This is a genomic window from Streptomyces piniterrae (assembly GCF_005048155.1).
GTDB classification, from domain to species: domain Bacteria; phylum Actinomycetota; class Actinomycetes; order Streptomycetales; family Streptomycetaceae; genus Streptomyces; species Streptomyces piniterrae.
Genome location: NZ_SUMB01000010.1, coordinates 113311 through 170981, shown reverse-complemented (window position 1 = coordinate 170981; position 57671 = coordinate 113311). Strand labels below are relative to the sequence as shown.

Below are 57671 nucleotides of genomic sequence, written 5' to 3'. Positions count from 1 at the left end.
AAACACCTCTCGGCGCGGATGCGTACGGTCCGGGCGCATACGCACCCATCGGCGCGGAAACGCGCCCCCCCTGCCCCATCGCTCCACCTTCCCACCAAGCAGACAAGGGAGTCCGCCACCGTGGCCATCTCCGTCTTCGACCTCTTCTCCATCGGCATCGGCCCCTCCAGCTCCCACACCGTCGGCCCGATGCGCGCCGCCCGGATGTTCGCCGGGCGCCTCAAGAAGGACGGTCTCCTCGCACAGACGGCCTCGGTGCGCGCGGAGCTCTTCGGTTCGCTCGGCGCCACCGGCCACGGCCACGGCACCCCCAAGGCGGTCCTCCTCGGCCTGGAGGGGCACTCCCCGCGCACCGTCGACGTGGAGCGGGCGGACGACGAGGTCGAGCGGATCCGTACGACCAAGCGGCTGCGGCTGATGGGCGCCGAGATAGGCAGCGCCCATGAGATCGACTTCGACGAGTCGACCGAGCTGATCCTGCACCGCCGCCGCGCGCTGCCGTACCACGCCAACGGCATGACCCTCTTCGCCTACGACGCGGCCGGTGCCCCCCTCCTGGAGAAGACCTACTACTCGGTGGGCGGCGGCTTCGTCGTCGACGAGGACGCGGTCGGCGAGGACCGCATCAAGCTCGACGACACCGTCCTCAAGCACCCCTTCCGCACCGGCGACGAGCTGATGCGCCTCTCCCAGGACAGCGGGCTGTCCATCGCCGCGCTGATGCTGGAGAACGAGAAGGCCTGGCGCACGGAGGAGGAGATCCACGACGGGCTGCTGGAGATCTGGCGGGTCATGCAGGCCTGCGTGTCGCGCGGGATGTCCCGCGAGGGCATCCTGCCCGGCGGCCTCAAGGTCCGCAGGCGCGCCGCGAACTCCGCCCGCCAGCTGCGCTCCGCGGGCGACCCGCTCGCCCACGCGATGGAGTGGGTCACCCTCTACGCGATGGCCGTGAACGAGGAGAACGCGGCCGGCGGACGGGTCGTCACCGCCCCCACCAACGGCGCGGCCGGCATCATTCCCGCGGTCCTGCACTACTACGTCAACTTCGTGCCCGGTGCCGATGAGGAGGGCGTGGTCCGCTTCCTGCTCGCCGCCGGTGCCATCGGCATGCTGTTCAAGGAGAACGCCTCCATCTCCGGCGCCGAGGTCGGCTGCCAGGGCGAGGTCGGCTCCGCCTGCTCCATGGCGGCCGGCGGTCTGGCCGAGGTGCTCGGCGGCTCGCCCGAGCAGGTCGAGAACGCCGCCGAGATCGGTATGGAGCACAACCTCGGCCTGACCTGCGACCCCGTCGGCGGTCTCGTCCAGATCCCGTGCATCGAGCGCAACGGCATGGCCGCGGTCAAGGCCATCACCGCCGCCCGTATGGCGCTGCGCGGCGACGGCCGCCACCATGTCTCCCTCGACAAGGTCATCAAGACCATGAAGGAGACCGGCGCCGACATGAGCGTGAAGTACAAGGAGACGGCGCGGGGCGGGCTGGCGGTCAACATCATCGAGTGCTGACGGGCGCGCCGGCGGGCGGACGCGGGGCCTGGGGCCGGTCCGGCCCCGACCCGGCGGACCGCCCCTGGCACGCACGGCGTGTCCTCGGCGGGGCCGAGCCCTGACGGCGGCTGCGGCCGCCGTCGTCCGGGCCCGCCGAGGAACGTCGTCCCGGTTCTGCTGATCACCGACTGAATTCCGCATACCGACAGGCTACGAGCGACCACTGACAGTCACCTTCGCCGTCCCCGCCGATTGCGCCCTCACGCGTGGCTATTTGCCGATCTCCCAGGCGAAAGGCGGGAGTTCGCGGGCCCGGGAGTAGATGTCCAGGGCGTGGCAGGCCGGGACGAAGGGGTGGACGCGGCCTCCTTCCAGACCGGCCAGCAGCCGGGCGCAGTGGTGGACGCAGCCGGCCACCTCCGCACCGTGGCGGTCGACGATGGTGGCGGCTTCGTGCGGTCCCTCGCACGGGGTCGGATCCTTGGCGGCGGCGGCCGCGCAGCGACCGTGCGTCGAGTGGCATGTCCGGCGGTCGAGCGGTCGTTCCATGGTGCTGCCCCCCTGGTGATACGTGAGGTGTCCGACCCTGATGAGGCGTGCGGTGACCGGCCCCTGCGATACCCGAGGTGCCCGACCCGCCGCTGTTCCCGGCGCGTTTGTCGCGGTGCCGGTGGCGTGCCGTATCCGTCATCACCTCCGCGGCCCCTCCACCGGCACTCAGGACAGTGCTGCTCGGGGTGGGCCGCCTCCATGCTCCTTTGGGGAAGACCTGAACGGATCGTCATCGATTCATGGGCATGAAAGCCATGTTCGCGCGCCCCCCGTGGTGCGCGGGGCGCGTCAACCTCCTTATGGGGAGGTCGACTTGGGGCGCCGGGGCCGGCTCGGACGGCGGAAGGCGAGGGGTTCGGCGAGGCGGGCCGCCGCCAGGCAGGCGAGGGCCAGCAGCCAGCCGGCGAGGACGTCGCCCGGCCAGTGGACGCCCAGGTAGACGCGGGTGGCGCCGACCGCGACGGCCCAGAGGGCGAGCACCGCGTACCAGGTGCGGGCGGTGCCGGGGCGGGCGCGGTGCCCTACGCCCCAGGCCAGGATGCCGGCGGCCAGTACGGCGGTGGTGGCGTGGCCGGAGGGCCAGGCGTGGCCGACGGCGGCCCCGGCCCAGTCGGCGGTCGGCGGACGCGGCCGGGCGAGCAGCCGCATCAGGCCGTAGCGGATGGCCTGACCGGCCGCCAGCACGGCGACGGCGCAGGCCACCACGCGGATCCGGCCGTGTGTGCGCGCACCCGCAAGCAGTCCGCCGAGTACCGCCATCAGATACGGAACGGGTCCCGCACCGGTGGCGGTGAGCGCGCGGGCCAGGGAGCGCACCGGTTCACCGCGATGCGCCGTGGACCAGTCATGGGCGGACCGTTCGGCCGGGAGCGGGGCTCCGTGGCGTACGGCCACCAGGACGGACGCGGCGACGAAGAGTGCCGCGCAGACCGCCGCGAGCGCCACCAGTGGCCACCGCCGCCTGGCTGCCCGCCCCGGTTCCCGCCCGGGGGCCGTCACCGCGCGGCCACCAGGGGGCGCAGCCGGGTGGCACGGAGGCGGTCGACGGCGGGGGCGGCGCGGCGGGCGAGCGGGGTCAGCGGCCAGGCGACGAGGCCACCGACGGCCAGTCCGACGGCGACGTCGTGCGGGTAGTGGGCGCCGACCCAGACGCGCGAGGCCGCCATCAGGAGCGCGGCGGGGACGGCGATACGGGCGAGTCGGCGGTGGCACAGGAGCAGGGCGACCGCCGCGGCGGCCGCTATGGCGGAGTGGTTGCTGGGGAACGACCAGTCACCGGGCGCCGGACAGGCCTGGAGGGTGATCGCGGGGAGCGTCCGGCAGGGCCGTTGTTCGTCGACGAGGCTCTTGACGGCATCGTTGACGACGAAGGCGAGGAGCACGACGAGGGGGGCGGCCAGCGCCATCGCCATACGGGCGGGGTCGGCGCGGCGGGCCCGCCACCAGACGGCCAGCATCAGGGCGGCGAAGAGGCCCATCCCGTAGTCGGTCCAGTAGGAGACGAGGGTGTTGAGAGTGTGCGGGGCGTGGTGGGCGAGGTCGGTGGTCCGGGTGTAGAGGTCACCGTCGATCGAGGCTCCGCCGAAAGCGAGCGTGCTCACTGGGGGTTCTCCTTGGCGGGGTGGTGCGTGGTGCGGGGGTTCGGCGACGGGCCGAGCGGCCGACGGGCGGCCGGGTGCGGGGCGTGCGGCGGGAGCCCTCCGGGGGCCTGCGCCAGGGCTGTGACCTGCGGGTCCGCGATGGCTCCTGCCATGTCAGTGGGCCCTCTCATAATGGGTTCCGAGCCTGCCGCCTGCCGCGCGGCCGACCCGACCGACTACAGTCAAGTAGACGGTCTACGGAACTGTAGACGACGGAGAGGTGAACGGCGTTTCATGTCCGAGACACCACCCGTGCAGCGGCGCCCTGCCGGCGAGCTGGAGGCGAGCGTGCTTGCGGCGCTCTGGGCGGCCGAGGGGCCGCTGAGCCCCGCCGAGGTGCAGCGCGCGCTGGGCCGCCGCCTCGCCCGTACGACCGTCACGACGATCCTCACCCGGCTGCACGCCAAGGGCGCCGTATCCCGCTCCCGGGCCGGCCGCGGCTATGCGTATTCGCCGATACAGGACTCCGCCGGGCTGACCGCCCGCCGGATGCGCAGCGAACTCGACAAGCAGGACGACCGCGGCACCGCGCTCGCCCGTTTCGTCTCCGACCTTCCCACCGAGGACGAGCAGTTGCTCCGCTCGATCCTGGCCGATACGGAGGAGCCGACGCGGGGGGAGATAGGACGCTGAGGCGATTCGCCTCAGCCTCCCTCGCGCCAACACGGTGCCCGCTTACGGAACTTCGCCGCCACAATCTGGCGTCTCAGACCATGGGCATGCTCAACTGCTGTGACCTGCACCGCGGATGATGCTTCGCACGGCCCATTGAACGGCGCATTGCACGACGCACGGAACGAAGCGCTGGACGGCGCTTCGCAAGGGCAGATCCGATCGGCGGGAGGCCGCTCATGCTGCATGGTGTCGATGTCAGTTCGTACAACACCTCATATTCCACCGAGGGGTTGGACTTCGTTTTCGTCAAGGCCACCGAGGGCCGTTCCTACATCAACCCGCACCAGTCCGCCCAGGCGTCGAAGGCCCGTAAGGCGGGATGCGTGGTCGGTTTCTACCACTTCCTCTGGCCGGGGAATATCGCCGCGCAGGCGAGATATTTCGTCGAGAAGTGCGCTTCCGTCGAGGGCGACATCCTGGCCGCCGACTGGGAGCGCACCGGCGAGGGCACGTATGCGAGCAATGCCCAGAAGGACCAGTTCCTTCTGGAGGTCAAGAAGCTGCGCCCCACCCACCGCGTGATGCTCTACTGCAACCGTGATTTCTGGCTGAACCACGACACCACGTCCTATGCCGCCGACGGCCTGTGGATCGCGGACTATGTCTCGGCCGGGCACCCGCGGATCAAGGCGAAGTGGCGCATCCACCAGTACACGGACTCGCCGCTGGACAAGGACGTGGCGGATTTCACCAGCAAGGCCGCTCTCAAGAAGTGGGCGCACCCGGCTTAAGGTTTCTCCTGCCGGCCCCATCCGGGTGACCAGCACACGGATACCAGAAACCTTGAGGAGCGGCCGTGACCGACCCGGCGTCCAAGGCCCTGCAGGAGGAGATCGCCCGGGATCTCCAGGTGACCGCGTCCTTCGACGCCGAGCGGGAGATCGAGCGCCGGGTGGCCTTCCTCACGGAGCGGCTGACGACCACGGGCCTGCGCTCCCTGGTCCTCGGGATCAGCGGTGGCGTCGACTCCACGACCACGGGCCGGCTCTGCCAGCTCGCGGTGGAGCGGGCCCGTGCCACCGGCCATGACGCGACGTTCTTCGCGATGCGGCTGCCCTACGGCGTCCAGGCGGACGAGAAGGACGCACAGCGGGCGCTGGAGTTCATCCGGGCCGACCGGGTGCTGACCGTCGACATCCGCCCGGCGAGCGATGCGGCGCTGCAGGCGGCGGTGGACGCCGGGGTCACCTTCCGCGACGCCCACCACCAGGATTTCGTGCAGGGCAACATCAAGGCCCGGCAGCGCATGATCGCGCAGTACGCGGTCGCCGGCGCGCATGACGGTCTGGTCGTGGGCACCGACCACGCGGCGGAGGCCGTCTCCGGCTTCTTCACGAAGTTCGGCGACGGCGCGGCCGATGTCGTGCCGCTCACGGGCCTGACCAAGCGCCGGGTGCGCGCCGTCTCGGCGGCCCTCGGCGCCCCGGCGGAGCTGGTCCACAAGGTCCCCACGGCCGACCTGGAGACCCTCGACCCGGGCAAGCCCGACGAGGACGCGCTCGGTGTGAGCTACGACCAGATCGACGACTTCCTGGAGGGCAGGCCGGTCGCCGACGTGGCCTTCCAGTCGATCGTCCGCCGCTACCGCTTCACCGACCACAAGCGCGCACTGCCGATCGCCCCCTGAGCGCCCTCCGCTCTGCGGGGCCCGGCCGCGGCCGGGGCTCCGCGGGACGGCGCCCACCCACGCACATGTCATGCACCGGCAAGGGGACAGTCATCGTCCCGGTGCTAAACCGTGGGCGTGGGCGGGCATGCATGCGGGCATGGGAAGCCGCGAAATGCGATCGGAAGATCAATTGTCAGTGGGGCCGCATACGCTCCGAGACATGGGTTACGCAAACCTGCGCGAACTCCAGACCGCGCTGACCACTGCCTCCGACATCGCCTCCGCCCTGCAGAGCGCGCCCACCCGGCGCGACGCGGACCAGCTCGTCGACGTCCTCCGGCGAGCACTGACCGCCGCCAGCTCACTGGGCGCCGAGACCGGCCCGACGGGCTGCGCGATACACCCGCACGGCGCCGTCGACCCCCTGTACGGCGACCCGGAGGATCCGCTTCCGCCGGGTTACGGAAAGTGCCTGCTCTGCAACGACCGCCGTCGCCGGGCGGACGCCCACCACCCGCACCCCCGCCCGCACGCCCACGCCTATCCGCTCCGCCGCCGCCGGCTGAGCGCCTAGGGCCGACGGCGGGCACGGCGTAGCATCCGCGCATGCGACCTGCCAGATACAGCGATGAGGATCTCGAGCAGCACTCCCTGCGGCGCCGGGTGCCCGATGACGGGCAGCGGTCCGGATTCGAGCACGACGTCGACCGGATCCTGTACTCGACGCAGTGGCGGGCGCTGGCCGGCAAGAGCCAGGTGGTGGCGAGCGCCGAGCTGGGCGCGTACCACACCCGGCTGACGCACTCGATGAAGGTGGCGCAGCTCGGCCGGCGGATGGCGGAGCGCCTGGAGCGGAAGTACGGCGGGCCGAACCCGGCCCTCGTCGAGGCGGCCTGTATGGCGCACGACATCGGGCATCCGCCGTTCGGCCACGCCGGCGAGCTGGCGCTGCGCGCCACGATGGACGAGCTGCACTTCGCGGACGGTGTGCTGGACAGCTTCGAGGGCAACGCGCAGACGCTGCGGGTGCTGACGTTCCTCGCCGCGCACAAGTACCCGGGCCATCGGGGACTGCATCTGACCCGTGCCTGCCTGGACGCGTCCACGAAGTACCCGTGGGAGCGCGCGCCGGTCGACCAGGATCCGGCGCGGCATGTGAAGTGGGGTGTGTATGTCGCCGACCGGGACGCGTTCGCCTGGGTGCGGGCCGGCCGCACCGACACCGCCGTCCCCGTCGAGGAGCAGGTCATGGACTGGGCGGACGATGTCACCTACGCCTGCCATGACGTGGAGGACTTCTACCGCACGGGCCTGATCCCGCTGGCCGCGCTGTTCCCGCCGGACGGTTCGGCAGGCGGCGACACCGAGCGGGAGATCCGCCGGTTCCTGGACTATGTGCAGGCCAAGCGGGCGCGGGCGGGCGAGGCGTTCGACCGCGAGGCGGCGCTGCTGCTGATGGCGGACATCGGCAAGCGGCTCGCGGTGCACGCCCCGTACAGCGGCAGCCATGAGGACGCGGTCGCGGTCAACCGCCGTACCGCCGACCTGATTTCGTACTTCACCCGCGGGATCGAGCTGGAGGTGGGCGGCCCGGCGGCGATCCGGTACGGGGCGCGGCTGGTGATCCCGGAGGAGCGGCGGGCCGCCTGCGATCTGCTCAAGGAGCTGGTGTGGTGCTATGTCATCGACCGTCCGGCGCTCGCCACCCAGCAGCACGGCAAACGGCGGGTGGTCAGCGAGCTGCTGCGCTGGAGCCATGACGCGCCCGAGCTGCTGCCGCCGGAGCGCGCCGAGGAGCTGACGCAGCACGGCGACCGGCTGCGCGCCGCGGCCGACCATGTCGCCTCGCTCACCGAGGACCAGGCACTGGCCCTGCACCGTCGGCTGTCGGGCACGGGCCTCGGCTCGGTCAACGACAACGTGTGGCTGTGAGCCGGGGAACGGCGGCAGGACGCCGCCGTTCCCCGACCCCGGCCCGCGGCTATTCGCCGCGCGGCCCGTTCTCCCGTCCGGCCACAGCCTCCCGCCCGGCCGCGGTCTTCTCCGGCCGCAGCGCGATACGCCCCAGCACTCCTGCGACGACCAGCGCGGCCAGCGCGATCAGCACGAAGTCCGGCACTCCGTTGCCGATCCGCGCCACCCGTTCCTCGACCTGGAATTCGGTGTCCGCGTCGAGAATTCCGGGCAGCGCGCTGGTTCCGTTGAAGCCCAGGAAAAGGATGCCGATACCGATGAAGAACAGCCCGGAGAGTACGGATGTGGTGTGCAACCGCAGCTTTCCCAGGGTGAATTCGCGGCCGCGCAGCCAGCCCCTGGTGCCGAGCTGGAAACGGTCCCAGAGCAGCGCCAGCAGAAACAGCGGCAATGCCATGCCGAGCGCGTAGACGGCGAGCATCGAGGCGCCGTACACCGGTGAGCCGCTGACCGCGGTCACCGTCAGCACCGCGCCCAGGATCGGTCCGGCGCAGAAGCCCGCGAGGCCGTAGACACTGCCGAGGAGGAAGGTGGAGACGGCCGAGCGCGGGGTGATCCTGGCGGCTGCGGCCTGGGCGCGCCTGGAGGCGAAGCCCAGGCCCAGGATCTGGGCCACGCCCATCGCGATGACGACCCAGCCGCCGATGGCGATCAGCAGATCACGGTGGCCGTTGAACAGCCGGCTCGCCGCCGCGCTGGCCGCGCCGAGCGGGACCAGCGTCGTCGCGAGACCCAGATAGAACACGCCGGTGCGCGCCAGCAGCCGGCCGGGGTGGGAGAGCGAGTACGCGAAGAAGGCCGGCAACAGCAGCGCGCTGCACGGGCTGAGCAGCGCGAGCGCGCCGCCGAGGAAGGCCGCGAGGTAGCCGATGTCGGTCACTTCCCTGCCCCCTTGCCCTTCGTGCCGGCAGCGGCCGCGGCGTCCTCGATGGCCTGCTCGAAGACGTCGGTGGCCTGGGCCCCGGAGACCGGCCGTCCGTTGATCAGGAAGGACGGCGTGGACTGGACGCCCAGCGCGTAGCCCTCCTCCTGGTCCCTCTTCAGCGCGCGCTCGGCATCGGCGCTCTTCATGTCCGTGCGGAACTTCCCGATGTCCGGCACACCGCTGGCGCGCGCCAGGTCGACGAGCTTGTCCTCGGCCAGATCGCCGCCCTTGCGGTTCTCGGCGTAGAGCTCGTCGTGCAGCTGCCAGAACCTGCCCTGCCGCCCCGCCGCCCAGGCAGCGCGAGCGGCCCGCTCGGAGTCGGCACCGCGGATGGTGAAGTTGCGGAACTCGATGCGCAGGGTGCCCGCGTCGACGTACTTCTCGACCAGCTCGGGCTGGGTCTCGCGGGCGAACCGCCCGCAGAACGAGCACTGGTAGTCGGCGTATTCGACGAGCACGACCGGGGCGTCCTTCTTGCCGACGGCCAGCGGGTCGCCGTCCTCGCGCCGGCTGGTCTGCTTCGCCAGGTTGTCGTAGATCTTCTGGCGTTCGGTGCCCTCCGGGGGCAGCCCGGACGCGGCGGCCCGGGGCGCGCCGTCGCCCCCGGCGTCGCGGCCGCCCTCGACGGCCTTGCCGACGGCGACGGCGATGGCGATCACGGCCACGACGAGTGCGAGGACCGCACCGACGGCGGCCAGTTTGCGGGTGGGAGAGGCGGAAGCCGGGCGGGTGGGAGTGGAGGAACTGCGCCGGGCGGGCGTGGAGGAGTTGGGCATGCGGAAGCTCCGGTCGTACGGGGTGGATGAGTGGCCGGGTGCGTGGGCAGCGGCCTAGATCCGCAGTACGGGGCGGAGCGCGGTCGGGTCGGTGGCGGGTGCGCTGCCCGTGGGGGGCCGGGCGAGCGCGAACTGCGCGGGTGCGTCGGTGGCCAGCGGGGCGGGTCCTGTGGCGTCCGGGGCGAGCGGCTCACCACGGTGCGGGGTGGGCGGCGGAACGGACTCGTCGGGTGCCGGCGCGTGCCGGCCCTGGCACTTCTTCGGCACACCGGCCGCGGCTGGGTCGACGGCCTCGGGCGTCTGGCGCGAAGTCGCTGTCGACGGGGCATCGGGATTCTGGCGTGAACTCGCCGTCAGCGCGGCGTCGGGCGTCTGGCTGGAAAGCGCCGTCCGCGCGGTCTCCGTCGACCGGCCCGCCGGCTGCGCCTGGTCGCCGCCGGTCCGGCACAGCAGCGGCCCGAAAGTGACCGCGAGGAGAAGCAGCAGCGTCGTCGCGTACGACCGGCGCACATGCCGCATGTCGCCTCCTCCCGCGGTACCTGGCGCAAGCATCAACATCCCATCCTACGGACCGCGTCCGGGCATCCGGAGCACGGACCTTCCGGCCCCGCCACGCCGCCGCGCGCTCACCACGTCCGTATAACAGTCAGCGGAAGCGGTGGCCCAACCGGCTTTCATAAGGCCGGTGGCATAGCTCACCTTTGATCACGTACCAACAAGTGATGCTACGTCCCGACATGCCCGCATTTACACCTTTGGCAAGGTCACACCCGAGCTGCCATAGTCGACCGCGGCGGCCGCCGATCACCGGCCCGGCCGCCCCGGACCCCGCGGGCACCCCCCTTCCGCCCGCCGGAGGTCGGCACTGGGGCCCGACCCGCGTCATGCGGGAGGGCCCCAGTCCGCTTCCGGGGTCCGCGGGCGGGCCACCCCTCAGCGGTCGGTGACCCGCATTTCGAACCAGGTGGTCTTGCCGCGCGGCAGCAGATCCACGCCCCAGCGGTCGGAGAGCTTGTCGACGAGGAACAGGCCACGCCCGCTGGTGTCCATTTCCTGTACCGGCATGAGACACGGCAGCCCACGCGACGGGTCGCGCACCTCGATACGGATCCAGCCGCGGCGGCGCAGCATCCGCAGCCCGAAGCAGCGGGCCCCGGTGTGCCGTACGGCGTTGCCGACCAGTTCCGAGACCAGGAGCACGGCATGCTCGGCGAGCTGCGGCGAGAGGGACCACTGCTTCAGGAGGACGGCGCCGGTGAGCCGGCGGGCGATACCGGCGGACTGGGGGCGCGAGGGCAGCCGGACCTCGTCGAGAACGGGATCGGCGACCAGTTCGAGCGCCGCGGACACCGGGCGCCCCTGAGCCGGCACCGTCTTTCTGCCCGCTTCGGGGAGCGCCCAGCCCGCGGCGGCCGTGCCGCTCCGCGGCCGCGGCTGCTCCATTCCTTCGAGGCCCGCCATGCCCCCCATCATGGCCGCTACTTGGCCCCTTCGGGGGCGGAACCGAGGGAATCCGCAGCCCGGAACCAGCGGCTCCCGCCCCCCTGCGGGACATATGCCAACGGCAGTTAAGGTTCCGGCGCGACCCAACTGACCTGCGATGACCTCACGCATGCGAAGGACCGCCGACCGTCGCCAACAAGGCGCCCTTAAGCCGTAATTAAGTTTTCCGCAATTCGCCCACACGAGGCATGGCATCCCGGCCAAACCTCACGCGCCCCGCCAACACCAGGTGTTTCAGCGGAACTTGGCCTTGCCCGGTCCCTCCTCGACGAAGCTACGCATACCGGTCTCCCGGTCCTCGGTCGCGAACAGCCCCGCGAACCAGTTGCGTTCGATCGTCAGACCGGTGTCGATGTCCGTCTCCAGGCCCGCGTCGACGGACTCCTTGGCGGCCCGCAGCGCCAGCGCCGGACCGGCCGCCAGCCGCGCCGCCCAGGCGTGCGCCTGCTCGTAGACCTCGGCGGCCGGCACCACCCGGTCGACCAGACCGATGGTGAGCGCCTCGTCGGCCTTCACATGACGGCCGGTGAAGATGAGGTCCTTGGCCTTGGACGGGCCCACCAGCCGGGCCAGCCGCTGGGTGCCGCCGGCGCCCGGGATCAGTCCGAGCAGGATCTCGGGCTGGCCGAGCTTGGCGTTGTCGGCCGCGATCCGGAAGTCGGCGCAGAGCGCCAACTCGCAGCCGCCACCCAGCGCATAACCGGTGATCGCGGCGACCACCGGCTTGGGGATCCGGGCCACCGCGGTGAACGCGTCCTGCAGGGCCTTGGAGCGCACGACCATCGCCGGATGGTCCATGGCCTGCATTTCCTTGATGTCCGCGCCGGCCGCGAACACCTTCTCACCGCCCCAGATCACGACGGCGCGCACATCGTCGCGGCGAGTGGCCTCCTCGGCCAGCTCGCGCAGCCGGTCCTGGGTGGCGATGTCCAGTGCGTTCATCGGCGGGCGGTCCAGGCGGATGGTGCCGACGCCGTCGGCGACCTCGAGATTCACAGTCATGAGGGAAGGTTAGTCCTCGTTAACGACTGGGGGCCCGGTGCACTTGGTCACAGTGCGCCGGTCCCCGCCATACGTCCGATTCCGTACCGTCCGGGTCCGTACCTCCGAGGCCGGGGCGGACGACCGCCCTACTGGTCGGCCTTCCACTTCTCCCAGGAGAGGTTCCAGTCGCTGAAGCCGTTTTCCGGCTGGATCGTTTCATCATGCGAGTTCTTGACGATCACGACATCGCCGACGAGGGAGTTGCGGAAGAACCAGGCCGCCGGGGTGGACTTGTCGTGCCCGCCGCGCTCGTCGAACAGGCCGACACAGCCGTGGCTGGCGTTCCGGGTGCCGAACGTCGGCCTGCCCGACCAGTAGTTGCCGTGGATGAAGGTGCCGGACGTGCTCAGCCGCATCGCGTGCGGCACGTCCTTGATGTCGTACTCGCCGCCGAAGCCGACGGTGTCGCCGTTCATCCGCGTCACCGGGTGCTTCTCGCTGATCACCATCTGGCCGTTGTACGTCTCGGTGCCCGGCGCGCCCGAGGTGATCGGGATGGTCTTGATCGTCTTGCCGTCGCGGACCACGGTCATCTGCTTCGACTTGGCGTCGACCGTGCTCACCTGGCTGCGGCCGACGGTGAAGGAGACCTCCTTGGACTGGGTGCCGTAGACACCCGGCCGGCCCTGGACGCCGTCGAGATCGAGCTTGAGGGTGACCTTGGTGCCGGCCGCCCAGTACTTCTCGGGGCGGAAGTCGAGGCGGTCGTTGCCGAACCAGTGGCCCTCGACCGGGACGGAAGGTTTCGCCGTGACCTTGATGGCGTCCTCGACGGCCTTGGGGTCGGTGATGCCGCGGGTGAAGTGGATGGAGACCGGCATTCCGACGCCGACCTCCTGGCCGTTCTCCGGGGTGTACTGGCCGATGAAGGTGTTCTTGGGGACGAGAGTGGTGAAGCGGGAGTGCTCCGCCGCTTCCCGGCCCTGCGCGTCCTTGGCTATCGCGTCGACGGTGTACTCGGTCGAGGCGCCGAGGTGGCCGCTCGGCTGCCATACGGCGCCGCCGCCGGATATCTTGCCGGCTATCTCGTTGCCCTTGCCGTCCTTGACCTTGACGGACGTGAGCCTGCCCTTGTGGGCGGTCACCTTCAGCGCGCCGCTGGTGGCGACGTCGTCCGCGCCGTCCTTGGGCGCTATCGTGACGGCCGCCCGCGAGGCGGACTTGTCGGCGCCCGCCTTGCCGGCCGGCTTGTCGTCGTCGCCGTCATCGCCACCGCACGCGGTCACCAGCAGCAGCATGGAGGCGAGCAGCGAGGCCAGGGGCAACGCGCGCGGCGCTCCTCCTCCGCGTGGCCACCGCCGCCGGCGAGCCGGCTCCCCCGATATCGGCTGCACGTTCACGACTGGCCCCTTCCCCCTCGCACGGCCGCGATTCCCCCGCGCGCGGACGCGTACAGCCGCGCGCTTGCCGTTAGATAACCACACCGCGGTGACAGTGGACTCCCCGCCATTGTCACCGTTTAGTCCCAAGTGCAAGCGGTGGTACGAGGGTTTACGGACGGTAGCGGAGTGACCGGCGGTTTCGTCCGGAAGTCGTCCGGATTCGACCGGTCGTCGGGGGACGGAGCGGCACCGCGGGCCGCCGGATCAGCGCAGCGCGGAGCCCGCCCGCCAGCGCGCCCACGACATGTTCCAGCCACCGAGACCGTTGTCCGGCGCCACCATGCGGTCCCGCGAGTTCCGCACCTCGACGGTGTCACCGACGATCGAACGGGCGAAGAGCCAGCCGGCCGGGGTGTTCGGGCCGCCGCCCCTGACGTCCTTGAGCCCCACGCAGCCGTGGCTGGTGTTGCGGCCGCCGAAGATGGCGGGCGGCGCCCAGTAGTTGCCGTGCAGGAAGGTCCCCGACCGGGTGAGGCGCATCGCGTGCGGGACGTCCTTGATGTCGTACTCGCCGCCGAAGCCGACCGTGTCGCCGTTCATCCGGGTCACCGACTGGCGGGCCAGGATCACCATCTTCCCGTTGTAGGTGGGGTTCTTGGCGTCACCCGCGGTGATCGGCAGCCGGGCCAGGACCCGGCCGGAGCGGCGCACCGTCAGGGTGTGCCGGGCGGCGTCGATGGTGCTGATCTGGTCCCGGCCGACCCGGTAGCGGATCGTCTTGCGCTGCAGCCCGTAGGCGTCCGGGCCGGTCTGCACGTCGCGCAGCCGCAGGTCGACGGTGATCACGGTGCCCGGCCGCCAGCGTTCGCGGGGCCGGAAGTCCAGCCTCCGGGAGCCGAACCAGTGGGGGGCGATCTCGACGGCCGGCCTGGCGGTGACCCTGATGGCGCGTTCGACGGCGGCACGGTCGGCGATCCGGCGGTTGAAGGCCAGCGAGACGATCATGCCGGTGCCGACCGTGGTGTTGTTCTCGGGCGTGTAGTAGCCGATGACGCGGTGCGGGGGCACGAAAGTGCGGAAGGTGGTGTGGCGGGCGATGCGGCGGCCCTCGCCGTCCAGCGCGAGCACGTCGACGGCGTACTCGGCGCCGAGCGCGAGCCGGCCGGACGTCGGCCGCCAGGACAGTCCGTCCGGCGAGATCAGGCCGCTGACGGACCGCCGGCCGGGGTTTCCGGCTCCCCGGTCACCGCCCCCGGTCCTGCGGACCTCGACCCGCTCCAGCCGCCCGTCCGCCACCCGGACCGCCAGCCGCTCCCGGGTCCGCACGCCCTGCGCGCCGTCCCCCGGGAGGACCCGGATCACCTCCTCCGGGGAGCGCGGCCGGTCGCCGGCGAGCACGGCCGAGGAGGCGCAGCCGGCGAGCGCCACCGATCCGGCGAGCACGGTGACGACGGCCATGGCGACGGCGCGGACACGGCGGGAACGGCCCCGCGTCCGGCTCCTCCCCCGGCTCCGCGCAGGGTCCTTCGCAGGCGCCTTCACCTGGGCCTTCACCTGGGCATATGCCGGATCCTCCACATAGACGGTCATATCCTGAATTGTGCCTGATGATGCGTCAGTTACGGGCGATGACATGAACCGGAATGTCACGGAGAGTTCGCCGGGCGCCCGCTGCGAGCGGAAGCGTGAGGCAACGCCCGGTTGCGGGAAGAACAACGGAAAGGGCGACGACGCGCGCACGACCGGGACTCCGTGCGCGGGCCGCCGCCCGACTGAGCCATGAGCCGCAGGAGGCCGGCACGTGTCGAGCGCACCTGAGCAGGCCGCGGTGGCGGACGAACCGCTCGCCCCACCCGCCGCCGTCCGCCCCGGCAGTCCGACGCCCCTCGGGGCCCGTTACCGCACCGGGCCCGACGGGGTCGCGGGCACCAATTTCGCCCTGTGGGCGGGCGGCGCGGAGGCCGTGGAGATCTGCCTCTTCGACGACGACGGCCACGAGACACGCCATCCGCTGACCGAGCTGACCCACGAGATCTGGCACGGCTTCCTGCCCGGCGTACGCCCCGGGCAGCGCTACGGCTACCGGGTGCACGGCCGGTGGGACCCGTGGGCCGGCGCCCGCTGGAATCCGGCCAAGCTGCTTCTCGACCCGTACGCGCGGGCCGTGGACGGCGACTTCGACGGCGGCCCGGGAGCCGCGGGACCGCGGCCCGCCCTGCCCGCCGAGCTCTACGGGCATGTGCGGGACTGGCCGCAGCAGGAGATCGCCGACACGGTGCGCGACGACCGCGACTCCGCGCCGTACGTCCCCAAGGGCGTGGTGGTCGGCGACGACACCTGCGACGGGCCGGGGGACGACGAGTGGCGGGACGACCGGCGCCCGAAGACCCCGTGGCCGGACTCCGTCCTCTACGAGCTGCACGTACGCGGCTTCACGATGCGTCACCCCGGCATCCCCGGGCATCTGCGCGGCACCTACGCCGGCCTCGCGCACCCCGCCGCCCTGGAGCACCTCACCCGGCTCGGTGTCACCGCCGTGGAGCTGCTGCCCGTGCATCAGTTCGCGCACGAGGACCACCTGGTGCGCCGGGGGCTGCGCAACTACTGGGGCTACAACTCCATCGGCTACTTCGCGCCACACGCCGCGTACGCCGCCACCGGCACCCGGGGACAGCAGGTCGGCGAGTTCAAGCGGATGGTGCGCGCGCTGCACGACGCGGGCATCGAGGTGATCCTCGACGTCGTCTACAACCACACCGCCGAGGCCGGCGAACTGGGCCCGACCCTCTCCCTCCGGGGCATCGACAACCGCGGCTACTACCGCCTTCAGGACGACGCCCGGCGCTACGCCGACTACACGGGCTGCGGCAACACCCTGCATGTGGTGCAGCCCCACGTACTGCGCCTCATCACCGATTCGCTGCGCTACTGGGTCACCGAGATGGGGGTGGACGGCTTCCGCTTCGACCTGGCGGCCGCCCTGGCCCGCTCGATGCACGACGTCGACATGCTCTCCCCGTTCCTCGCGGTGATCGCCCAGGACCCGGTGCTGCGCCGGGTGAAGCTGATCGCCGAGCCCTGGGACGTGGGCTCCGGCGGCTATCAGGTCGGCGCCTTCCCGCCCCTGTGGACGGAGTGGAACGACCGCTACCGCGACACGGTCCGCGACTTCTGGCGCGGCGCCCAGCCCGACGTCCGCGACCTGGGCTACCGCCTGTCCGGATCGAGCGACCTGTACGCCTGGGGCGGCCGCCGCCCGTACGCCTCGGTCAACTTCATCACCGCGCACGACGGCTTCACCCTCCGCGACCTGGTCACCTACGAGCACAAACGCAACGCGGACAACGGGGAGGGCAACCGCGACGGCACCCACGACAACCGGGCCTGGAACTGCGGTGCCGAAGGCGAGAGCGACGACCCGGGCATCAACGCCCTGCGCCGCCGCCAGCTCCGCAACCTGCTCACCACCCTGCTGCTGTCCACCGGCGTCCCGATGCTGGTCGCGGGCGACGAGATGGGCCGCACCCAGCACGGCAACAACAACGCCTACTGCCAGGACAACCCGATCAGTTGGCTCGACTGGTCGCTGCTCGACGATCCGCGGTGGCGGGGGCTGGCCGAGCTGACCGCCCGCCTGATCGGGCTGCGCCGGGCCCATCCCGTACTGCGCCGCCGCGCCTTCTTCTCCGGCCGGCCGCGGGAGCGCGGCGGGCTGCGCGACCTGGCCTGGTTCAGCGCCGAGGGCACGGAAATGGCCGAGCGGGACTGGTACGCGCCGGGGGCGACGCTGGGCATGTACCTGTCCGGCAACGACATCTCGCAACGCGACGCCCAGGGCAGCCGCATCGTCGACGACAGCTTCCTCGCCGTCCTGCACGCCGCCGAGCACCCCCGGTCCGTCACCCTCCCCGGGCCGCCCTGGGCCCAGACCTACGAACTCCTCGTCGACACCGGCGACGAGGGACCGCCGCCGGCGGACACCCGGTACAAGGCGGGCACCACCCTCACCGTTCCCGGCCGGTCGGTGCTGCTGTTCCGGGCGGAATCCGGCTGACTCGGCACGGCCCCGGGCCCGGCCGGGAGAAAACCAAGTGAGCATTGTCAGTGCCGCGGCTTACGCTCGCGAGTGATGGCCGATACCGCGCAGACGACGCCCCAGACCGCCCCGACCACCCCCTTACGACGCTCCGCGGTGCGCTCGCTGTTGCGCCTGTGGCCGTTCGTCCGCCCGGTGCGGACGCGGCTGTTTCTGGCCGCGTTCGTGGCGGTGCTCGCGTCATGCATAGGACTGGTCATCCCGCTGGTGCTCAAGTGGCTGGTGGACGGTCCGGTGACGGAGCGGGATCCGGGCGGTACGTGGCTGGGCGGCGGGTATCTGCTGCTCCTCGGGATCGCCGAGGCGCTGCTGTTCGGGGTACGGCGGGTGCTGGTGGCGCGGCCGCTCGCCAGTGTCGAGGCGGCGATGCGCGAGGCGCTCTACCGCCACATCCAGCGGCTGCCGGTCGCCTTCCACGACCGCTGGGCGTCCGGCCAGCTGCTGTCGCGCGCCACCACCGACCTTCAGCTGCTGCGTATGTTCCTCGCCTTCCCGCTGGTGTTCCTGCTGGTCAACGGCGCCACCATCCTGGTGGGCTGTGTGCTTCTGCTGGCGCAGCGCTGGTCGCTCGGGCTGGTGCTGCTGGCGCCGGTGCTGCCGCTGATGGTGATGTGCTCGGTCTTCGAGGCGAAGTACGCGGTCGCGGCGCGCCGGGCGCAGGACCAGGTGGGCGATCTGACGACGGTGGTCGAGGAGTCGGTGCTCGGCATCCGGATCATCAAGGGCTTCGGACGGCATCGCAGCCAGGCCCGCGCGTTCAAGGAGCTGACGCACCGGCTGCGGACCACCGAGCTGCACAAGGCGCGGCTGCTGGCGGCCATCTGGTGCGTCATCACGACCCTGCCGGAGATAGCCATCGGAGCGACCCTGGTGCTCGGCACCGTCCAGGTGGCCGACGACGCGCTGTCGGCGGGCACGCTCGTCGCGTTCCTGTCGACGGCCCTGGCGCTGCGCTGGCCGGTTGATTCCATCGGCTTCCTGCTGGCCATGAGCAACGAGGCGGCGACGGCCACGGACCGGTACTTCGAGGTCATGGACGAGAAGGCCGTGACGGACGAGGGCCGCGACGGAGCGGTGGGGAGCGGTGAAACCGGAAGCGGGCAGGCCGGGGGCGGCGAGGCCGGTGACCCGGCGCGCGCCGCCGGCGGACTGGTCTTCGAAGGCGTCGAGTTCCGGTATCCCGATGCGGCGGAGGACACCCCGCCGACCCTCCGGGGCATCGATCTGCACATACGGCCGGGCGAGACCATGGCGCTGGTCGGCGCGACGGGCAGCGGGAAGACCACGCTGACGGCGCTGGTGCCCCGGCTGTACGACCCGACGGCGGGCCGGATCACCGTGGACGGACGGGACCTCGCCTCGCTCAGCCGGGACGAGGCGCGGGCGCTGGTCGCCGTCGCTTTCGAGGAGCCCACGCTCTTCTCGGCGACCGTGGCGGAGAACGTCCTGATGGGCGCGGAGGGTGCCCAAGAGGCCGATCTGCTGCGGGCGTTACGGGTCGCGCAGGCCGACGGGTTCGTCGGCGCCCTCCCCGAAGGCACCGCCACCCAGGTCGGTGAGCAGGGCCTGAGCCTCTCCGGCGGCCAGCGGCAGCGGCTCGCCCTGGCCCGCGCGGTGGTCGGCCGGCCGCGCTTCCTGATCCTCGACGATCCGCTCTCCGCGCTCGACGTCCACACCGAGGCCCTGGTGGAGGCCGCCCTGCGCCGGGTCCTGGCGACCACCACCGCCCTGGTCGTCGCCCACCGCCCGTCGACGGTGCTGCTCGCCGACCGGGTGGCGCTGCTGTCCGGCGGCCGGATCACCGCCGTCGGCACCCACCACGAACTGCTCCGGGACAACCCCGAGTACGCCACGCTGATGTCCGGGACGTCTGGGATGTCCGGTGAAGCGGACCGGAGCGAGGGGGAGAGCGTCCGATGACGACCACCGCCACCGACCTGCCGGCCGATGACCACGAGGGCGCGGACGCCCCACGGCCACCGGCCGGTTCCGACGCGTTCGAACGGGACGTCCTGCCGACGCCCAAGGGCGCCTCGCGCTCCCTGCTGCGTTCGCTGCTGGCGCCGCACCACCGCCGCGTCTGGACGATCGCCGTGCTGCTCCTCCTCCAACAGCTCGCCGTACAGGCCGGCCCGCTGCTGGTGGCGTACGCCATCGACCACGCCGTCCCGGCGCTGCGGTCCGGCGACCACGGTCCGCTGATCGCCGTTGCGCTGGTGGCCGCGCTGTGCGCCACGGCGTCCGGCGGGCTCCAGTTCGCGTTCATCAAGGTCTCGGCCCGGGTCAGCCAGGACGCCCTGCTCGACCTCCGCGGCCGGATCTTCCGGCACGGGCAGGCGCTCAGCCTGGACTTCCACGAGCGCTATACGTCCGGCCGGCTGATCTCCCGTGCCACGACCGATGTGGAGTCGCTGCGCGAACTCCTCGACGAGGGCCTCCAGGAGCTGATCACGGTCGTCCTCTCGACCGTCTACATCACCGCGACCCTGGTCTTCCTGGACTGGGGCCTCGGGGCCGCCGCCGTCGCCTCCGCCGCGCCGCTCCACCTCTTCGTACGCTCCTTCCAGCGCCGCTCGCAGCGGGTCTACAGCGCGAAGTCCACGGCGATCGCGGCCGTCATCGTGAAGTTCACCGAGACCATCAACGGCATCCGCCCGGTGCAGGCGTTCCGCCGCGAGCGGCCCAACGACGCCGCGTTCGCCCGGCTGAACCACGACCATGAGCGGGTGAACGGCACCGCCACCCTGGAGATGGCCCGGTATGTCGTCTCGTCCCGGCTGGTGGCCAACTTCGCGGTCGCCGCGATCGTCCTGTGGGGCGCGTACCGCGTCGCCTCCGGCGGACTCGCGCTCGGGGTGCTGGCCGCCGCGGCGCTCTATCTGCGCCGGCTGTACGACCCCATCGACCGGCTGGGGATGTTCCTCAACTCGTATCAGTCCGCGGCCGCTTCGCTGGAGAAGATCGCCGGGCTGCTGGCCCAGCGGCCCGGCGTACCGGAGTCGGCGGAGCCGGTCGCGCTGCCGGCCGTGGCGGCCGGCCGGCCGGGCCGCGAGGTGGAGTTCCGCGGCGTCCGCTTCGCCTACCGTACGGGCGGCGAGGTGCTGCCCCGCTTCGATCTGACCCTCGCGGCGGGCTCCACGCTCGCCGTGGTCGGCGCCACGGGAGCCGGCAAGTCCACCCTCGCCAAGCTGCTGGCGCGCTTCTACGACCCCACCGAGGGGCGCGTCCTGCTCGACGGGGTCGACCTGCGCGATCTGTCCACCGCGGCGCTGCGGCGCGGCGTGGTGATGGTCACCCAGGAGGCGTTCCTGTTCTCCGGCACGGTCGCCGAGAACATCGCCATCGGCCGCCCGGACGCCACCCGCGCGGAGATCGAGCTGGCCGCGAAGGCCATCGGCGCGCATGACTTCATCACCGGCCTGCCGGACGGCTACGACACCGATGTCCGCAAGCGCGGTGGCCGCATCTCCGCAGGCCAGCGGCAGTTGGTCGGCTTCGCCAGGGCGCTGCTCGCGGACCCCGCCGTGCTCATCCTGGACGAGGCGACCAGCTCCCTGGACATCCCCGGCGAGCGGGCGGTACAGCGCGCCATGAGTACGGTGCTCCAGGGCCGTACGGCCGTGGTCATCGCACACCGGCTGTCCACGGTCGAGATCGCCGACCGCGTCCTGGTCATGGCCGACGGGCGGATCGTCGAGGACGGACCGCCGGCCACGCTGATCGCGGGCCGCGGCCGCTTCGCGGAGCTGCACGCGGCATGGCGGGAGAGCGTGCGCTGAGACCGGCCGGGCCGCCCGCGGCGGCCCCGGCCAGGCCCCCGCGGCACGCCCGCACCGTCCGTCATGCGAACACGGATTTCGCGCAACGGACGGTTTCCGGCCAATTAGTTGAACGGAGCCTGACAACCGGCCGTCTGAGGTGGGACTCTTCCCCGCAACCGCCGCGCGGCCCCCACAGCACCGCCCCTCGCGGCAGTCCGTTCCACCCGATGCGGCACGTTTCCCGCATCCGCATGTTTCCCCCCACACGCTCCATGAGTTCTGCCTCGCTCTGCCCGGACGGCCGTCGCCGCCCGGTCCCCCTCGGCCGCCGTCGAGTCGCGGCCACCGCAGAAGGAGTCAGTGTGAGACGCACCCCCCATAGACGCGCCGTAGCGACCGGCGCGTTGGTCGCCGTCACGGCGATGCTGGCCGTCGGCGTACAGGCCGGCACCGGCTCGGCGGCCGCCCAGCGGCCCGGCACCACACATGCCACCGCCGACCCCGGCGCACTGCCGGTCAAGCTGTCCCCGTCCCAGCGTGCGGAGCTGATACGGGCAGCCGGCGCCACCACCGCCGAGACCGCGAAGCTGCTGAAGCTCGGCGCGAAGGAGAAGCTGGTCGTCAAGGACGTCAGCAAGGACGCCGACGGCACCACGCACACCCGCTACGAGCGCACCTACGACGGGCTGCCCGTCCTCGGCGGCGACCTCGTGGTGCACCAGAGCAAGGGCGGCACGCTCAAGGGCGTCACCAAGGCCGTCCGCGCACAGCTCAAGGTCGCGAGCACCACCGCGAAGATCAAGCCGGCCACCGCCGAGGCGAAGGCCGTCAAGTCAGCGCAGGCGCGCGGGTCGAAGCAGACCGAGGCGGCGAAGGCACCGCGCAAGGTGGTCTGGGCCGCCGACGGCACTCCGGTGCTCGCGTACGAGACCGTGGTCGGCGGGCTCCAGGACGACGGCACGCCCAACGCGCTGCATGTCATCACGGACGCCAGCACCGGCGCCAAGATCTTCGAGTACCAGGCGATCGAGAACGGCGTCGGCAACAGCAAGTACAGCGGCAAGGTCACCATCGGGACGTCCGGCTCGGCGCCGAACTTCACGATGACGGACGCGACCCGCGGCAACCACAAGACGTACAACCTCAACCACGGCTCGTCGGGGACCGGTTCGCTGTTCACCGACGCCGACGACACCTGGGGCGACGGTACGGCGCAGAACGCCCAGACGGCGGGCGTCGACGCGGCCTACGGCGCACAGGAGACCTGGGACTACTACAAGACCGTGCACGGCCGCAGCGGCATCCGCGGTGACGGCGTCGGCGCGTACTCCCGTGTCCACTACGGCAACAGCTACGTCAACGCCTTCTGGGACGACGGCTGCTTCTGCATGACGTACGGCGACGGCAGCGGCAACGCCAACCCGCTGACCTCCATCGACGTGGCCGGCCACGAGATGACGCACGGCGTCACCGCGGCCACCGCCGACCTCACCTACAGCGGGGAGTCCGGTGGCCTGAACGAGGCGACCTCCGACATCTTCGGTACGGCGGTGGAGTTCTACGCCAACAACGCCGCCGACCCCGGTGACTACCTCATCGGCGAGAAGATCAACATCAATGGCGACGGCACCCCGCTGCGCTACATGGACAAGCCCAGCAAGGACGGCGCGTCCGCCGACTACTGGTCCAGCAACGTCGGCGACAAGGACGTGCACTACTCGTCCGGCGTCGCCAACCACTTCTTCTACCTGCTGTCCGAGGGCAGCGGCCCGAAGGACATCGGCGGGGTGCACTACGACAGCCCGACCTTCGACAAGCTGCCGGTCCCCGGCATCGGCCGGGCCAACGCCGAGAAGGTGTGGTTCAAGGCGCTCACCCAGTACATGAGCGCCAACACCAACTACGCGGCGGCGCGCACCGCCACGCTCAAGGCGGCCGCCGACCTCTTCGGCCAGGACAGCCCGACGTACAACACGGTCGCCAACACCTGGGCGGCGGTCAACGTCGGCTCCCGCGTCCCGGGCGACGGTGGCGGCACCGTCTTCGAGAACACCACCGATGTGGCGATCCCGGACGCGGGCGCGGCGGTCACCTCGCCGGTCACCGTCAGCCGCAGCGGCAACGCGCCCAGCGCGCTCCAGGTGACGGTGGACATCGTGCACACCTACCGCGGCGACCTGGTCATCGACCTGATCGCGCCGGACGGTACGGCGTACCGGCTGAAGAACTCCAACGCCAACGACTCGGCGGACAACGTGAAGGCGACCTACACCGTCAACGCCTCGTCGAAGGCGGCGAGCGGCACCTGGAAGCTGCGGGTCAAGGACGTCTACGCCGAGGACACCGGCTACATCAACGGCTGGAAGCTCACCTTCTGACGAGGTGCCAACACCACAGCGTCACCTTTGTGTGACAGAGGGGTTTCAGCACCTCACAAATCGTCCCAAGTAGGAGACAAAACAAGCAAGTTGGGCGTCGCCCCTGCATAACGGGGGCGGCGCCCGCCTCCGTTATGCGGACAACGATCTCCCCTGTACGGACGATTTTCGGCCAACTCGTGATTACCCCCCTGACATGCACGCGTTCGAATGGCAGTCTTCCCGAACGCATGTCACACCCGCATCGCTTTGCACCCCCACCATTTGGCAAAGTTGAAGGAGCACGTAGTGACCCCCCACATATCCCGTAAGACTCGTGTGACCGGTGCCGCCCTCGCGGCCGCAGGCCTTCTGGCCGCCGGCATCACCGTAGGAACCGCGGGCGCCTCCACCACGCAGACCAGCGCGAAGAGCGCCATGCCGATCAAGCTGAGCGCCTCGCACCGCGCGGAGCTGCTGCGTGACGCGAGCACCACCAAGGCCCAGACCGCCAAGGAGCTCGGCCTCGGCTCGCAGGAGCAGCTCGTCGTCAAGGACGTCATCAAGGACGCCGACGGCACCACGCACACCCGGTACGAGCGCACCTTCGGCGGACTCCCCGTCCTGGGCGGCGACTTGGTCGTGCACACCGCCAAGGGCGGCGCCATCAAGAGCACCACCAAGGCGAGCAAGCACTCGATCAAGGTGGCCTCCACCACGGCGAAGATCGCCCCCACCGCCGCCGCGAAGTCCGCGCAGGGCACCGCCACCAAGACCCTCAGCGCCAAGGGCGCCGACGCGCAGACCCCCAAGAAGGTCGTCTGGGCCGCCTCCGGCAAGCCCGTCCTCGCGTACGACACCATCGTCAAGGGTGTCCAGAAGGACGGCACGCCCAGCAGGATGCACGTCATCACCGACGCCAACACCGGCAAGAAGCTCTTCCAGTACGACGAGATCCACACCGGCAAGGGCGAGAGCCAGTACAGCGGCAGCGTCGAGCTGGGCACCAAGAAGGACGGCGGCAAGTTCACGCTGACCGACGACGGGCGCGGTGGCCACAAGACCACCAACCTGGAGAACAGCGAGAACGGTGAGGGCAAGCCGTTCTCGGACGACGACGACGCGTGGGGCACCGGCAAGCCCGACGACCCGCAGACCGCAGCCGTGGACGCGGCCTACGGCGCGGGCGTGACCTGGGACTACTACAAGACCGTGCACGGCCGTGAGGGCATCAAGGGCGACGGCAAGGGCGCCTCGTCCCGCGTCCACTACGGCGACAGCTACGTCAACGCGTTCTGGGACGACAGCTGCTTCTGCATGACGTACGGCGACGGCGAGGGCAACAAGAAGCCGCTCACCGCGCTCGACGTCGCGGCGCACGAGATGTCGCACGGTGTCACCGCCGCCACCGCCAACCTGGAGTACAGCGGCGAGTCCGGCGGCCTCAACGAGGCCACCTCGGACATCTTCGGTACCTCGGCCGAGTTCTTCGCCAAGAGCGAGAAGGACCCGGGCGACTACCTCATCGGCGAGAAGATCGACATCAACGGTGACGGCTCCCCGCTGCGCTACATGGACAAGCCCAGCAAGGACGGCCAGTCGCAGGACAACTGGGACTCCAACACCGGCGGTCTCGACCCGCACTACTCCTCGGGCGTCGCCAACCACTTCTTCTACCTGCTGTCCGAGGGCAGCGGCCCGAAGGAGATCGGTGGCGTGAAGTACGACAGCCCGACGGCGGACGGCTCCAAGGTCGAGGGCATCGGCCGGGACAAGGCCGAGAAGATCTGGTTCAAGGCCCTCACCGAGTACATGACCTCGACCACCGACTACAAGGGCGCGCGCGAGGCGACCGTCAAGGCCGCCACCGACCTGTACAAGGCCGGCAGCCCGGAGGTCAAGGGCGTCGAGGCCGCGTGGGCCGGCGTCGCGGTCAAGTAAGCGGTCGAGCAGAGCGAACACGCGACAGGCGGCAACGCACTGATCGTGCCGGGGTGACCTGACCCCGGAGCGGGCGGTGCCCGGAGTCTCTCCGGGCACCGCCTTCGCGTCGTGTCGGGGTCAGGAAGACCCCGCCCACGCGTCCGTCCCGGTGGCGCTCACCGCAACAGCACCCCGGGCGCCTCCCCTGCCGCCTCCCCCGTCGTCTCCGTGGGCAGGGCGACCAGGCCCGGCTCCGCGCCGCCGGCCAGCAGCCGGTGGGCGGGCAGGATGCGGACGGTGTAGCCGAAGGAGCCGGTGCGGTCCAGGGCGAGCGCGCCCTCGTAGCGGTGGCCGGCCGCGAGGTCGGGTCCTGCGGCCGGTTTGAGCGGTACAGCGGTGGCGTCGATGATCCGGTCTGAGCCGTCGACCCGGCCGGAGACCACCTGCACCTCGACGTCGTCGGGGGTGAGGTCGCCGAGCGTCACCCGCACCCGCAGCGCGAGGGTGGCGCCCAGCTCCCCGCTGCCGTCGGACTGCCGGCCGTCGGACGGTCCCGCGCCGCCGCCGGTCTCCACGTGGTCGACCGAGACCCGCGGCCAGGCGGCACGTAACCGCGCCTTGTACGCGGCGAGTTCGCGGGCGGCTTCCGGGGTCAGGGCGCGATGGGCGTACGCGGCCGGGGCGTAGAGCCGGTCGACATACTCGCGCACCATGCGTCCGGCGAGCACCTTGGGCCCCAGCGTGGTCAGCGTGCGACGGACCATCTCGACCCAGCGGCCCGGGATCCCGGTGTCGTCGCGGTCGTAGAAGCGCGGCGCGACCTGCTGTTCCAGCAGCGTGTAGAGGGCGTTGGCCTCCAGGTCGTCGCGCCGGTCGTCGTCGGTGGCGGCCCCGTCGGCGGTCGGGATGGACCAGCCGAAGTCCGGCTCGTACCACTCGTCCCACCAGCCGTCGCGCACCGACAGGTTCAGCGCGCCGTTGAGGGCCGCCTTCATCCCGGAGGTGCCGCACGCCTCCAGGGGCCGCAGCGGGTTGTTGAGCCAGACGTCGCAGCCCGGGTAGAGCTTCTGGGCCATCGCCATGCCGTAGTCGGGCAGGAAGACCAGGCGGTGCCGGACCCGGGGGTCGTCGGCGAACCGCACCAGCTCCTGGACGAGCCGTTTGCCGCCCTCGTCGGCGGGGTGCGCCTTGCCAGCGACGACGATCTGGACGGGGCGTTCGGGGTGCAGCAGCAGCTCCGTCAGCCGGTCCCGGTCGCGCAGCATGAGGGTGAGGCGCTTGTAGGACGGCACCCGGCGGGCGAACCCGATGGTCAGGACGCCGGGGTCGAGCACCCGCTCGATCCAGCCGAGCTCCGCGCTGCCCGCGCCGCGCTGCCGCCAGGAGGCGCGCAGCCGTTCGCGGACCTCGGTCACCAGCTGTTCGCGCAGGGTGCGGCGCAGCTCCCAGATGGCGGCGTCGGGGATGTTGGCGACCGCCGCCCAGCGCTGCGAGCCGCCGACGGTCAGCGCCTCCTCCGTCCGCCCGGCGCCGACCTGCCGCGCGCCGAGCCGCAGCACTTCGGGCGCGACCCAGGTCGGAGCGTGCACCCCGTTGGTGACGGAGCTGATCGGCACCTCGTCGGCGTCGAATCCGGGCCACAGTCCGGCGAACATCTCCCGGCTGACCCGGCCGTGCAGGGTGGAGACGCCGTTGGCGCGCTGGGCCAGCCGCAGTCCCATCACGGCCATGTTGAAGAGCCCCGGCTCGCCGCCCGGATAGGACTCGCGGCCGAGTTCGAGGACCCGTCCGGGGTCGATGCCGGGCAGCTCGCCGTCGTCGCCGAAGTGCCGGGCGACCAGTTCGCGGTCGAAGCGGTCGATGCCGGCGGCGACGGGGGTGTGCGTGGTGAAGACCGTGCCGGCGCGTACGGCCTCCAGGGCGGCGTCGAACTCCAGGCCCCCGTCGGCGAGTTCACGGATCCGTTCCAGACCGAGGAAGCCGGCATGGCCCTCGTTGGTGTGGAAGACCTCGGGCGCGGGGTGGCCGGCCAGCCGGCAGTACGCGCGCACCGCCCGTACGCCGCCGATGCCCAGCAGCATCTCCTGGAGCAGCCGGTGTTCGCTGCCGCCCCCGTAGAGCCGGTCGGTCACCTCGCGCTCGCCGGGGCCGTTCTCCTCCACATCGGAGTCGAGGAGCAGCAGCGGGACCCGGCCGACCTGGGCCTGCCAGATGGCCGCGTACAGCCGGCGGCCGCCGGGGAGGGCGAGTACCACCTGTGCGGGCGTGCCGTCGGGCTCGCGCAGCATGGTCAGCGGCAGCTCGTTCGGGTCGAGGACGGGGTAGTGCTCCTGCTGCCAGCCGTCGCGGGACAGCGACTGCCGGAAGTAGCCGTGCCGGTAGAGGAGTCCTACGCCGATCAGCGGTACGCCCAGGTCACTGGCGGCCTTGAGGTGGTCGCCGGCGAGGATGCCGAGGCCGCCGGAGTACTGGGGCAGTACGGCGGTGATGCCGAACTCGGGTGAGAAGTAGGCGATGGCGGCGGGCCGGCCGGGGGTTCCGTCCTCGGCCCCGCCGGCCCCGCCGGCCCCATCGGGCAGGAGTGCTTCCTGGTACCAGCGGCGGCCGTGCACATAGTCGTGGAGATCGTCGACGGCGGCGGTCAGCCGGCGCAGGAAACGGCGGTCCGAGGCCAGCTCGGCGAGCCGCTCGGCGGAGACGTCGGCGAGCAGCCGTACCGGATCGGCGCCCGCCCGCCGCCAGCCCTCGGGGTCGACGGACTGGAACAGCTCACGGGTCTCGGGGTGCCATGACCAGCGCAGATTGCGCGCCAGGTGGCAGAGGGGTCGAAGGGGTTCGGGAAGGACGGGACGCACGGTGAATCGACGAATGGCCTTCACTCCTCGACCGTAGCGGCGCCGCGCCCCCGGCAACCAGGACGCGCCCCGGTCAGACCCCCATCCGTACTCATGGGTCAGCCGATATGGCCGAATCCACCCCCTGATTCGCTCTTGTAAGGACACCCGCCTGGCGAGAGGCTGCGTTGAGCGCCGACGGGCCCCGGCGCGGCACCGGACATCCCCCCACCGCAACTCCGCTGTGTTCACACCGAGTTGAGGAGGCGACCGCCGATCGTGTCAGCGCTGCGCAGGACCCGTCCGCGAGGCGTCCCCGGCATTTCCGGCGGACCACGGCGCGCCCGTGGTTACGTACCAGTAGTTCGCATACAACCGGATTGCCCGGCCACTGTCCGAGGGAAGACTCAGCCAGTACGCCGTTGCCGCACCTCATCCGCACCCTCAGGCCCGGCTGGTGCACCCGCCGCCAACCGAGTGAAAGCGGACAGAAGCGCCCATGCCCGCGCCCCGTCCCCCTGCCATGAAGCGGATACAAAGGACAAAATCCCTGCACAGCATCACGAGCCCCTGGTGAGCCCATGATCGGTCGCATCCCTGTTCTGGACATCCGCCCGCAGATCGATTGCGGCCGCCGCCCGGCGAAGGCGGTGGTGGGCGAGGCCTTCGAAGTCTCGGCCACCGTCTTCCGAGAAGGGCATGACGCGGTGGGCGCCAATGTGGTGCTGCGCAACCCGGCCGGCCGCTGCGGCCCCTGGACCCCGATGTCCGAGCGGATGCCCGGCACCGACCACTGGAGCGCGGAGGTCACCCCGAACATCGAGGGCCGTTGGACGTACACCGTCGAGGCCTGGTCCGATCCGATCGCCACCTGGCGGCAGCACGCCCGGATCAAGATCCCGGCGGGTATCGACTCCGAGCTGGTGCTCGCCGAGGGCGCCGCGCTCCACGAACGGGCGGCCTCGGACGTCCCCAAGAGCGACGGCCGGGAGTCGGTGCTCGCCGCCGTGGACGCGCTGCGCAATGCCGAGCTGCCCGCCGCCACCCGCCTCGCCGCCGCGCTGTCCCCCGAGGTCACCGGCACGCTGGAGCGCCATCCGCTGCGCGAACTGCTCACCGTCTCGCGCCCGATGCCGCTGGTCGTCGAGCGCCGAAGGGCCCTGTACGGCTCGTGGTACGAGCTCTTCCCGCGCTCCGAGGGCGCCACCACCGCACCGGACGGCACCCTTGTCAGCGGCACCCTGCGCACCGCCGCCGAACGGCTGCCCGCCGTCGCCGCCATGGGCTTCGACGTCGTCTATCTCCCGCCGGTCCACCCCATCGGCACCGCCTTCCGCAAGGGCCCCAACAACGCGCTGTCCGCGGGCCCGGACGACGTCGGCTCCCCCTGGGCCATCGGCTCGGCGGACGGCGGCCATGACGCCCTCCACCCGGACCTGGGCACCTTCGAGGACTTCGACCACTTCGTACGCACCGCCCGCGACCTGCGGATGGAAGTGGCCCTGGACTTCGCCCTGCAGTGCTCCCCCGACCACCCCTGGGTGACACGGCATCCGGAGTGGTTCCACCACCGCGCCGACGGCTCCATCGCCTACGCGGAGAACCCGCCGAAGAAGTACCAGGACATCTATCCGCTCGCGTTCGACGCCGACTTCCGCGGGCTGGTCCGCGAGACGCTGCGGCTGCTGCGCTTCTGGATGGCGAAGGGCGTACGGATCTTCCGCGTCGACAATCCGCACACCAAACCGGTGGTGTTCTGGGAGAAGGTGATCGCCGACATCGGCCGCAGCGACCCGGATGTGCTGTTCCTGGCCGAGGCGTTCACCCGGCCCGCGATGCTGCACACCCTCGCCCAGATCGGCTTCCACCAGTCGTACACCTACTTCACCTGGCGCAACACCAAGCGGGAACTCACCGAGTACCTCACCGAGCTGTCCGGCGACAGCGCCGCCTCTCTGCGGCCCAACTTCTTCGTGAACACCCCGGACATCCTGCACGCCTACCTCCAGGAGGGCGGCCGCACCGCCTTCGAAGTGCGCGCGGTCCTGGCCGCGACGCTCTCCCCGACCTGGGGCGTCTACGCCGGATACGAGCTGTGCGAGTCGACCCCCGTACGCCGTGGCAGCGAGGAGTACCTCGACTCGGAGAAGTACCAACTCAGGCCCCGCGACTGGGAAGCGGCGGCCCGCGAAGGGCGCACCATCGCGCCCCTGATCACCGCGCTGAACCGCATCCGCCGCCGGCACCCGGCCCTTCAGCAGCTGCGCTCGCTGCGCTTCCACCACGTCGACAACGATGCGGTGATCGCGTACTCCAAGCGCGCAGGCCACGGCGCCTCGGCCGACACGGTGCTCACGGTGGTCAACCTCGACCCGCACCACACCCAGGAGGCGACGGTGTCGTTGGACATGCCGGAACTCGGCCTCGGCCGGCACGAGTCCTTCCCGGTGCGCGACGAGCTCACCGGCGACACCTACCACTGGGGCAGGGACAACTATGTGCGCCTGGAGCCGGGCCGTACCCCGGCGCCCGCTCATGTGCTGTCCCTGCGACCGTCCTCACCGATCGGAGGGTCACCCAATTGATCGTCAATGAGCCTGTTCCCGACAAGTTCGAGGACACACCGGCGAAGGACCGCGATCCCGACTGGTTCAAACGGGCCGTCTTCTACGAAGTCCTGGTGCGCTCGTTCCAGGACAGCAACGGCGACGGCGTCGGCGATCTCAAGGGCATCACGGCGAAGCTCGACTATCTGCAATGGCTGGGGGTGGACTGCCTCTGGCTGCCGCCGTTCTTCAAATCCCCGCTGCGGGACGGCGGATACGATGTCTCCGACTACACCTCGGTGCTTCCCGAATTCGGCGACCTGGCCGACTTCGTGGAATTCGTCGACGCCGCCCACCAGCGCGGTATGCGGGTCATCATCGACATGGTGATGAACCACACCAGCGACCAGCACCCGTGGTTCCAGGAGTCGCGCACGGATCCCGAAGGGCCGTACGGCGACTATTACGTCTGGGCGGACGACGACAAGCAGTACGCCGACGCGCGGATCATCTTCGTCGACACCGAAGCCTCCAACTGGACCTTCGACCCGGTGCGCAAGCAGTACTACTGGCACCGGTTCTTCTCCCACCAGCCGGACCTCAACTACGAGAACCCGACGGTCCAGGAGGAGATGATCTCCGCCCTGCGCTTCTGGCTCGACCTGGGGATCGACGGCTTCCGGCTCGACGCGGTGCCGTACCTCTACGCCGAGGAAGGCACCAACTGCGAGAACCTGCCCGCCTCGCACGCCTTCCTCAAGCGGGTCAGGGCCGAGATCGACGCGCACTATCCGGACACGGTGCTGCTGGCCGAGGCCAATCAATGGCCCGAGGACGTCGTCGACTACTTCGGCGACTACGCGGTCGGCGGCGACGAATGCCATATGGCGTTCCACTTTCCGGTCATGCCGCGGATCTTCATGGCGGTGCGCCGCGAATCGCGTTACCCGGTGTCGGAAATCCTCGCCAAGACCCCGGCGATCCCGTCCGGCTGCCAATGGGGCATCTTCCTGCGCAACCATGACGAGCTGACCCTCGAAATGGTCACGGACGAAGAACGCGACTACATGTACTCGGAATACGCCAAGGATCCGCGGATGCGCGCCAATATCGGCATCCGGCGGCGCCTCGCCCCGCTTCTCGACAACGACCGCAACCAGATCGAACTCTTCACCGCCCTGCTGCTGTCCCTGCCCGGCTCGCCGATTCTCTATTACGGCGATGAAATCGGCATGGGCGACAACATCTGGCTCGGCGACCGGGACGCGGTACGCACCCCCATGCAGTGGACCCCGGACCGCAATGCCGGGTTCTCCTCCTGCGACCCGGGGCGCCTCTTCCTCCCCACGATCATGGATCCGGTCTACGGGTACCAGGTCACCAATGTCGAGGCGGCGATGAGCTCGCCCTCCTCGCTGCTGCACTGGACCCGGCGGATGATCGAGATCCGCAAGCAGAACCCGGCGTTCGGGCTCGGCAGTTACACCGAACTGCCCTCCTCCAACCCGGCGGTGCTGGCCTTCCTGCGGGAGGCGGAGGGCACCGGCGGCGCGGACGACGACCTGGTGCTGTGCGTGCACAACTTCTCCCGCTTCGCCCAGCCGACGGAGCTGGACCTGCAGTCGTTCAGCGGCCGCCACCCGGTGGAACTCATCGGCGGCGTCCGCTTCCCGGCAATCGGCGAACTCCCGTACCTGCTCACCCTCGCGGGCCACGGGTTCTACTGGTTCCGGCTGCGCAAGAACCCCGCGTAGACAGGCCGCGTAGCCAGGCAAGTCCAGTGGGCGGACCGCCCGGTCGCGGGCCCCAGGAATGCGCCCGTACGCGGCCGCATGGCGGGTACGGGCGTTTTTTGACCTTTGGCTCGGGCAGTCTCCCTACTACCGCACGGGCCGGGTGGGCCATCGTCGGTCCTCCCGGCTCCGAGGACCGCCTCGCAGCGGCCGCGGCACACGCCGAACCCGGGCGCTGCCGCAGTCGAACGACAACCGCTGCGTGCGGGCGCCCCGCTGCCATACGGACGGTCCTCGCCCCATACGCCCCCGGACTCCGTCTGGGGGTACCCCCACCGCGCCGCCGCACAGTCAAGGCCGCATTCCGGGACACTTGCCGTATCTGTCGTGTGCCCGGGGAAAGGACGCGACGCCATGTCGGACACCGCCTCGACCCGTGCCACCCGTAACACACCCGACCGCCCGCTCGTCGCCGCCCCCGATCTGCTCTCCTCGCTGGTACCGCTGCTCGCCGAATGGGTGCCCCGCCAGCGCTGGTTCGCCGGCAAGGGACGACTGATCACCGGCTTCACGCTGGTCTCGGCGACCGAACTCCTGCCGTGCACCGCCGACGGCAGCGCACCGGGCCTGCTCCAGCTGCTGGTACGCGCCCAGCAGAACGCACCGGCCGCCAGAACGCCCGCCGCCGACTGCTACCAACTCCTGCTGGGCGTACACCCCGCACCGCCGCCGCAGCTGGCGCCCGCGGTGATCGGCCGCCCGGCCGGCGGCCCGCTGCGCGGCCGCACCGTCTACGACGCGCTGCTCGACAACCGGCTCTGCGGGCTGCTGCTGGAGCGGCTGCGGATGCCGGGCCGGATCGGCGCGATGCGCTTTTGCCGCGAACCGGACAGCGACATCCCGTCCGGGCTGCCGGGCCGGCCGATCGCCGTGGAGCAGTCCAACTCCTCGATCGTGTATGGCGATACGTTCATTCTGAAGGTCTTCCGGCGGATCGCGCCCGGCATCAACCCTGATCTGGAACTGCCGCGCGCGCTGGCCGACGTCAAGTGCGCGCGGGTGCCGGCGCCCGCCGCGTGGTTCGAGGCGGAGACCGCCGAGGAAGGCGGGGAGGCGACCACCCTCGGTGTGCTCCAGCCGTTCCTGCCGGGCTCGGCGGACGGCTGGCAGCTGGCGCTCAACGCGCTGTCCGTACGCGCCGACTTCACCAGCTCGGCGCGCGCGCTCGGCCATGCCACCGCCGAGGTGCACACCGCGCTCGCCCAGACCCTGCCGACCACCGAACTGCGCCACCCGCAGCTGGCCGCGATCGCCGCGCGGATGAACGAGCGGCTGGACGCCACCGCCCGCGCGGTCCCCGTACTCCAGCCCTACCGCGCCCGGCTGCGCACCGCGTTCGACGCGCTCGCCACGGTCGGCCAGGACGGGCGCAGCTGGGCCGCCCAGCGCATCCACGGCGATCTGCACCTGGGCCAGACGCTGCGCTCCGCCGAGGAGGGCCGCTGGTCACTGATCGACTTCGAGGGCGAACCGGCCCGCCCGCTGGCCGAACGGCGACGGCCGCATCCGGCGCTGCGCGATGTCGCGGCGATGCTGCGCTCCTTCGACTACGCGGCACGCAGCGGACCGGCCGGCGGCGACGGCTGGTCGCTGGAGTGGGCACGCCGCACCCGCGCCGCCTACTGCCTGGGCTACGCCGAGGCCGGCGGGCTCGATCCGCGCTCCGCCCCCGAGCTGATGCGCGCCTACGAAACCGACAAGGCCGTCTACGAGGTGCTGTACGAGGCCCGGCACCGCCCCGACTGGCTGCCCGTCCCGATGGCCGCGATCCGCCGGCTGGCAGCGGGCGGGGAGCGGCCGGAGGGGGTGGAGGGGATGGAGGGGCCGGCCGGCTTCGGTGCGGGGTCCGGGGGGTCCCGGGAGGTGGGGGCCGCGCGGACTTCGCGGGCCGGGGGCGCGGGAGCCACGCGGCCGGCCGGTACCCCGCTGCCGCCCGGGGCGTCCAGGCCCTCCGGTTCCGCCAAGCCGCACGGGACCGACGGTCGCGGGTGACGGCTGTGGCCACGCCGCCGTCCCCTCGGGAACGCGGCGGCGCCCGGCCCGACCGGGCACCCGTTCGCGTCACGGAAGGTGTCGCCGTCCCCGGCGGCGTCGTTGGCACTGGCGTCTGCCGCCGCTCCCGTTCACCCGCACGACCGCACCGCCCGACAACAGCCCCACCCGGCCCCACCGCAGCCCGATCGCCGTACGACCGCACGCCCGGCTCCAAGTACCGACCGCACGCCCGGCTCCGATCGGTACCGCCCATGAACCGGGCCGGGCCCGGCCCGCGTTCCGGTGCGCCGCCCCGCGAATTCCCCAGCCCCCGGAGATCCCGGCCCCGCCCGAACCACCACACACCGACGTTCGCCGCGCTCCTCGCCCGAACACCCACACCCCGAACCTCCCAGCCCCCGCACACCTCACCGTCCGCTCCGATCCGACCGATGCCCCGCCCCCGAGGAGGCTCCTCTCGTGACCGCCCGTCCGCCGTCCCGCCGCACCACTCCCGACACCGCGCCCGCCAAGACCGCGACCGACGCCCCCGCGTCGGGGCGGTCCGGCCGCGCGGCGGCGTCCCGGCCACCGGCCGACAAGGCCACCGCCAGGACCAAACCGGCCACCACCCCGCCGGGCCCCGCCACCGGGTCCACCGAAACCGCCACCACGACCGCCTCCACCGGTGCGGCGACGGCATCGGCGACCTCGGCGTCCGAGACCGACGCGGCGGCTCCTGCCGCCAAGCGGGCGTCCACGCCCCGCCCGCCGGCCCCCCGGACCGCGACCGCCGAACCCGCCGGTGCCGCCGCCGGCACGTCCGCCCGTGGCTCCTCCCGCGCCGCCTCCCGTACGGGCGACAAGCCGGCGGCCCGGTCCCGCGCCGCGAAGGCGAAGGAGGGCAGCCGGGGCGTGCGGGTCGCGGCGCCGCTGTCCGACGAGGACCGGGGGCGGCTGCTCGCCGGCGCGCATCACGATCCGCACGGCCTGCTCGGTGTGCACCCCGTACGCGGCGGGCTGCTGTTCAGGGCGCTGCGCCCGTACGCGAAGAGCGTCACCGTCCTGGGCAAGGGCCTGCGTGCCACGCTGCACCCCGAGGGCGACGGGCTGTTCGCCGGAGTGCTCCCCCTGCGCAAGATCCCCGACTATGAGCTGCTGGTCGAGTACGACGACACCACCGTGACGGCGCGGGACCCCTACCGCTTCCTGCCCGCGGTCGGCGAGCTGGATCTGCATCTGCTCGGCGAGGGCCGGCATGAGCAGCTCTGGCAGGCACTGGGCGCCCGGACCATGGACCACCAGGGCGCCACCGGCACCCGCTTCACGCTCTGGGCGCCCAACGCCCTCGGCGTCCGCGTCGTCGGCAACTTCAACTACTGGGACGGCACCGCCTTTCCGATGCGCTCGCTGGGATCGTCCGGTGTCTGGGAGCTGTTCCTCCCGGGCGTCGGCGCGGGCGAGCTGTACAAGTTCGAGATCACCCGGCCGGACGGCTCCCGGACCGTACGCGCCGACCCGATGGCGCGGCGCACCGAGTGCCCGCCCGCAAACGCCTCGGTCGTGGAGGAGTCGCACTACCGGTGGAAGGACGCCGACTGGATGGCCCGGCGCGGCGAGCGCCCCGTGCACGAGGCACCGCTGTCCGTCTACGAAGTGCACCTCCCGTCCTGGCGCCCTGGCCTGACCTACCGTCAGCTGGCCATGCAACTCCCGTCATATGTCAAGGACTTGGGGTTCACCCATGTCGAGCTGATGCCGGTCTCCGAGCATCCCTTCGGCGGGTCGTGGGGCTATCAGGTGACCGGGTTCTACGCACCCACCGCCAGGATGGGCACCCCGGACGACTTCCGATTCCTGATCGACGCGCTGCACCAGGCCGGTATCGGCGTACTGATGGACTGGGTACCGGCGCACTTCCCGCGCGACGACTGGGCGCTGGCGGAGTTCGACGGACGGCCGCTGTACGAGCACGGGGATCCGGCACGGGCCGCGCACCCGGACTGGGGCACCCTGGAGTTCGACTACGGCCGCACCGAGGTCCGCAACTTCCTGGTGGCCAACGCCGTGTACTGGTGCGAGGAGTTCCATATCGACGGCCTGCGGGTGGACGCCGTGGCCTCGATGCTCTACCTCGACTACTCGCGCGAGGAGGGCGGCTGGACACCGAACGTGCACGGCGGGAGGGAGAATCTCGACGCGGTCGCCTTCCTCCAAGAGATGAACGCGACGGTCTACCGCCGCTGCCCCGGCGTCGTCACCATCGCCGAGGAGTCCACGGCCTGGGACGGCGTCACCCGCGCCACTCATCATGTCGGCCCCGGCGGATTCGGCGGTCTGGGTTTCGGTCTGAAATGGAACATGGGCTGGATGCACGACTCCCTCGTCTATGTGTCCAAGGAGCCGGTGCACCGTAAGTACCACCACGGTGAGATGACCTTCTCCATGATCTATGCGTACTCCGAGAACTATGTGCTGCCGATCTCCCACGACGAGGTGGTGCACGGCAAGCGCTCACTGGTGTCGAAGATGCCCGGTGACTGGTGGCAGCAGCGCGCCAACCACCGGGCGTACCTCGGCTACATGTGGGCCCACCCCGGCAAGCAACTCCTCTTCATGGGGCAGGAGTTCGCGCAGGGCGCGGAGTGGGCGGAGAGCCACGGACCGGACTGGTGGCTGCTGGACCCGTCGTACGAGGCGGAGCCGGACCACCGTGGCGTACGCGATCTCGTCCGCGACCTGAACCGCCGCTACACCGCCACGCCCGCGCTCTGGGAACGGGACACCGATCCGGCCGGCTTCTCCTGGATCGACGGGGACGCCGGCGAGGACAACGTCTTCTCCTTCCTGCGCTTCGCCGCCGACGGCGCCCCCCTGATCTCGGTCACCAACTTCTCCCCCGTCGTTCGCCACGCCTACCGGCTCGGCGTCCCCGACCACATCCCCGCCTGGCACGAGGTCCTCAACACCGACGACCCGCGCTACGGCGGCAGTGGCGTCACCAACCCGGAGGCCCTCAAGGCCGAACCGACCCCCTGGAACGGCCGCTCCTCCTCCATCGCGGCGGTGCTCCCCCCGCTGGCCACGATCTGGCTGCGACCGGCCTGAGGGACGGCATCACGGGCGGTTGCTGTCGCCGCCCCCCGCGGCCACGGCGGCACTCGGGCCCGCCGCCACCCTGCCCGGCCTCAGACCGACTCCGAGGCCGGGCGAAGGGTGGTCCGCAGAGCGCCCACCGACGCGCGCCACTGCGGACCGGCGTCCGAGTCGTCCCACAGCTCGGCGATCTCGGAGTCCGCCGCGAGCACCCGCTCCAGGGCCGAGGCCGCCAGCTCGGCCAGCTCCTCGGACGGCTCGGCTATCGCGCCCTTGGGCCCGTACACCACATCGACCGGACGTCCGCCGGGGCGCCCTGCCGCCACCAACGCGGCGGCGGCCACGGCTACTTCCCCCTCCGGCGCCTCCAGATAGTCGCTCTCCTCGACGGCGGCGGCCAGCGCCGCGCGGATCGCGGCGAGCCGCTCGGCCCCGTCGGCCAGGTCGTCCAGCTCCCCCGCGAAATCCGCCGCGGCGTCGCCGTCGAACGGATCCGTCCCCCAAGTGCCCATGGATCCCCCTCGGTCATGGCCGCAACCGGCCCCTCGCCGGCTGCTGTTCTGCCATGACTGAATGGTGCCAGGCACCACTGACAATCGATCTTGAAAAGCCTCGCCGGGGAGGAAAAGCACAGGTCAGACGGCCAGAAGCAAGGGAGAGGGGCGCCGCGACGCCCCGCCACCGACGACGAAGACAGCGGCAAAGGCGAAGGGGGCGGGTGCCTCGCGGCACCCGCCCCTCCCCTCCTGCTCGCCGGTCCGCCGGCCGTGGCGTCAGACCTTCGCGGACGCCTTCGTCCCACCGTCCCGCGGCCCGATGACCGCGGCCGCGGGCGCGTCGTCGGGCTCTGCACCCGGCGCGCCGTGCCCGTCGGCGGAGAGCGTCTTCTCGTCGAACGGCACCCGGCCGGACAGCACTTCCGCCGCCCTGGCCTTGTCGATCTCCTTGGTCCAGGTGCCGACCAGGACGGTCGCCACCGCGTTGCCCGCGAAGTTGGTCATCGCCCGTGCCTCGCTCATGAACCGGTCGATGCCGACGATCAGGCCGACGCCGTCGACCAGTTCGGGCCGGTGCGACTGGAGGCCGCCGGCCAGCGTCGCCATGCCCGCGCCGGTGACGCCGGCCGCGCCCTTCGACGCGATGATCATGAAGACCAGCAGCGAGATCTGCTGGCCGAGCGACAGCGGCATGCCCATCGCCTCGGCCACGAACAGCGAGGACATCGTCAGATAGATGGCGGTGCCGTCGAGGTTGAAGCTGTAGCCGGTGGGGACGGTGATGCCGACCACCGGCTTGCTGACGCCCAGGTGCTCCATCTTGGCGATCAGCCTGGGGAGCGCCGACTCCGAGGAGGACGTGGAGAGGATCAGCAGGAACTCGCGGCCCAGGTACCTCAGCAGCGTGAAGATGTTGATGCCGGCGACCAGCCGCAGCAGCGTGCCGAGGACCAGGAAGACGAACAGCAGACAGGTGACGTAGAAGCCGACCATGATGACGGCCAGCGTCTTCAGCGCGTCCAGGCCGGTCTCGCCGACCACCGCCGCGATGGCGCCGAAGGCACCCACCGGCGCCACCCACATGATCATCGAGAGCACGCGGAAGACCAGCTTCTGGATGTGCCCGATGCCGCGCAGCACCGGCTCGCCGGCCGAGCCCAGCGCCTGGAGTCCGAAGCCGGTCAGCAGCGCCACCAGCAGCGTCTGGAGCACCTCGCCCTCGGTGAAGGCGGAGACCAGCGTGGTGGGGATCATGCCGAGCAGGAACTCGGGCAGCGACTCGCCGCCGCCCTCCGTCTGGGCCTGGCCCGCGTGCCGTACGGACTCGGTCAGATGAAGGCCTGAGCCGGGCTCCAGGATGTTGCCGACGACCAGGCCGATGGCCAGCGCGACGGTGGACATCACCATGAAGTAGCCGAGGGCGAGTCCGCCCACCGCGCCGACCTTGGCCGCCTTACGGACCGAGCCGACGCCCAGCACGATGGTGCAGAAGATGATGGGCGAGATCATCATCTTGATGAGGTTCACAAAACCGGTGCCGAGCGGCTTGAGCTGGACGGCGACACCGGGGGCGGCGAAGCCCACGATGATGCCGAGCAGTACGGCGCCGATCACGGCGATATAGAGGTAGTGGGTCCGGTCCCGCTTCTTGGGCGCGGTCTCCTCGGTGGTACCCCCGGACGGTGGGGTCTGTGCAGCCACGGCTGCCTCCTCGGTCTACGGCTGTGCGCTGATCTGCGGCTCTGTCGCACAACAAGTCCCGGCGACTATGCACTCCGCTGTGGCGCGCGTCACCCTTACGTGCATTTCGTTCACGCAAAACTGACCATGCAGACTGTTATGTATGCGACTCCCCCGTCCCCGGCGGCTCCGATGGCCCTGGCGGCCGCGCGGCCCCCGCAGCCTCGCCGGGCAGCTCTTCGCGATGCAGGTGGTGCTGGTGACGGTGGTCGTCATGGGCTGCGCCGTCTTCGCGTATCTGAGCGCGGGCCGGCAGGCCGAGGAGACCGCGCGCCGGCAGGCCACTGCGGTGGCCACCTCCGTCGCCGACTCCCCCGTGGTGGCGGCGGCCGCCCGCTCGAAGGACCCGACGACCGTGCTCCAGCCGTACGCCGAGCGGCTGCGGCATGACGCGGGCGTCGACTTCGTCGTGGTGATGGCCCCGGACGGGACGCGCTGGACGCACCCGGAGCCGTCCGCGATCGGCAGGAAGTACCTCGGGCACATCGGGCCCGCACTGCGCGGCGAGATCTTCCCCGAGACACACCGCGGGGTGCTCGGACCGTCCGTACGGGTCGTCGCGCCGGTCCACGACCCCCAGCGGCGCGGCCCGATCATCGCGCTGGTCAGCGCCGGCATCACCATCAAGACGATCAGCGATCAACTGCGTGACCAGGTGTTCGCGCTGGTCGGGGTCGCGGCGGCGGCGCTGGCGCTGGGCGGCCTGGGCACGTACGTGATCAACGCCAGGCTGCGGCGGCACACGCACGGGATGAACGCCGCCGAGCTCAGCCGGATGCACGACTACCACCAGGCGGCGCTGCACGCGGTACGCGAGGGGCTGCTGATGCTGGACGGGGAACGCAGGGTCGCCCTGATCAACGACGGCGGACGGGAGCTGCTCGGGCTCTCCGGCGACGCGGTGGGCAAGGTCGTGACCGAGCTGGGCCTGCCGGCGCCGCTGACCGAGGCGCTGCTGGCGTCGGGGCCGCGGGTCGACGAGCTGCATCTGACCGGCGAGCGGGTGCTCGTCCTCAACTCCGCGCCGGTCTCCGGCGGTGAGCACCGCGGCAGCGTCGTCACCCTCCGCGACCACACCGAACTCCAGGCGCTCTCCGGGGAGTTGGACTCGGTACGCGGCTTCGCCGAGGCGCTGCGCTCGCAGGCCCACGAGGCCGCCAACCGGCTGCACACCGTGGTCTCGCTGATCGAGCTGGGGCGGGCCGAGGAGGCGGTGGAATTCGCCACCGCCGAGCTGGAGTTGGCGCAGGCGCTGACCGACCAGGTCGTCGGCGCGGTCGCCGAGCCGGTGCTCGCGGCGCTGCTGCTCGGCAAGGCCGCGCAGGCCAACGAGCGGGGCGTGGAGCTGGCTCTCACCCCGGACAGCCGGATCGACGACGGGCTGCTCCCGCCCGCACTGCCCGCCCGCGACCTGGTGACGGTGCTGGGCAACCTCATCGACAACGCCATCGACGCCGCCGCGCCGCCCCAGGAGCACGCCGCCGCCGAACCGCCCCTGGTGCGCGTCACCGCACGGGCGGACCAGGGTGAGCTGCTGCTCAGCGTCGCGGACAACGGCCCCGGGGTCGCGACGGACGCCACCGAGGAGATCTTCCGGCGGGGCTGGACCACCAAGAGCCCCACCGGGTCGCCCGCCCGGGGCCGCGGCCTGGGCCTCGCCCTCGCCCGGCAGGCGGTGCACCGCAACGGCGGCACCATCACCCTCGACCCGCGTCCTGAAGGCGGCGCGCGGTTCACCGTACGGCTGCCGCTGCGCACACGGGTGGCGCCATGAACGGTGACAGACGCGAGCACGGAGCCTTGGGGCGCGGGCCCGGCACCCACACGAGAGGATGTGCCCGGTGAACCCCTCTCCCGGCGCGCGCCGCTCCGACATCCGGGTCCTCGTCGTCGAGGACGATCCGGTCGCCGCGGCCGCGCACGCCCTGTACGTCGGTCGGGTGCCCGGCTTCACCGTCTCCGGGACCGTGCACTCCGGCGGTGACGCCCGCCGCCACCTCGACCAGCACCCCGTCGACCTGCTGCTGCTCGACCTCTATCTGCCGGACGGCCACGGCCTCCAACTGGTGCGCACCCTGCGCGCGGCCGGCCACACCGCCGACATCATCGCCGTCACCTCCGCCCGCGACCTGGCGATGGTGCGCGAGGGCGTCTCGCTCGGCGTGGTGCAGTACGTGCTGAAGCCCTTCACCTTCTCCACCCTCCGCGACCGGCTCACCCGCTACGCCGAGTTCCGCGCCACCGCGGGCGAGGCCAGCGGGCAGGACGAGGTGGACCGGGCGATCGCCGCGCTGCGCGCACCGCGGCCCGCCGCGCTGCCGAAGGGGCTGACCGCGGCCACCCTGCGCGCGGTGACCGATGTGCTGCGGGCCGCGGAGAGCGGTCTGACCGCGGCCGAGGCGGCGGCCGACGTGGGGATCTCGCGGATCACCGCCCGCCGCTATCTCGAACACCTCGTGGAGAGCGGCCGGGCCGCCCGCGCACCGCAGTACGGCCAGGTCGGGCGGCCGGAATTGCGCTATCGCTGGTCGGGCCATTGACCCGCTGTGAGCGGTGACCTACTTTCAGCGGGCAGCCCGCCGTGGCTAGTTGGAGGTCGTGCCGTGCGCCCCACCGCCCCGCTGACTCTTCTCACCGCCGCAGTTGTGGCCGCCGGCACGCTCACCGCCTGCGGCGGGTCGGGGAGCGACCGCAACACCGTCAAGGTCGCCTTCATCAAGGACACCAACAGCAGGGTCACGGTCCGCGACGACTACATCAAGCTGGTGGCGAGGCAGTTCGAGAAGGCCAACCCCGGCAAGAAGGTCAGGCTCATCCCGATCCAGGCGTCGGAGAACGACTACTACACCAAGATCCAGCAGATGATGCGCTCCCCGAAGACCGCACCGGACGTGGTCTACGAGGACACCTTCCTCATCAACTCCGATATCGAGGCCGGGCTGCTGCGCCCCCTGGATTCGTATATCGGCAAGTGGGACGACTGGTCGCAGTTCGAGACGACCGCGAAGACCGCGGCGAAGGCACAGGACGGCCGGACCTACGGCGTCCCCGACGGCACGGACACCCGCGGACTGTGGTTCAACAAGAACATCTTCGAGAAGGCGGGACTGCCGGCCGACTGGCGGCCCAGGACCTGGGACGAGGTGCTGGAGACGGCCCGGACGATCAAGCGGAAGGTCCCCGGCGTCATCCCGCTCAACGTCTTCACCGGCAAGGGCGCCGGCGAGGCCGCCGTCATGCAGGGTTTCGAGATGCTGCTGTACGGCACCGGAGACCACCCCTTGTACGACCCGGGCGCGAAGAAGTGGGTCACCGGGAGCAAGGGCTTCCGGGACAGCCTGACGTTCATCGACACCGTCTACAAGGAGAAGCTCGGCCCTGAGGTGTCGGACGCGCTCAGCCCCAACATCCAGACCAATGTGGCCGCCGAGCTGCTGCCCGAGGAGAAGCTCGCCATCGACCTGGACGGTTCCTGGCTGGGCCAGCAGTGGCAGAAGACGGGCGGCGGAAATCCATGGCCCGAATGGTCGACGACGCTCGGCCAGGCGCCGTTCCCGACCCAGCACGGCGCCCCGCCGGGCCGGGTCAGTCTGGCCGGCGGCTGGACCTGGTCGGTGCCGCAGAAGTCCCAACAGCCCGACCTCGCCTGGAAGTTGATCGAGACGCTCCAGTCGAAGCGGAACGCCCTCGAATGGTGTGTACGGGGCGCGCAGATCGCCGTACGCAAGGATGTCGCCGCCGAGCCGCGCTATCGGACGTCGGTACCGGGCATCGGCTTCTTCACCGGGCTGGTCGAGGTCAGCCGGTACCGGCCGGCGCTGCCCGCCTACCCCAAGGTCGCCTCGGCGATCGGTGAGGCCATGGAGGCGGTCACCGCCGACGACTCCTCGCCGGACCGGGCCGCCAAGGACTACGACGAGCAGCTGAAGTCCCTCGTGGACGGCCACGTCGTCGCCAGGCCATGACCCGCGCCGCCGCCGAAACCGCGGGCCCGGCCGGCCGGACCCGCGCCGCCGCCGTACTGCGCTGGTCACCGCTCGCCCCGGCCACGGTCATCCTGCTGCTCTTCCTGGCGGGACCGATCGGCTACTGCGTCTACATCGCCTTCACCGACACCCAGTTGACCGGCCAGGAATCCGCGTCCTTCGTCGGCCTGGCCAACTTCCGTCACGCTTTCGGCGACGCGGGTTTCCGCAACGCGGTCGTGCTGACCCTGGTGTTCACCGTGCTCTCCTCGCTTCTCGGCCAGAACACCCTGGGGCTCGCACTGGCCGGTCTGATGCGGCGTGCCTCGCGGCCCGTACGCGCGCTCACCGGCGCGGTGGTGATCACCGCCTGGGTGATCCCTGAGATCGTCGCGGGCTTTCTCCTCTATTCCTTCTTCGAACGCCGCGGCACCCTCAACGCCGTCTTGGAATGGCTGCAACTGCCCGCGCAGAACTGGCTGTTCACCCTGCCCATCCTCGCCGTCTCGTTCGCCAACGTCTGGCGCGGCACCGCCTTCTCGATGCTCATCTACTCCGCGGCGCTCTCCGAGGTCCCCCAGGAGGTCACGGAGTCGGCGCAGGTCGACGGCGCGGGCGGGCTGCGGCGGCTGTGGCACATCACGCTCCCCATGATCCGCCGTTCCATCGGCACCAACCTGATGCTCAACACCCTCCAGACGCTCTCCGTCTTCGGGCTGATCTGGGCGATGACCCGCGGCGGCCCCGGCAACCGCAGCCAGACCCTCCCGGTGTTCATGTACGACCAGGCGTTCATGAAGTCCCTGATCGGCTACGGCACCGCGGTGGCGCTGCTGCTGCTCGTCGTGGGCGCGCTGTTCTCCTCGGTCTATCTGCGTCTGCTGCGCGAGGAGGTCTGATGGCGCCCCCGGCCCGGCCCGGCCGGCGCGTCCTGACCCGCTCCGCCCGCCAGCGGCTCGCCGCCGACGCCGGGCTGCTGGTCGCCGCGGTGGCGTTCGCGCTCCCGCTGACCTGGCTGGTGCTGTCATCGCTGAACCCGGAGGCGACGCTGCGGGTACGGCTGCCCGAGTCCGCCACCCTGGACAACTTCTCGGCGGTGCTGACCGACGAGATCACCTTCACGCCGATGCTCAACAGCCTGCTGATGTGCGGCGGCGCCACGCTGGTCACGGTGGTCTGCGCGGCGCTGGCCGCCTATCCGCTCTCTCGTTTCCGCGCCCGTTTCAGCCGCCCGTACCTGCTGACCGTGCTGTTCGCGACCTGTCTGCCGATCACCGCGATCATGGTCCCGGTCTACGGCCTGTTCGTGCAGGTCAACCTCATCGACACGCAGTACGGCACGGCGCTCTTCCTGGCCGCCGCCCAGCTCCCGTTCGCCATCTGGCTCATGAAGAACTTCATGGACGGCGTGCCGAGGGTCCTGGAAGAGGCGGCGTGGACGGACGGCGCCTCCTGGCCGCAGACCCTGTGGCGGGTGATCCTGCCGCTGATGGGCCCCGGCTTCACCGTGGTGACGATCTACACCTTCATCATGATGTGGGGCAATTTCTTCGTCCCCTTCATGCTGCTGCTCTCCCCGGAGCAGCTGCCCGCGTCCGTCAGCATCTTCACCTTCTTCGGCAACTACGGCGCCATCGCCTTCGGTGAACTCGCCGCTTTCTCGATTCTTTACTCGACACCGGTGATCATTCTGTACATCCTGATCTCCAGGAGACTGGGCGGCGGATTCGCCCTCGGAGGCGCGGTGAAGGGGTAGCGGGGGTGTGGTGAAGACGTAGCGGCGGCGGAACCTACGGAACCGTAGGAAGCTACGACTTCACATCTTGTTCATATGCACCATAGGTGTGAAAGCAGCTGGTCACTTACCGTGTGCCGGTGAACACGCACGCCGGGGACCAGCGCAGGCCCCCTTTCAACGCCGAGTCCGCCCGCCGGCTCCGCGAGGCCCTCGGTATGACTCCTGCCCATGTCGCCTACGGGATCGCGGCCGCGTACGGCCTGCGGATCTCGCCCGCGACGGTGGCGTCCTGGGAGCTGGGCGAGACCTCACCGACCGAAACCGAGCTGACCGCGCTGGCCGGCGCACTGTGGTGCGCTCCGGGCGAGCTGCTCGGCGCCCCCGGCACGCTGCGCGAGTACCGCCTGGCGACCGGCCTGGCGCCGGACGACCTGGCCCGGCGGATCGGCATGGATCAGTCCTCCTACGACGCGCTGGAGGCCGGCGGGGTGTGGCGCGGCAACGACCGGCAGGCCGCGGCGCTCGCCGAGGTGCTGGATCTGCCGCTGCCCGCGCTGGTCCGGTTCACCGGCCAGGAATCGCATCTGACCGAGATGCTGACCAGCGCCGCGACCACCCGCTGGCAGGGGTACGTGCGGCCGGTCCAGAAGGTCGTACCGCTGCCCAAGCAGCAGATCCAGGACGCGCTGGAGGACCTGTTCGCCGAGTACCACGACATCATGGCGGCCTCGCTCAACTGGGGTAACGGAGGCAGCTCCGTGGAGTCCGGCAGGGCGGGGCGGGCGTTCCTGGACCGCATCGTGGCGGAGTTCTGGGAGCGGGTCGGGCTGTCGGGATGACGCCTCCGCCTGTAGGCCGCTGGTCGGACGGCCGTCCGTCCACGGTATGACGTCGGGGCCCGGTGTCGGTCTTCGGACCGGCCCCACTTTCCGTCCCAGGGGCTGAGGACTGGGATGACCTGCGCATTCGAGAATTGGGACATCGCGCCGCACATCGCGCTGCGCCGTATCTTCCGTCCCTCTCAGGAGTCCCCGTGTCCCACGCGACAGCCCGTCCGGGCTTTCCCGCCCCCGCCCGAGCCACCGCCTCCGTCGCCGCCCGTGCGACGGATCTGAGCAAGGTCTACGGCCAGGGCGAGACCCGCGTGGTCGCGCTCGACTCCGTCTCCGTGGAGTTCGGCAAGGCCCGGTTCACCGCCATCATGGGCCCCTCCGGGTCCGGCAAGTCCACCCTGATGCACTGCATGGCCGGGCTGGACGGCATCTCCAGCGGCTCGGCCCGGATCGGCGAGGTGGAGCTGGCGTCGCTGAGCGAGAAGCAGCTGACGCGGCTGCGCCGGGACAAGATCGGCTTCATCTTCCAGGCGTTCAATCTGCTGCCCACGCTGACCGCGCTGGAGAACATCACCCTGCCGATGGACATCGCGGGCCGCCGGCCCGACCGGGAGTGGGTCGACACCGTCATCGAGACCGTCGGCCTGTCCGGGCGGCTCTCGCACCGGCCCGCGCAGCTCTCCGGCGGCCAGCAGCAGCGGGTCGCCGTCGCGCGGGCGCTGGCCGCCCGGCCGGAGATCATCTTCGCGGACGAGCCGACCGGCAACCTCGACTCCCGTTCCGGCGCCGAGGTACTGGGCTTTCTCCGCGAGTCGGTGCGGGCGATGGACCAGACGGTGGTGATGGTCACCCACGACCCGGTCGCGGCCGGCTACGCGGACCGGGTGGTGTTCCTCGCGGACGGCCGGATCGTCGAGGAGCTCCACGAGCCGACCGCCGACACCGTTCTGGACCGGATGCGGATGTTCGACTCCAAGGGCCGTACGAGCTGACACCGGCGCGCCCCGCGCACCCCCCGCGCGGTGGGCTCCTCCCCCGCCCCGCTGCTGCCCTCCGTATCCAGAGCAACCGGACTCCAGGACTGACACCACCACCATGCTGCGTACTGCCCTGCGCAATGTCCTTGCGCACAAAGCCCGGCTGATGATGACCGCGCTCGCGGTCCTGCTCGGCGTCGCTTTCGTCGCCGGCACCCTCATCTTCAGCGACACCGTCGGCGAGGCCGTCAAGAACGCCTCCGCCAGGAACCTCAAGGACGTGGCCGTCTCCGTCCAGGCCACCAATGCCGACCCCGACACCCCCGACGTCGTCGAGGCGGAGAAGGACGGCAAGCGGGCCACCGCCCTCGACCAGAAGCTGGCCGACCGTATCCGCGCGCTGCCGGGCGTGCAGTCCGTACGGTCCGACGTCACCGGCCAGGCGACGCTCGCCGGGAAGGACAACCAGCCGATCGGCAACGGCTGGCAGAACCGCGCCGTCAACTACCAGCCGGGCAAGGACGGCAAGGACAGCCGCTACCCGCTGGCGCAGGGCCGCGGCCCGGCGGCCGAGAACGAGATGGCGCTGGCCGAGAGCACCGCCGAGGCCGCCGGCTACTCGATCGGCGACACCGTGCGGTTCGCCACCGACGGCCCGGTGCTGAAGAAGAAGCTGGTCGGCATCGTCGCGACGGACGACCCTCAGGTGACCGCGGGCGGCAGCCTGGCGCTGTTCGACACCGCCACCGCGCAGAAGCTGTACCTGCACGCCGGCCAGTTCGACGAGCTGGTCGTGGCGGCCACGCCGGGCACCGACCAGCATGCGCTGACCGCCAAGGTCCGCGAACTGCTGCCCAAGGACCGCGCCGAGGCGACCAGCGGCAGCGAACTCGCCGCCGAGCAGGCCAAGATGATCGCCGAGCAGAACAGCGCGCTGAGCCAGACCCTGCTGACCTTCGCCGGAATCGCCCTGTTCGTCGGTGTCTTCATCATCGCCAACACCTTCACCATGCTCATCTCGCAGCGCAGCCGCGAGATCGCGCTGCTGCGCGCGGTCGGTGCCTCGCGCCGGCAGGTCGTCCGCTCGGTGCTGGCCGAGGCGGGTCTGCTGGGGCTGATCTCCTCGGTCGTCGGGTTCGCGCTGGGCACCGGTATCGCGGTGGGTCTGCGCGCGGTGCTGGACGCCAATGGCGCGGGCTTCCCCGACGGGCCGGTCGTCATCAGCCCGGCGGCGGTGCTCTCCGCGCTGGGGGTCGGCGTCGTGGTGACCGTGCTGGCCGCGTGGCTGCCGTCCCGCAAGGCGGCGAAGATCGCGCCGGTGGAGGCGCTCAGCACCGTCGAGGCGCCGCCCGCGCTGCGCAGCCTGGTGCTCCGCAACACCCTCGGTGCGGTGGTCTGCGGCCTCGGTGTGGCGGTGATGCTCTATGTCTCCACCCTCAAGTCCGGTGACGATCTGCCGACCGCGATGCTGGGCTCGGCGCTGACGCTCACCGGCGTGATCATCCTCGCCCCGCTGCTGTCCCGTCCGCTGGTCTCGCTGGCCGGTGTGGTCACCACCCGGCTGTTCGGTATCGGCGGCAAGCTGGCCAAGGAGAACGCGCTGCGCAATCCGCGCCGTACGGCCGCGACCGCGTCCGCGCTGATGATCGGCCTCACCCTGATCACCGGGATGACCGTCGTCGGACACTCCGCACAGCGGGGCATGGACAAGATGGCCGCCACCGACCTGACCGCCGACTACAAGATCGAGACCTCGACGTATGTCGGTCTGGACCCCGAGCTGTCCAAGAAGGTGGCGAAGATCCCGGGCGTCGAGGCGATGGCCCCGTTCCGCGGGACCGGCATCAGCGGCGGGGGCGGCTTCGGCTATCTCCGCGGCACCGACCTCTCGCAGATCGACAAGGTCACCCGGATCTCCTTCAAGCAGGGCTCGTTGGACGCGGTCCGGGCCGGCGGTATCGCGATCTCGCAGTCCTGGGCCAAGCAGCGCGGCTGGCAGGCCGGCGACACCGTGAACGCCGAGTTCAACGACGCGAAGAAGGCGAAGGTGAAGGTCGCCGCGGTCTACGCGGACAACGAGACGCTCGGCGACGCCTTCGCCGACATGTCCCTGGTCGGCCCGCACGCCCCGCGCGCCAAGAACGACGAGCTGCTGGTGAAGGCCGCCGGCGGTGGCTCCGAGGCGCTGGTCAAGGAGATCCGGCACGCCCTCGGCGACAGCCCGCTGCTGAAGATCCAGAACCATGACGATCTGCGCAAGGAGCACGCCGGGCAGATCGACACCGTGCTGAACCTGGTCTACGGACTGCTGGGCATGGCCGTGATCATCGCGGTGGTCGGTGTCGTCAACACCCTGGCCATGTCGGTGTTCGAGCGCACCCGCGAGATAGGCATGCTGCGGGCCATCGGTCTGGCCCGCAGCGGCATCAAGCAGATGGTCCGGCTGGAGTCCGTGGTCATCTCGCTGTTCGGCGCGGTGCTCGGGATCGGCGTGGGCATCTTCCTGGCCTGGGCCGGCGGCAGCCTGGTCGGCTCCTCGTTCCCGACCTACGAGATGGTGCTGCCCTGGGGCAGGCTCGGGCTGTTCCTGCTGATCGCGCTGGTCGTGGGGGTGCTGGCGGCGCTGTGGCCGGCCCGCCGGGCCGCCCGGCTCAACATGCTGGAGTCCATCGGGGCGCAGTGACCCGTCACAGCGAAACGGCGGCGCGCCTTCCCTCGGCCGAGGGGAGGCGCGCCGCCGTCGCAGTTCTTCGGAAAGAGCCTCGGAAAGAGGCTCAGGAAACGGAGGCTCAGAAAACCGACTCGGCCTCGTCCATCCGGTCGGCCGGCACCGTCTTGAGCTCGGTGACGGCCTCGGCCAGCGGCACCATCGTGATGTCCGTGCCGCGCAGCGCGGTCATCCTGCCGTAGTCGCCGCGGTGTGCGGCCTCGACGGCGTGCCAGCCGAAGCGGGTGGCGAGCACCCGGTCGTAGGCGGTGGGGGTGCCGCCGCGCTGGACATGGCCGAGGATCACCGGGCGGGCCTCCTTGCCGAGGCGCTGCTCCAGTTCGCTGGCGAGGGCGTTGCCGATGCCGGAGAACCGCTCGTGGCCGTACGGGTCGATGGCGCCCTTCTTGTAGTCCATGGTGCCGGGGGCCGGGTGCGCACCCTCGGCGACGCAGACCACAGCGAACTTCTTGCCCCGGGCGAAGCGCTCCTCGACCATCTTGACCAGGTCGTTGACGTCGAATTCGCGCTCCGGCAGGCAGATGCCGTGGGCGCCGCCGGCCATCCCGGACTCCAGCGCGATCCAGCCCGCGTGCCGTCCCATGACCTCGACGACCATCACCCGCTGGTGCGATTCCGCGGTGGTCTTGAGGCGGTCGATGGCCTCCGTCGCGACGCCGACGGCAGTGTCGAAGCCGAAGGTGCGGTCGGTGGAGGAAATGTCGTTGTCGATCGTCTTCGGGACGCCGACGACCGGCATCCCGGCGTCCGACAGCATCCGGGCCGCGGTGAGCGTGCCCTCGCCGCCGATCGGGATCAGCACGTCGATGCCGTAGTCCTTGGAGAGGTCCTTGGCGTTCTCGCAGGCCTCGCGGAGCCGGTCGCGCTCCAGGCGGGACGAGCCGAGGATGGTGCCGCCGCGGGCGAGGATGCCGCTGACCGCTTCGAGGTCGAGCTTGCGGAAGCGGCCTTCGAGCAGGCCCTTGAAGCCGTCCTCGAAGCCGATCACCTCGTCGTCGTGGCCGGTGAGTGCGCGGTGGACCACAGACCGGATCACAGCGTTGAGGCCGGGGCAGTCGCCGCCTGCGGTGAGGACTCCGATACGCATCGTGCTGTGTCTCCTGTGCTCGCGGTCGGTTCGTGAGAGCCGGTCCGATTGTTTCACGGGCCGGAGGGCGCTGCCCTCACCCGCCGGGCCCCCCGGCTGTTCCCGCCCCGGCCGCTCAGGGGAAACTGGGAGAGCGACTTAGCCACCCGCGCGGGTATTGTCAAGAGTTCAAGGCCACCATAACCGGTATTTTTTTCCTGGTGAGCGGGGCCCTGCTCAGCAGAGCCCCGCCGGCAGTGTCTTGCCGGGTCTTGCCGGGCCTGGCCGAGCAACGCAACGAACAGCGATGAAACGGATCGGAGAGCACGCGTGACGCGCAGCGTGTACGTGACCGGGATCGACCGCGGCGACGGCCGCCAGGTCATCGAGCTGGGAGTCATGGAGCTCCTGACCCGCCATGTCGACCGGGTGGGTGTCTTCCGCCCGCTGATGCACGGCGACGGGCCCGACCGGCTCTTCGACCTGCTGCGGTCCCGCTACCGGCTCACCCAGTCCGCCGACACCGTGTACGGCCTCAGTTACGACGAAGCGGCCACCCTCCAGGCCGAGCGCGGCACCGACGAGCTGGTCACCCGGCTCGTCGAACGTTTCCACGCGGTCGCCAGGGACTACGAGTACGTCCTGGTCCTCGGCTCGGACTACTCCGACACCAACCTGCCGGCCGAGCTGGCCCTCAACGCCCGGCTCGCCAACGAGTTCGGCGCCTCGGTGCTGGCCGTCGTCGGCGGCCAGGGCCAGGAGGCGGAGTCCGTACGCGCCGAGGTCCGCAACGCCTACCGCGCCTACCACTCGCTGGGCTGCGACGTCGTCGCCATGGTCGCGAACCGGGTGGCCCCCGAGCTGCGCGAGGCCCTCGCCGACCGGCTCTCCGCCCGCCTCCCCGTGCCCTGCTACGCGCTCCCCGAGGACGGCTCGCTCTCCGCGCCGACCGTCAACCAGATCGTGCACACGCTGGGCGCCGAGGTGCTGCTCGGCGACGACTCCGGCCTCGCCCGGGACGCGCGGAACTTCGTCTTCGGCGGCGCCATGCTGCCGACCTTCCTCAAGGCGCTGACCCCCGGCTGCCTCGTGGTGACGCCCGGAGACCGCGCCGACCTGGTCATCGGCTCGCTCGCCGCACACAGCGCCGGCGCCCCGCCGATCGCCGGTGTGCTGCTCACCCTCGACGAACGGCCAGGACCCGACATCATGGCGCTGGCCGCCCGGCTCGCCCCCGGCACCCCGGTGATCTCCGTACCCGGCGGCTCGTTCCCCACCGCCGCCGAGCTGTTCGCCATCGAGGGCAAGCTCAACGCCGCCTCGCCGCGCAAGGCGGAGACCGCCCTCGGGCTCTTCGAGCGGCATGTGGACACCGTCGAGCTGACGAACCGCATCTCCGTCGCCCGCTCCGGCCGCGTCACGCCGATGATGTTCGAGCACGAGCTGATCGAGCGCTCCCGCTCCGGCCGCCGCCGCGTCGTCCTCCCCGAGGGCACCGAGGAACGCGTACTGCGCGCCGCCGATGTGCTGCTGCGCCGCGACGTCTGTGATCTGACGCTGCTCGGCGAGGAGGAGTCGATCCGCAAGCGCGCCGCGGACCTGGCCATCGACCTCACCGGCGCCCAGATCATCGACCCGCAGACCTCCGAGCTGCGCGAGCGGTTCGCCGAGCTGTACGCCAAGCTCCGCGCCCACAAGGGCGTCTCGTACGAGCTGGCCTTCGACGTCGTCGCGGATGTCTCGTACTTCGGCACCCTGATGGTCCAGGAGGGCCTGGCCGACGGCATGGTCTCCGGCGCGGTGCACTCCACCGCGGCCACCATCCGCCCCGCCTTCGAGATCATCAAGACCAAGCCGAACGCGCAGATCGTGTCCTCGGTCTTCTTCATGTGCCTGGCCGACCGCGTCCTGGTCTACGGCGACTGCGCGGTCAACCCGGACCCGAACGCCGAGCAGCTCGCGGACATCGCCATCCAGTCGGCCACCACCGCCGCCCAGTTCGGCGTCGAGCCGCGGATCGCGATGCTGTCGTACTCCACCGGCACCTCCGGCTCCGGCGCGGACGTCGACAAGGTCCGCAAGGCCACCGAACTGGTCCGCCAACTCCGTCCGGACCTGCTGGTCGAGGGCCCGATCCAGTACGACGCGGCGGTGGACTCGGCGGTCGCGCGCACCAAGCTCCCGGACTCCGAGGTGGCCGGCCGGGCCACCGTGCTGATCTTCCCGGACCTCAACACCGGCAACAACACCTACAAGGCCGTCCAGCGCTCCGCCGGCGCGGTCGCGGTCGGCCCGGTCCTCCAGGGTCTGCGCAAGCCGGTCAACGACCTTTCGCGCGGCGCCCTCGTCCAGGACATCGTCAACACCGTGGCGATCACCGCCATCCAGGCGCAGGGCGCCCGGCCCGGCGCCGCGCACACCGCCTGAGCCCCCGGAAACACCCCTCCCCATCGGAAAGCTTTATGACTGCCACCGCCTCCCGCGTCCTCGTCCTCAACTCCGGCTCCTCGTCGGTGAAGTACCAGCTGCTCGACATGCACAACACTGAGTCGAAAAGCGGCTCCGCCGCGGGCAGGCTCGCCGTCGGCCTCGTCGAGCGGATCGGTGAGGAGACCTCCCGCCTGGCGCACACGCCGCTGGGCACCGGCGGCGCCAAGCGCGAGACCGAGGGCCCGATAGCCGACCACACGGCCGCGCTGAAGGCCGTCGCCGCCGAGCTGGCCGCCGACGGCCTCGGCCTCGACTCCCCGGAGCTCGCCGCCATCGGCCACCGCGTGGTGCACGGCGGCCTGAAGTTCAGCGCGCCGACCGTCATCGACGACGAGGTGCTGGCGGAGATCGAGCGGCTGGTGCCGGTCGCCCCGCTGCACAACCCGGCGAACATCACCGGCATCAGGACGGCTCGGGCGCTGCGCCCCGACCTGCCGCAGGTCGCGGTCTTCGACACCGCGTTCCACACCACGATGCCGGAGTACGCGGCCCGCTACGCCATCGACGTGGAGACCGCCGACGCGCACCGCATCCGCCGCTACGGCTTCCACGGCACCTCGCACGCCTATGTGTCGCGCAAGACCGCCGAGCTGCTGGGCAAGGCCCCCGAGGACGTCAATGTGATCGTGCTGCACCTGGGCAACGGCGCCTCCGCCTCGGCGGTGGCCGGCGGCCGCTGTGTGGACACCTCGATGGGCCTCACCCCGCTGGAGGGCCTGGTCATGGGCACCCGCTCCGGCGACATCGACCCGGCGGTGACCTTCCACCTCAAGCGGGTGGCGGGCATGGACGAGGACGAGGTCGACGTCCTGCTCAACAAGAAGAGCGGGCTGATCGGGCTGTGCGGCGACAACGACATGCGGGAGATCGGCCGCCGGATCGACGAGGGCGACGCGCAGGCGAAGCTGGCCTTCGACATCTACATCCACCGGCTGAAGAAGTACATCGGCGCCTACAGCGCGGTGCTCGGCCGGGTCGACGCGGTGGCGTTCACCGCCGGCGTCGGCGAGAACGCCGCCCCGGTGCGGGCGGCCGCGATCGCCGGCCTGGAGGAGATGGGCATGGCGGTGGACGCCTCGCTCAACGCGGTACGGGGTGACGAGCCGCGGCTGATCTCGCCCGAGTACGCCCGCGTCGCGGTCGCCGTGGTCCCCACCGATGAGGAACTGGAGATCGCTCAGCAGACATACGCCCTGGTCAGCGCCTAGTCGCTGGGGCTTCCACCAGGTGGAATATTCCGCTCCTAAACAAACCGATAGGATTGAGCCATGCGCCGTTCCAAAATCGTCTGCACCCTGGGCCCCGCCGTCGACTCCTACGACCAGCTGAAGACGCTGATCGAGGCCGGTATGAACGTGGCCCGTTTCAACATGAGCCACGGGACCCACTCGGAGCACGAGGAGCGGTACCACCGCCTCCGCAAGGCCCAGGAGGAGACCGGCCGCGCCATCGGCGTGCTGGCCGACCTCCAGGGCCCCAAGATCCGCCTGGAGACCTTCGCCGAGGGCCCCGTCGAGCTGGTGCGCGGTGACGAGTTCGTCATCACCACCGAGGACGTCCCCGGCGACAAGTCCATCTGCGGCACCACCTACAAGGGCCTGCCCGGCGACGTCTCCAAGGGCGACCCGGTCCTGATCAACGACGGCAACGTCGCGCTCCAGGTCATCGAGGTCGACGGCCCGCGGGTGCGCACCATCGTCATCGAGGGCGGGGTCATCTCCGACCACAAGGGCATCAACCTGCCCGGCGCCGCGGTGAACGTCCCGGCGCTGTCCGAGAAGGACATCGACGACCTCAAGTTCGCGCTGCGCATGGGCTGCGACATGGTCGCGCTGTCCTTCGTGCGGGACGCCAAGGACGTCAACGACGTACACCGCGTCATGGACGAGGTGGGCCGCCGGGTCCCGGTCATCGCCAAGGTCGAGAAGCCGCAGGCGGTCGCCAACATGCAGGAGGTCGTGATGGCCTTCGACGCGGTCATGGTGGCCCGTGGCGACCTGGCGGTGGAGTACCCGCTGGAGAAGGTCCCGATGGTGCAGAAGCGCCTGGTGGAGATGTGCCGCCGGAACGCCAAGCCGGTGATCGTCGCGACCCAGATGATGGAGTCGATGATCACCAACTCCCGGCCGACCCGCGCCGAGGCGTCCGACGTCGCCAACGCCATCCTCGACGGCGCGGACGCGGTCATGCTCTCCGCCGAGTCCTCGGTCGGCGCCTACCCGATCGAGACCGTCAAGACGATGTCGAAGATCGTCGAGGCGGCCGAGGAGGAGCTGCTGTCCAAGGGCCTGCAGCCGCTGGTGCCCGGCAAGAAGCCGCGTACGCAGGGCGGTGCGGTGGCCCGCGCGGCCTGTGAGATGGCGGACTTCCTGGACGGCAAGGCGCTGGTCGCCTTCACCAAGTCCGGTGACACCGCCCGCCGGCTGTCGCGCTACCGCGCCGCACAGCCGATCCTGGCCTTCACCACCGAGACCTCGACCCGTAACCAGCTGGCGCTGAGCTGGGGCGTGGACGCCTTCGTCGTCCCGCACGTCGACAACACCGACGCGATGGTCGACCTGGTGGACGCCGAGCTGCTGAAGCTCCAGCGCTACAGCGCGGGCGACACCATGCTCATCACGGCCGGCTCGCCCCCCGGCGTCCCCGGCACCACCAACATGGTGCGGGTGCACCACCTGGGCGGCCAGAGCGCCTGACCCGGGACGCAGAAAACGGCGGTGGGGCGCCCCCCCCGGGGGGGGGGGCCCCCCCCCCCCCCCCCGGCGCCCCGGCAAACAGTGGGCGGGGGGGGGGCCGGGCGGCCCCGAGGGGCCCCCCCCCGGGGGCGCCCTGCGCCCCTGCCCGGGGCCCCCCCCCGGGGGGGGGGCCCCCCCCCCCCGGGGGGGGCGCCCCACCGCCGTTTCCGCGGCTCCCGGAAAGACTGTGGCCGGTGGCGCTCCGGTCAGTCCTCGATGCTCACCCGCATGCCCGGGACATGGAGGTTGCCGCCGAACTGGCCCGCCTGGTCGATCTTCACCTTGGTGAAGTAGGCGAACGAGACATTGATGGGCGGCGGGTGCTCCGGGTCGAAGACGATCGGGATCAGCCCGAACAGATTGCCCTGCAGCCGCTCGGTGTACATGGTCACCTTGCCGCCGCGCATGGTGGACGTGGAGCCCGGGTCGGAGCGCACGTGGTAGTGCTTGCCCGATGCCCGGTCGTCGACGGTCTGGTGCAGATCGGCGATGTCCACGGTGTCGGCGGTGAACTTGAGCGCCTGCTTGGTGCGGCCGCTCTGGGTCGTGACGTTGACCACGCCCTCGAAGTCCAGACCGCGCAGGGTGAGACCGCTGGACTCCAGGTGCCAGGGGTCGTCGGGCAGGGTGACGGGCGTCTGCTCGTTCTTGCCCTCCTGCTTGTTCTCCACGACGCACGGATACGACTTCTTGCCGTCCGAGTCCTTGCCGTCCAGACCCCCGCCGGGCAGGGAGCTGTCCGCCGCGCCGACGGCGCCGTGGACGGTGTCGTTGGCCGCCTTCGACGGGTCCTCGACACCCCTGGTGACGCCGTCCGTGACGCCCTTGACCGTATCCGTGACCTTGTCGGACCCGGAGTCCCCGGAGTCCGTGGACGTGGAGTCCTTGGACGGGGACGGCGAGGGGCTCGGCGAAGCGGTCGTGGTGGACTCCGACGGCGACGGGCTCGGCGAAGCTTCCGCTTCCTTGGAGTCGTCGCCGCCCAGGAGGCCGCCGATCGCGTCACCGATGCCGCCC

At 71.1% G+C, this 57671-nt stretch carries 42 protein-coding genes (1 of these 42 running past the window's edge); 26 read left to right on the top strand and 16 right to left on the bottom strand.

Going from position 1 to position 57671, the window contains the following annotated elements:
- Nucleotides 1–120 precede the first annotated feature (120 nt).
- A complete protein-coding gene (locus FCH28_RS26650) occupies nucleotides 121–1503 on the top strand; it encodes an L-serine ammonia-lyase (protein WP_136742700.1) in 1383 nt (460 codons plus the stop codon).
- Nucleotides 1504–1755: 252 nt separating this feature from the next.
- On the opposite strand, the gene FCH28_RS26645 is transcribed toward FCH28_RS26650, so the two are convergent.
- The 4 genes from FCH28_RS26645 to FCH28_RS38290 form a co-directional block, all read right to left on the bottom strand.
- Complete coding sequence (locus FCH28_RS26645) at nucleotides 1756–2034, bottom strand: hypothetical protein (RefSeq protein ID WP_136742699.1); 279 nt, start codon at nucleotides 2032–2034, stop codon at nucleotides 1756–1758.
- Between the two features lie 300 nt (nucleotides 2035–2334).
- On the bottom strand, nucleotides 2335–2982 hold the full coding sequence (locus FCH28_RS26640; RefSeq protein ID WP_246103231.1) for a phosphatase PAP2 family protein: 648 nt from the start codon (nucleotides 2980–2982) through the stop codon (nucleotides 2335–2337).
- Between the two features lie 50 nt (nucleotides 2983–3032).
- Entirely contained in the window at nucleotides 3033–3638 is a 606-nt protein-coding gene (locus FCH28_RS26635; protein WP_136742697.1) for a phosphatase PAP2 family protein, read from the bottom strand.
- Nucleotides 3635–3790, bottom strand: a complete 156-nt coding sequence (locus FCH28_RS38290; RefSeq protein WP_169314257.1) for a hypothetical protein — start codon at nucleotides 3788–3790, stop codon at nucleotides 3635–3637. The genes FCH28_RS26635 and FCH28_RS38290 overlap by 4 nt, the downstream gene beginning before the upstream one ends.
- A 121-nt stretch (nucleotides 3791–3911) precedes the next feature.
- Between FCH28_RS38290 and FCH28_RS26630 the strand changes: the two genes are divergently transcribed.
- The 5 genes from FCH28_RS26630 (at nucleotide 3912) to dgt (ending at nucleotide 7893) form a co-directional block, all read left to right on the top strand.
- Entirely contained in the window at nucleotides 3912–4310 is a 399-nt protein-coding gene (locus FCH28_RS26630; RefSeq protein ID WP_136742696.1) for a BlaI/MecI/CopY family transcriptional regulator, read from the top strand.
- A 218-nt stretch (nucleotides 4311–4528) separates the two neighbouring features.
- The gene (locus FCH28_RS26625; RefSeq protein ID WP_136742695.1) at nucleotides 4529–5083 is read left to right on the top strand and encodes a GH25 family lysozyme; all 555 of its coding nucleotides are present in this window, start codon (nucleotides 4529–4531) and stop codon (nucleotides 5081–5083) included.
- A 65-nt stretch (nucleotides 5084–5148) separates the two neighbouring features.
- Complete coding sequence (gene nadE / locus FCH28_RS26620; RefSeq protein WP_136742694.1) at nucleotides 5149–5979, top strand: ammonia-dependent NAD(+) synthetase; 831 nt, start codon at nucleotides 5149–5151, stop codon at nucleotides 5977–5979.
- Nucleotides 5980–6181: 202 nt separating this feature from the next.
- A complete protein-coding gene (locus FCH28_RS26615; RefSeq protein ID WP_136742693.1) occupies nucleotides 6182–6535 on the top strand; it encodes a hypothetical protein in 354 nt (117 codons plus the stop codon).
- Nucleotides 6536–6567: 32 nt separating this feature from the next.
- Nucleotides 6568–7893: a dGTP triphosphohydrolase gene (gene dgt / locus FCH28_RS26610; protein WP_246103229.1), complete on the top strand. Its 1326-nt coding sequence runs from the start codon at nucleotides 6568–6570 to the stop codon at nucleotides 7891–7893.
- 49 nt (nucleotides 7894–7942) lie between these two features.
- On the opposite strand, the gene FCH28_RS26605 is transcribed toward dgt, so the two are convergent.
- From FCH28_RS26605 to FCH28_RS26575, 7 genes are all read right to left on the bottom strand, one after another.
- A complete protein-coding gene (locus tag FCH28_RS26605) occupies nucleotides 7943–8815 on the bottom strand; it encodes a cytochrome c biogenesis CcdA family protein (RefSeq protein ID WP_136742692.1) in 873 nt (290 codons plus the stop codon).
- On the bottom strand, nucleotides 8812–9636 hold the full coding sequence (locus FCH28_RS26600) for a DsbA family protein (RefSeq protein WP_136742691.1): 825 nt from the start codon (nucleotides 9634–9636) through the stop codon (nucleotides 8812–8814). Before FCH28_RS26600 ends, FCH28_RS26605 begins: the two co-directional genes overlap by 4 nt.
- 54 nt (nucleotides 9637–9690) lie before the next feature.
- Nucleotides 9691–10155, bottom strand: coding sequence for a hypothetical protein (locus FCH28_RS26595; RefSeq protein WP_136742690.1), 465 nt, complete (start codon nucleotides 10153–10155; stop codon nucleotides 9691–9693).
- 414 nt (nucleotides 10156–10569) lie between these two features.
- Nucleotides 10570–11097 carry an ATP-binding protein gene (locus tag FCH28_RS26590; protein ID WP_425472004.1) on the bottom strand — a complete coding sequence of 176 codons (528 nt, stop codon included), beginning with the start codon at nucleotides 11095–11097 and terminating at the stop codon, nucleotides 10570–10572.
- Between the two features lie 276 nt (nucleotides 11098–11373).
- On the bottom strand, nucleotides 11374–12141 hold the full coding sequence (locus tag FCH28_RS26585; RefSeq protein WP_136742688.1) for an enoyl-CoA hydratase/isomerase family protein: 768 nt from the start codon (nucleotides 12139–12141) through the stop codon (nucleotides 11374–11376).
- A gap of 128 nt (nucleotides 12142–12269) precedes the next feature.
- Nucleotides 12270–13523 (bottom strand): L,D-transpeptidase, encoded by a 1254-nt coding sequence (locus tag FCH28_RS26580; protein WP_425472002.1) that lies wholly within the window; start codon nucleotides 13521–13523, stop codon nucleotides 12270–12272.
- Between the two features lie 246 nt (nucleotides 13524–13769).
- Nucleotides 13770–15095, bottom strand: a complete 1326-nt coding sequence (locus tag FCH28_RS26575; RefSeq protein ID WP_136742687.1) for a L,D-transpeptidase — start codon at nucleotides 15093–15095, stop codon at nucleotides 13770–13772.
- Nucleotides 15096–15306: 211 nt separating this feature from the next.
- On the opposite strand from FCH28_RS26575, the gene glgX reads away from it, so the two are divergent.
- The 5 genes from glgX to FCH28_RS26550 all read left to right on the top strand — a co-directional run bounded on the left by glgX (nucleotide 15307) and on the right by FCH28_RS26550 (nucleotide 25660).
- On the top strand, nucleotides 15307–17559 hold the full coding sequence (gene glgX / locus FCH28_RS26570; RefSeq protein WP_136742686.1) for a glycogen debranching protein GlgX: 2253 nt from the start codon (nucleotides 15307–15309) through the stop codon (nucleotides 17557–17559).
- Nucleotides 17560–17634: 75 nt separating this feature from the next.
- The gene (locus tag FCH28_RS26565; protein WP_136742685.1) at nucleotides 17635–19521 is read left to right on the top strand and encodes an ABC transporter ATP-binding protein; all 1887 of its coding nucleotides are present in this window, start codon (nucleotides 17635–17637) and stop codon (nucleotides 19519–19521) included.
- A complete protein-coding gene (locus FCH28_RS26560) occupies nucleotides 19518–21380 on the top strand; it encodes an ABC transporter ATP-binding protein (protein ID WP_136742684.1) in 1863 nt (620 codons plus the stop codon). The genes FCH28_RS26565 and FCH28_RS26560 overlap by 4 nt, the downstream gene beginning before the upstream one ends.
- A 344-nt stretch (nucleotides 21381–21724) precedes the next feature.
- On the top strand, nucleotides 21725–23740 hold the full coding sequence (locus tag FCH28_RS26555) for a M4 family metallopeptidase (protein WP_136742683.1): 2016 nt from the start codon (nucleotides 21725–21727) through the stop codon (nucleotides 23738–23740).
- Between the two features lie 288 nt (nucleotides 23741–24028).
- The gene (locus FCH28_RS26550) at nucleotides 24029–25660 is read left to right on the top strand and encodes a M4 family metallopeptidase (protein WP_136742682.1); all 1632 of its coding nucleotides are present in this window, start codon (nucleotides 24029–24031) and stop codon (nucleotides 25658–25660) included.
- Nucleotides 25661–25818: 158 nt separating this feature from the next.
- Here the strand turns inward: FCH28_RS26550 and glgP are convergent, their stop codons facing one another.
- Nucleotides 25819–28521: an alpha-glucan family phosphorylase gene (glgP, locus tag FCH28_RS26545; RefSeq protein WP_136742681.1), complete on the bottom strand. Its 2703-nt coding sequence runs from the start codon at nucleotides 28519–28521 to the stop codon at nucleotides 25819–25821.
- A gap of 536 nt (nucleotides 28522–29057) precedes the next feature.
- On the opposite strand from glgP, the gene FCH28_RS26540 reads away from it, so the two are divergent.
- From FCH28_RS26540 to glgB, 4 genes are all read left to right on the top strand, one after another.
- On the top strand, nucleotides 29058–31061 hold the full coding sequence (locus FCH28_RS26540) for an alpha-1,4-glucan--maltose-1-phosphate maltosyltransferase (protein WP_136742680.1): 2004 nt from the start codon (nucleotides 29058–29060) through the stop codon (nucleotides 31059–31061).
- Nucleotides 31058–32776 (top strand): maltose alpha-D-glucosyltransferase, encoded by a 1719-nt coding sequence (treS, locus tag FCH28_RS26535; protein WP_136742679.1) that lies wholly within the window; start codon nucleotides 31058–31060, stop codon nucleotides 32774–32776. Before FCH28_RS26540 ends, treS begins: the two co-directional genes overlap by 4 nt.
- 393 nt (nucleotides 32777–33169) lie before the next feature.
- The gene (locus tag FCH28_RS26530; protein ID WP_246103227.1) at nucleotides 33170–34807 is read left to right on the top strand and encodes a maltokinase N-terminal cap-like domain-containing protein; all 1638 of its coding nucleotides are present in this window, start codon (nucleotides 33170–33172) and stop codon (nucleotides 34805–34807) included.
- A gap of 462 nt (nucleotides 34808–35269) precedes the next feature.
- Nucleotides 35270–37897 (top strand): 1,4-alpha-glucan branching enzyme, encoded by a 2628-nt coding sequence (glgB, locus tag FCH28_RS26525; protein WP_246103225.1) that lies wholly within the window; start codon nucleotides 35270–35272, stop codon nucleotides 37895–37897.
- Between the two features lie 80 nt (nucleotides 37898–37977).
- On the opposite strand, the gene FCH28_RS26520 is transcribed toward glgB, so the two are convergent.
- Complete coding sequence (locus FCH28_RS26520) at nucleotides 37978–38397, bottom strand: DUF4259 domain-containing protein (protein ID WP_136742678.1); 420 nt, start codon at nucleotides 38395–38397, stop codon at nucleotides 37978–37980.
- A gap of 261 nt (nucleotides 38398–38658) precedes the next feature.
- Entirely contained in the window at nucleotides 38659–40083 is a 1425-nt protein-coding gene (locus FCH28_RS26515) for a cation:dicarboxylate symporter family transporter (RefSeq protein WP_136742677.1), read from the bottom strand.
- A gap of 142 nt (nucleotides 40084–40225) precedes the next feature.
- Here FCH28_RS26515 and FCH28_RS26510 point away from each other — a divergent pair, with 142 nt between their 5' ends.
- The 8 genes from FCH28_RS26510 (at nucleotide 40226) to FCH28_RS26475 (ending at nucleotide 50318) form a co-directional block, all read left to right on the top strand.
- A complete protein-coding gene (locus FCH28_RS26510) occupies nucleotides 40226–41896 on the top strand; it encodes a sensor histidine kinase (protein WP_136742676.1) in 1671 nt (556 codons plus the stop codon).
- Between the two features lie 67 nt (nucleotides 41897–41963).
- Nucleotides 41964–42662 (top strand): response regulator, encoded by a 699-nt coding sequence (locus FCH28_RS26505; protein WP_246103223.1) that lies wholly within the window; start codon nucleotides 41964–41966, stop codon nucleotides 42660–42662.
- A gap of 63 nt (nucleotides 42663–42725) precedes the next feature.
- Complete coding sequence (locus tag FCH28_RS26500; RefSeq protein ID WP_136742674.1) at nucleotides 42726–44087, top strand: extracellular solute-binding protein; 1362 nt, start codon at nucleotides 42726–42728, stop codon at nucleotides 44085–44087.
- On the top strand, nucleotides 44084–44986 hold the full coding sequence (locus tag FCH28_RS26495; protein ID WP_136742673.1) for a carbohydrate ABC transporter permease: 903 nt from the start codon (nucleotides 44084–44086) through the stop codon (nucleotides 44984–44986). Before FCH28_RS26500 ends, FCH28_RS26495 begins: the two co-directional genes overlap by 4 nt.
- Entirely contained in the window at nucleotides 44986–45843 is an 858-nt protein-coding gene (locus FCH28_RS26490) for a carbohydrate ABC transporter permease (protein ID WP_136742672.1), read from the top strand. Before FCH28_RS26495 ends, FCH28_RS26490 begins: the two co-directional genes overlap by 1 nt.
- A gap of 113 nt (nucleotides 45844–45956) precedes the next feature.
- Entirely contained in the window at nucleotides 45957–46664 is a 708-nt protein-coding gene (locus tag FCH28_RS26485; RefSeq protein ID WP_136742671.1) for a helix-turn-helix domain-containing protein, read from the top strand.
- Nucleotides 46665–46858: 194 nt separating this feature from the next.
- Nucleotides 46859–47650, top strand: coding sequence for an ABC transporter ATP-binding protein (locus FCH28_RS26480; protein WP_136742670.1), 792 nt, complete (start codon nucleotides 46859–46861; stop codon nucleotides 47648–47650).
- Between the two features lie 103 nt (nucleotides 47651–47753).
- Nucleotides 47754–50318 (top strand): ABC transporter permease, encoded by a 2565-nt coding sequence (locus FCH28_RS26475; RefSeq protein WP_136742669.1) that lies wholly within the window; start codon nucleotides 47754–47756, stop codon nucleotides 50316–50318.
- Nucleotides 50319–50424: 106 nt separating this feature from the next.
- Here the strand turns inward: FCH28_RS26475 and FCH28_RS26470 are convergent, their stop codons facing one another.
- The gene (locus tag FCH28_RS26470; protein WP_136742668.1) at nucleotides 50425–51450 is read right to left on the bottom strand and encodes an ATP-dependent 6-phosphofructokinase; all 1026 of its coding nucleotides are present in this window, start codon (nucleotides 51448–51450) and stop codon (nucleotides 50425–50427) included.
- Nucleotides 51451–51759: 309 nt separating this feature from the next.
- Here FCH28_RS26470 and pta point away from each other — a divergent pair, with 309 nt between their 5' ends.
- From pta to pyk, 3 genes are read left to right on the top strand one after another with little or no spacing between them, the layout of a single operon-like run.
- Nucleotides 51760–53856, top strand: a complete 2097-nt coding sequence (gene pta, locus FCH28_RS26465; protein WP_136742667.1) for a phosphate acetyltransferase — start codon at nucleotides 51760–51762, stop codon at nucleotides 53854–53856.
- 35 nt (nucleotides 53857–53891) lie between these two features.
- Nucleotides 53892–55127, top strand: a complete 1236-nt coding sequence (locus FCH28_RS26460) for an acetate kinase (protein WP_136742666.1) — start codon at nucleotides 53892–53894, stop codon at nucleotides 55125–55127.
- 60 nt (nucleotides 55128–55187) lie between these two features.
- A complete protein-coding gene (pyk, locus tag FCH28_RS26455; protein ID WP_136742665.1) occupies nucleotides 55188–56615 on the top strand; it encodes a pyruvate kinase in 1428 nt (475 codons plus the stop codon).
- A gap of 245 nt (nucleotides 56616–56860) precedes the next feature.
- Here the strand turns inward: pyk and FCH28_RS26445 are convergent, their stop codons facing one another.
- Nucleotides 56861–57671, bottom strand: the 3' portion of a protein-coding gene (locus FCH28_RS26445) for a hypothetical protein (protein ID WP_136742664.1). 461 nt of this gene lie beyond the right edge of the window; only the last 811 of its 1272 coding nucleotides appear in the window; the start codon falls outside the window, past its right edge — the gene reads right to left on this strand; the stop codon is at nucleotides 56861–56863.

Coding starts and splice junctions, on each gene's coding strand:
- FCH28_RS26470 (WP_136742668.1), bottom strand. CDS start 51,450: ATGCGTATCGGAGTCCTCACCGCAGGCGGCGACTGCCCCGGCCTCAAC.
- dgt (WP_246103229.1), top strand. CDS start 6,568: ATGCGACCTGCCAGATACAGCGATGAGGATCTCGAGCAGCACTCCCTG.
- FCH28_RS26475 (WP_136742669.1), top strand. CDS start 47,754: ATGCTGCGTACTGCCCTGCGCAATGTCCTTGCGCACAAAGCCCGGCTG.
- FCH28_RS26490 (WP_136742672.1), top strand. CDS start 44,986: ATGGCGCCCCCGGCCCGGCCCGGCCGGCGCGTCCTGACCCGCTCCGCC.
- FCH28_RS26495 (WP_136742673.1), top strand. CDS start 44,084: ATGACCCGCGCCGCCGCCGAAACCGCGGGCCCGGCCGGCCGGACCCGC.
- FCH28_RS26590 (WP_425472004.1), bottom strand. CDS start 11,097: ATGGCGGGCCTCGAAGGAATGGAGCAGCCGCGGCCGCGGAGCGGCACG.
- FCH28_RS26595 (WP_136742690.1), bottom strand. CDS start 10,155: ATGCGGCATGTGCGCCGGTCGTACGCGACGACGCTGCTGCTTCTCCTC.
- pyk (WP_136742665.1), top strand. CDS start 55,188: ATGCGCCGTTCCAAAATCGTCTGCACCCTGGGCCCCGCCGTCGACTCC.
- FCH28_RS26460 (WP_136742666.1), top strand. CDS start 53,892: ATGACTGCCACCGCCTCCCGCGTCCTCGTCCTCAACTCCGGCTCCTCG.
- FCH28_RS26520 (WP_136742678.1), bottom strand. CDS start 38,397: ATGGGCACTTGGGGGACGGATCCGTTCGACGGCGACGCCGCGGCGGAT.
- FCH28_RS26530 (WP_246103227.1), top strand. CDS start 33,170: ATGTCGGACACCGCCTCGACCCGTGCCACCCGTAACACACCCGACCGC.
- FCH28_RS26575 (WP_136742687.1), bottom strand. CDS start 15,095: ATGACCGTCTATGTGGAGGATCCGGCATATGCCCAGGTGAAGGCCCAG.
- FCH28_RS26565 (WP_136742685.1), top strand. CDS start 17,635: ATGGCCGATACCGCGCAGACGACGCCCCAGACCGCCCCGACCACCCCC.
- FCH28_RS26585 (WP_136742688.1), bottom strand. CDS start 12,141: ATGACTGTGAATCTCGAGGTCGCCGACGGCGTCGGCACCATCCGCCTG.
- FCH28_RS38290 (WP_169314257.1), bottom strand. CDS start 3,790: ATGGCAGGAGCCATCGCGGACCCGCAGGTCACAGCCCTGGCGCAGGCC.
- FCH28_RS26645 (WP_136742699.1), bottom strand. CDS start 2,034: ATGGAACGACCGCTCGACCGCCGGACATGCCACTCGACGCACGGTCGC.
- FCH28_RS26600 (WP_136742691.1), bottom strand. CDS start 9,636: ATGCCCAACTCCTCCACGCCCGCCCGGCGCAGTTCCTCCACTCCCACC.
- FCH28_RS26625 (WP_136742695.1), top strand. CDS start 4,529: ATGCTGCATGGTGTCGATGTCAGTTCGTACAACACCTCATATTCCACC.
- FCH28_RS26540 (WP_136742680.1), top strand. CDS start 29,058: ATGATCGGTCGCATCCCTGTTCTGGACATCCGCCCGCAGATCGATTGC.
- FCH28_RS26510 (WP_136742676.1), top strand. CDS start 40,226: ATGCGACTCCCCCGTCCCCGGCGGCTCCGATGGCCCTGGCGGCCGCGC.
- FCH28_RS26630 (WP_136742696.1), top strand. CDS start 3,912: ATGTCCGAGACACCACCCGTGCAGCGGCGCCCTGCCGGCGAGCTGGAG.
- FCH28_RS26615 (WP_136742693.1), top strand. CDS start 6,182: ATGGGTTACGCAAACCTGCGCGAACTCCAGACCGCGCTGACCACTGCC.
- FCH28_RS26560 (WP_136742684.1), top strand. CDS start 19,518: ATGACGACCACCGCCACCGACCTGCCGGCCGATGACCACGAGGGCGCG.